This window comes from Bacillus sp. 105MF, assembly GCF_000374885.1.
Lineage (GTDB): Bacteria > Bacillota > Bacilli > Bacillales > Bacillaceae_G > Bacillus_A > Bacillus_A pseudomycoides.
In genome coordinates this window covers 1-45,129 of record NZ_KB895593.1, presented here as the reverse complement: position 1 = coordinate 45,129, position 45,129 = coordinate 1, and the positions used below count along the sequence as shown (strand labels likewise).

Annotated in this window: 54 protein-coding genes and 1 pseudogene; 28 read left to right on the top strand and 27 right to left on the bottom strand. The window is 36.0% G+C overall.

Annotation, left to right across the window (positions count from 1 at the left end):
* A pseudogene (locus tag C564_RS38280) lies at nt 1–145 on the bottom strand (N-acetylmuramoyl-L-alanine amidase family protein); the annotation flags it as partial.
* A 310-nt stretch (nt 146–455) separates the two neighbouring features.
* A complete protein-coding gene (locus tag C564_RS0126195; RefSeq protein WP_003201556.1) occupies nt 456–641 on the bottom strand; it encodes a hypothetical protein in 186 nt (61 codons plus the stop codon).
* 117 nt (nt 642–758) lie between these two features.
* On the opposite strand from C564_RS0126195, the gene C564_RS0126190 reads away from it, so the two are divergent.
* On the top strand, nt 759–1,211 hold the full coding sequence (locus C564_RS0126190; RefSeq protein WP_018767391.1) for a DUF523 domain-containing protein: 453 nt from the start codon (nt 759–761) through the stop codon (nt 1,209–1,211).
* A gap of 32 nt (nt 1,212–1,243) precedes the next feature.
* Here the strand turns inward: C564_RS0126190 and C564_RS0126185 are convergent, their stop codons facing one another.
* The 6 genes from C564_RS0126185 to C564_RS0126160 all read right to left on the bottom strand — a co-directional run bounded on the left by C564_RS0126185 (nt 1,244) and on the right by C564_RS0126160 (nt 6,122).
* Nucleotides 1,244–1,597 (bottom strand): YxeA family protein, encoded by a 354-nt coding sequence (locus tag C564_RS0126185; RefSeq protein ID WP_018767390.1) that lies wholly within the window; start codon nt 1,595–1,597, stop codon nt 1,244–1,246.
* A gap of 191 nt (nt 1,598–1,788) precedes the next feature.
* On the bottom strand, nt 1,789–1,944 hold the full coding sequence (locus C564_RS35475) for an FbpB family small basic protein (protein WP_003201552.1): 156 nt from the start codon (nt 1,942–1,944) through the stop codon (nt 1,789–1,791).
* A 1,115-nt stretch (nt 1,945–3,059) separates the two neighbouring features.
* Nucleotides 3,060–3,413, bottom strand: coding sequence for a HesB/IscA family protein (locus tag C564_RS0126175; protein WP_003201551.1), 354 nt, complete (start codon nt 3,411–3,413; stop codon nt 3,060–3,062).
* 41 nt (nt 3,414–3,454) lie between these two features.
* Nucleotides 3,455–4,321 carry a diaminopimelate epimerase gene (gene dapF / locus C564_RS0126170; RefSeq protein ID WP_018767388.1) on the bottom strand — a complete coding sequence of 289 codons (867 nt, stop codon included), beginning with the start codon at nt 4,319–4,321 and terminating at the stop codon, nt 3,455–3,457.
* Between the two features lie 178 nt (nt 4,322–4,499).
* On the bottom strand, nt 4,500–5,726 hold the full coding sequence (locus C564_RS0126165) for a NupC/NupG family nucleoside CNT transporter (protein WP_018767387.1): 1,227 nt from the start codon (nt 5,724–5,726) through the stop codon (nt 4,500–4,502).
* A 156-nt stretch (nt 5,727–5,882) separates the two neighbouring features.
* Entirely contained in the window at nt 5,883–6,122 is a 240-nt protein-coding gene (locus C564_RS0126160) for a YuzB family protein (protein ID WP_000595023.1), read from the bottom strand.
* Between the two features lie 679 nt (nt 6,123–6,801).
* On the opposite strand from C564_RS0126160, the gene C564_RS0126155 reads away from it, so the two are divergent.
* Nucleotides 6,802–7,872 carry an NAD(P)/FAD-dependent oxidoreductase gene (locus C564_RS0126155; protein ID WP_018767386.1) on the top strand — a complete coding sequence of 357 codons (1,071 nt, stop codon included), beginning with the start codon at nt 6,802–6,804 and terminating at the stop codon, nt 7,870–7,872.
* A 354-nt stretch (nt 7,873–8,226) separates the two neighbouring features.
* The gene (locus tag C564_RS35455) at nt 8,227–8,385 is read left to right on the top strand and encodes a YqbF domain-containing protein (RefSeq protein ID WP_018767385.1); all 159 of its coding nucleotides are present in this window, start codon (nt 8,227–8,229) and stop codon (nt 8,383–8,385) included.
* 93 nt (nt 8,386–8,478) lie between these two features.
* On the opposite strand, the gene C564_RS0126145 is transcribed toward C564_RS35455, so the two are convergent.
* Both C564_RS0126145 and C564_RS0126140 read right to left on the bottom strand, forming a co-directional pair.
* Nucleotides 8,479–9,231, bottom strand: coding sequence for a nucleotidyltransferase domain-containing protein (locus C564_RS0126145; RefSeq protein WP_371410358.1), 753 nt, complete (start codon nt 9,229–9,231; stop codon nt 8,479–8,481).
* Between the two features lie 141 nt (nt 9,232–9,372).
* Complete coding sequence (locus C564_RS0126140; protein WP_016112361.1) at nt 9,373–9,681, bottom strand: YuzD family protein; 309 nt, start codon at nt 9,679–9,681, stop codon at nt 9,373–9,375.
* 208 nt (nt 9,682–9,889) lie between these two features.
* Here C564_RS0126140 and C564_RS0126135 point away from each other — a divergent pair, with 208 nt between their 5' ends.
* Nucleotides 9,890–10,126 (top strand): NifU family protein, encoded by a 237-nt coding sequence (locus C564_RS0126135; protein ID WP_000431179.1) that lies wholly within the window; start codon nt 9,890–9,892, stop codon nt 10,124–10,126.
* 91 nt (nt 10,127–10,217) lie between these two features.
* On the opposite strand, the gene yutH is transcribed toward C564_RS0126135, so the two are convergent.
* Nucleotides 10,218–11,219 carry a spore coat putative kinase YutH gene (gene yutH, locus C564_RS0126130; RefSeq protein WP_018767383.1) on the bottom strand — a complete coding sequence of 334 codons (1,002 nt, stop codon included), beginning with the start codon at nt 11,217–11,219 and terminating at the stop codon, nt 10,218–10,220.
* A gap of 119 nt (nt 11,220–11,338) precedes the next feature.
* Between yutH and C564_RS0126125 the strand changes: the two genes are divergently transcribed.
* Entirely contained in the window at nt 11,339–11,830 is a 492-nt protein-coding gene (locus C564_RS0126125; RefSeq protein WP_018767382.1) for a phosphatidylglycerophosphatase A family protein, read from the top strand.
* A 296-nt stretch (nt 11,831–12,126) separates the two neighbouring features.
* Nucleotides 12,127–12,402: a stage V sporulation protein S gene (locus C564_RS0126120; RefSeq protein WP_003201532.1), complete on the top strand. Its 276-nt coding sequence runs from the start codon at nt 12,127–12,129 to the stop codon at nt 12,400–12,402.
* 157 nt (nt 12,403–12,559) lie between these two features.
* On the opposite strand, the gene C564_RS0126115 is transcribed toward C564_RS0126120, so the two are convergent.
* On the bottom strand, nt 12,560–13,045 hold the full coding sequence (locus tag C564_RS0126115) for a GNAT family N-acetyltransferase (protein WP_016112364.1): 486 nt from the start codon (nt 13,043–13,045) through the stop codon (nt 12,560–12,562).
* Between the two features lie 165 nt (nt 13,046–13,210).
* Here C564_RS0126115 and C564_RS0126110 point away from each other — a divergent pair, with 165 nt between their 5' ends.
* The 7 genes from C564_RS0126110 to C564_RS0126080 all read left to right on the top strand — a co-directional run bounded on the left by C564_RS0126110 (nt 13,211) and on the right by C564_RS0126080 (nt 20,957).
* The gene (locus tag C564_RS0126110) at nt 13,211–14,467 is read left to right on the top strand and encodes a TerD family protein (RefSeq protein ID WP_018767381.1); all 1,257 of its coding nucleotides are present in this window, start codon (nt 13,211–13,213) and stop codon (nt 14,465–14,467) included.
* A 12-nt stretch (nt 14,468–14,479) separates the two neighbouring features.
* On the top strand, nt 14,480–15,694 hold the full coding sequence (locus C564_RS0126105; protein WP_003201524.1) for an HpcH/HpaI aldolase/citrate lyase family protein: 1,215 nt from the start codon (nt 14,480–14,482) through the stop codon (nt 15,692–15,694).
* Nucleotides 15,621–17,009 carry a phosphoribosyltransferase family protein gene (locus tag C564_RS0126100; RefSeq protein ID WP_018767380.1) on the top strand — a complete coding sequence of 463 codons (1,389 nt, stop codon included), beginning with the start codon at nt 15,621–15,623 and terminating at the stop codon, nt 17,007–17,009. The genes C564_RS0126105 and C564_RS0126100 overlap by 74 nt, the downstream gene beginning before the upstream one ends.
* The gene (locus C564_RS0126095; RefSeq protein ID WP_018767379.1) at nt 17,006–18,124 is read left to right on the top strand and encodes a cysteine protease StiP family protein; all 1,119 of its coding nucleotides are present in this window, start codon (nt 17,006–17,008) and stop codon (nt 18,122–18,124) included. The genes C564_RS0126100 and C564_RS0126095 overlap by 4 nt, the downstream gene beginning before the upstream one ends.
* Entirely contained in the window at nt 18,121–18,933 is an 813-nt protein-coding gene (locus C564_RS0126090) for an HAD family hydrolase (RefSeq protein WP_018767378.1), read from the top strand. The genes C564_RS0126095 and C564_RS0126090 overlap by 4 nt, the downstream gene beginning before the upstream one ends.
* Before the next feature lie 63 nt (nt 18,934–18,996).
* A complete protein-coding gene (locus C564_RS0126085) occupies nt 18,997–19,665 on the top strand; it encodes a vWA domain-containing protein (RefSeq protein WP_018767377.1) in 669 nt (222 codons plus the stop codon).
* Nucleotides 19,662–20,957: a helix-turn-helix domain-containing protein gene (locus C564_RS0126080; RefSeq protein WP_018767376.1), complete on the top strand. Its 1,296-nt coding sequence runs from the start codon at nt 19,662–19,664 to the stop codon at nt 20,955–20,957. Before C564_RS0126085 ends, C564_RS0126080 begins: the two co-directional genes overlap by 4 nt.
* A gap of 49 nt (nt 20,958–21,006) precedes the next feature.
* Here the strand turns inward: C564_RS0126080 and C564_RS0126075 are convergent, their stop codons facing one another.
* The 4 genes from C564_RS0126075 to C564_RS0126060 form a co-directional block, all read right to left on the bottom strand.
* Complete coding sequence (locus C564_RS0126075; RefSeq protein ID WP_003208890.1) at nt 21,007–21,270, bottom strand: response regulator transcription factor; 264 nt, start codon at nt 21,268–21,270, stop codon at nt 21,007–21,009.
* A 24-nt stretch (nt 21,271–21,294) separates the two neighbouring features.
* Complete coding sequence (locus tag C564_RS0126070; protein ID WP_018767375.1) at nt 21,295–21,834, bottom strand: hypothetical protein; 540 nt, start codon at nt 21,832–21,834, stop codon at nt 21,295–21,297.
* Nucleotides 21,835–21,996: 162 nt separating this feature from the next.
* Complete coding sequence (locus tag C564_RS0126065) at nt 21,997–24,570, bottom strand: FtsX-like permease family protein (protein WP_018767374.1); 2,574 nt, start codon at nt 24,568–24,570, stop codon at nt 21,997–21,999.
* On the bottom strand, nt 24,554–25,342 hold the full coding sequence (locus tag C564_RS0126060; protein WP_006096411.1) for an ABC transporter ATP-binding protein: 789 nt from the start codon (nt 25,340–25,342) through the stop codon (nt 24,554–24,556). Before C564_RS0126060 ends, C564_RS0126065 begins: the two co-directional genes overlap by 17 nt.
* A gap of 259 nt (nt 25,343–25,601) precedes the next feature.
* Between C564_RS0126060 and C564_RS0126055 the strand changes: the two genes are divergently transcribed.
* Complete coding sequence (locus tag C564_RS0126055) at nt 25,602–26,186, top strand: NAD(P)H-dependent oxidoreductase (protein ID WP_018767373.1); 585 nt, start codon at nt 25,602–25,604, stop codon at nt 26,184–26,186.
* 569 nt (nt 26,187–26,755) lie between these two features.
* On the opposite strand, the gene C564_RS0126050 is transcribed toward C564_RS0126055, so the two are convergent.
* From C564_RS0126050 to C564_RS0126040, 3 genes are all read right to left on the bottom strand, one after another.
* The gene (locus tag C564_RS0126050) at nt 26,756–27,520 is read right to left on the bottom strand and encodes a TIGR01457 family HAD-type hydrolase (RefSeq protein WP_018767372.1); all 765 of its coding nucleotides are present in this window, start codon (nt 27,518–27,520) and stop codon (nt 26,756–26,758) included.
* A 98-nt stretch (nt 27,521–27,618) separates the two neighbouring features.
* Complete coding sequence (locus C564_RS0126045) at nt 27,619–28,251, bottom strand: helix-turn-helix transcriptional regulator (RefSeq protein WP_003208884.1); 633 nt, start codon at nt 28,249–28,251, stop codon at nt 27,619–27,621.
* An 81-nt stretch (nt 28,252–28,332) separates the two neighbouring features.
* Nucleotides 28,333–28,773, bottom strand: coding sequence for a DUF86 domain-containing protein (locus C564_RS0126040; RefSeq protein WP_018767371.1), 441 nt, complete (start codon nt 28,771–28,773; stop codon nt 28,333–28,335).
* A 147-nt stretch (nt 28,774–28,920) separates the two neighbouring features.
* Between C564_RS0126040 and glpX the strand changes: the two genes are divergently transcribed.
* From glpX to C564_RS0126020, 4 genes are all read left to right on the top strand, one after another.
* Nucleotides 28,921–29,892 (top strand): class II fructose-bisphosphatase, encoded by a 972-nt coding sequence (gene glpX / locus C564_RS0126035; protein ID WP_003201496.1) that lies wholly within the window; start codon nt 28,921–28,923, stop codon nt 29,890–29,892.
* An 18-nt stretch (nt 29,893–29,910) separates the two neighbouring features.
* Entirely contained in the window at nt 29,911–30,177 is a 267-nt protein-coding gene (locus C564_RS0126030) for a DUF3055 domain-containing protein (RefSeq protein WP_003208880.1), read from the top strand.
* A 375-nt stretch (nt 30,178–30,552) separates the two neighbouring features.
* Nucleotides 30,553–31,053, top strand: coding sequence for a S4 domain-containing protein (locus C564_RS0126025; RefSeq protein ID WP_003208878.1), 501 nt, complete (start codon nt 30,553–30,555; stop codon nt 31,051–31,053).
* 11 nt (nt 31,054–31,064) lie between these two features.
* On the top strand, nt 31,065–31,580 hold the full coding sequence (locus C564_RS0126020) for a GNAT family N-acetyltransferase (protein WP_018767370.1): 516 nt from the start codon (nt 31,065–31,067) through the stop codon (nt 31,578–31,580).
* Nucleotides 31,581–31,620: 40 nt separating this feature from the next.
* On the opposite strand, the gene C564_RS0126015 is transcribed toward C564_RS0126020, so the two are convergent.
* Nucleotides 31,621–31,893 (bottom strand): YutD family protein, encoded by a 273-nt coding sequence (locus C564_RS0126015; RefSeq protein WP_371393953.1) that lies wholly within the window; start codon nt 31,891–31,893, stop codon nt 31,621–31,623.
* Nucleotides 31,894–32,041: 148 nt separating this feature from the next.
* On the opposite strand from C564_RS0126015, the gene C564_RS0126010 reads away from it, so the two are divergent.
* Nucleotides 32,042–32,620 (top strand): YhcN/YlaJ family sporulation lipoprotein, encoded by a 579-nt coding sequence (locus C564_RS0126010; protein WP_018767368.1) that lies wholly within the window; start codon nt 32,042–32,044, stop codon nt 32,618–32,620.
* A 40-nt stretch (nt 32,621–32,660) separates the two neighbouring features.
* Here C564_RS0126010 and C564_RS0126005 read toward each other — a convergent pair whose 3' ends face one another.
* Complete coding sequence (locus C564_RS0126005) at nt 32,661–33,395, bottom strand: MerR family transcriptional regulator (RefSeq protein ID WP_018767367.1); 735 nt, start codon at nt 33,393–33,395, stop codon at nt 32,661–32,663.
* 167 nt (nt 33,396–33,562) lie between these two features.
* Here C564_RS0126005 and C564_RS0126000 point away from each other — a divergent pair, with 167 nt between their 5' ends.
* From C564_RS0126000 to C564_RS0125985, 4 genes are all read left to right on the top strand, one after another.
* Nucleotides 33,563–34,342 carry a YhfC family intramembrane metalloprotease gene (locus tag C564_RS0126000; RefSeq protein ID WP_018767366.1) on the top strand — a complete coding sequence of 260 codons (780 nt, stop codon included), beginning with the start codon at nt 33,563–33,565 and terminating at the stop codon, nt 34,340–34,342.
* 89 nt (nt 34,343–34,431) lie between these two features.
* The gene (locus C564_RS0125995) at nt 34,432–35,001 is read left to right on the top strand and encodes a histidine phosphatase family protein (RefSeq protein WP_026008714.1); all 570 of its coding nucleotides are present in this window, start codon (nt 34,432–34,434) and stop codon (nt 34,999–35,001) included.
* 28 nt (nt 35,002–35,029) lie between these two features.
* Nucleotides 35,030–35,740: an N-acetyltransferase gene (locus C564_RS0125990; RefSeq protein WP_018767364.1), complete on the top strand. Its 711-nt coding sequence runs from the start codon at nt 35,030–35,032 to the stop codon at nt 35,738–35,740.
* Between the two features lie 19 nt (nt 35,741–35,759).
* Nucleotides 35,760–36,236 carry a YbaK/EbsC family protein gene (locus tag C564_RS0125985; protein ID WP_016132179.1) on the top strand — a complete coding sequence of 159 codons (477 nt, stop codon included), beginning with the start codon at nt 35,760–35,762 and terminating at the stop codon, nt 36,234–36,236.
* Between the two features lie 109 nt (nt 36,237–36,345).
* Here the strand turns inward: C564_RS0125985 and lipA are convergent, their stop codons facing one another.
* A complete protein-coding gene (gene lipA / locus C564_RS0125980; RefSeq protein WP_003201659.1) occupies nt 36,346–37,242 on the bottom strand; it encodes a lipoyl synthase in 897 nt (298 codons plus the stop codon).
* 190 nt (nt 37,243–37,432) lie between these two features.
* Between lipA and C564_RS0125975 the strand changes: the two genes are divergently transcribed.
* Nucleotides 37,433–38,431, top strand: coding sequence for a M23 family metallopeptidase (locus C564_RS0125975; protein WP_018767363.1), 999 nt, complete (start codon nt 37,433–37,435; stop codon nt 38,429–38,431).
* Between the two features lie 73 nt (nt 38,432–38,504).
* Here the strand turns inward: C564_RS0125975 and C564_RS0125970 are convergent, their stop codons facing one another.
* The 4 genes from C564_RS0125970 to C564_RS0125955 all read right to left on the bottom strand — a co-directional run bounded on the left by C564_RS0125970 (nt 38,505) and on the right by C564_RS0125955 (nt 41,511).
* Nucleotides 38,505–38,828 (bottom strand): hypothetical protein, encoded by a 324-nt coding sequence (locus C564_RS0125970; protein WP_026008713.1) that lies wholly within the window; start codon nt 38,826–38,828, stop codon nt 38,505–38,507.
* A gap of 128 nt (nt 38,829–38,956) precedes the next feature.
* Complete coding sequence (gene yunB, locus C564_RS0125965; protein WP_018767361.1) at nt 38,957–39,694, bottom strand: sporulation protein YunB; 738 nt, start codon at nt 39,692–39,694, stop codon at nt 38,957–38,959.
* A 55-nt stretch (nt 39,695–39,749) separates the two neighbouring features.
* The gene (locus tag C564_RS0125960; protein ID WP_018767360.1) at nt 39,750–40,052 is read right to left on the bottom strand and encodes a YunC family protein; all 303 of its coding nucleotides are present in this window, start codon (nt 40,050–40,052) and stop codon (nt 39,750–39,752) included.
* A gap of 67 nt (nt 40,053–40,119) precedes the next feature.
* On the bottom strand, nt 40,120–41,511 hold the full coding sequence (locus tag C564_RS0125955) for a bifunctional metallophosphatase/5'-nucleotidase (protein ID WP_081621524.1): 1,392 nt from the start codon (nt 41,509–41,511) through the stop codon (nt 40,120–40,122).
* Between the two features lie 194 nt (nt 41,512–41,705).
* On the opposite strand from C564_RS0125955, the gene C564_RS35445 reads away from it, so the two are divergent.
* From C564_RS35445 to C564_RS0125930, 4 genes are all read left to right on the top strand, one after another.
* Nucleotides 41,706–41,999 carry a hypothetical protein gene (locus C564_RS35445; protein ID WP_231382360.1) on the top strand — a complete coding sequence of 98 codons (294 nt, stop codon included), beginning with the start codon at nt 41,706–41,708 and terminating at the stop codon, nt 41,997–41,999.
* A gap of 531 nt (nt 42,000–42,530) precedes the next feature.
* Complete coding sequence (locus C564_RS0125940; protein ID WP_018767356.1) at nt 42,531–42,902, top strand: GntR family transcriptional regulator; 372 nt, start codon at nt 42,531–42,533, stop codon at nt 42,900–42,902.
* A gap of 5 nt (nt 42,903–42,907) precedes the next feature.
* Nucleotides 42,908–43,774, top strand: a complete 867-nt coding sequence (locus C564_RS0125935; protein ID WP_018767355.1) for an ABC transporter ATP-binding protein — start codon at nt 42,908–42,910, stop codon at nt 43,772–43,774.
* Entirely contained in the window at nt 43,767–44,360 is a 594-nt protein-coding gene (locus C564_RS0125930; RefSeq protein WP_018767354.1) for an ABC-2 transporter permease, read from the top strand. Before C564_RS0125935 ends, C564_RS0125930 begins: the two co-directional genes overlap by 8 nt.
* A 326-nt stretch (nt 44,361–44,686) precedes the next feature.
* On the opposite strand, the gene C564_RS32645 is transcribed toward C564_RS0125930, so the two are convergent.
* A partial coding sequence (locus C564_RS32645) for a thiol-activated cytolysin C-terminal domain-containing protein (protein ID WP_018767353.1) occupies nt 44,687–45,129 on the bottom strand: 443 nt, incomplete at its 5' end.

Here is a 45,129-nt window from a genome sequence, read left to right as displayed (position 1 = left end):
CCTTACTTACACTTGCAACTTTAGGAGTAGCAGTAGAATTTTGAATCGTCTTGTTTTCTTCTGCATGAGCAATAGCTGGAATTAATAGTGCAGTAGAAAGTACAGAAGTAGCAATCATCTTTTTCATTTTATTTCCCTTTTTCATTCTCTTTCCCCTTTTCAAAAAATAGATAGTTTATACTATTTTACCAATTTTATCAAATGAATTAAATGTTTTTTTGTAATATTTGTACAAACAAATTACTAGATGGTTATGAGCTATAGATTGTTATAAACAAATTACTAGAGAATTTTTTTAAATTATGCAAGTTTAATAACGCTCTAAAATTCGCTATATGTTGTCATGAAATAATAGAAATCTCTCCTTTTTGATGACTTGAAAGCATAAAAAATAAAGCAGGTCATATTTAATCCCACGACCTGCTTTACTTATCGATAAAGACTATTACTTATAATTAACCAATCCAAACACCGTTATCATTAAAATAGTACCAGTTGTTATCAATAAATTTTTGACCTGTTACCATTTCTCCATAAGAGTCAAGGTAATACCATTTACCACCATTGGATAGCCAACCTGTTTGTTTTACCCCGTTATTATTTAAGAAATATATTACATTCTTCTTTACTTTGAAATTCACTATATGTTTTCATTAAATGATAAAAAGTTTTTATTCTTATCATCCCGCATATCAACAAGAGAACAACAGTAAAATTAGAAATTATTTCATAATCTTTAATGAACTGAGGTAAAAAACATGATTGTAATTAGTGCTTGCTTAGCTGGTATTGCTTGTCGTTACGATGGAAATGACAATCTCATTTCAAAAATTGAAGAGCTATTACAAAAAGAAGAAGCTGTTCTTGTTTGTCCAGAGGTATTGGGAGGCTTACCTACACCTCGTCCATCAGCAGAAATTATCGGAGGCAATGGTGATGATGTACTAGATGGTAAAGCAAAGGTAATGGACAACGAAGGTAATGATGTAACAACTGCTTTCGTACATGGAGCTTATAAAGCTTTGAAAGAAATACAAGATTTAAATCCAGAATACATCATTTTAAAAGAACGAAGTCCTTCTTGCGGAAGTTCTACCATTTATACAGGAGAATTCAACGGAAAAAAACGAGATGGATATGGTGTAACAACTGCTTTATTTCGCAGACATGGATTTACAGTAATTTCAGAAGAAGACTTTGTAAGCAAATAAAAGAGTTGACCATTTGGCCAACTCTTTCTTCATTATTTCACGCCTAATTTTTCTTTCACTTTTGCAGGAAGCTCGTCCTTCTTCACTTCTTCCCAAGCTGCTACACCTTTTTTATCGGAGTAGAATACACGTAGAAATGCTTCCTTACGAAGATTCTTCACAGCTGTAAATTCCATTTCTTTTTCTTTACCATCTTTATCAAATGCAGGTAACTTATACTCAAATGATTTGTGAGGCTGACCATTATCAGCTTTTTCATTTTTTTCCGTTCCATCAACTGTAATTTGAACATAGTACTCATCTTTTCCCATACGGTTTAAATCACAGCCAACTAACAAGCTAGCAAATACAATTAAAATACTAAAAAGTGCAATATATCTTTTCACGTTATTCACCCCATGTGTTTTTTATTATGTTGTTATCATAATCTCTTTTCTTCAGAGGAGAAATTCAAAAACGTGACATGAACATTACACTTTTGTAAGATTAAACACTGAAAAAACAAAAAAGATAACCAACTACTGCACCTAGTCGATTATCTTCTTTTTTGTATATCAACAAAGTTTTCGTATCTTAATTAGGAAGCCGATTTATTAATTGTATAACGTTGTTCAATACGTTGTTCAATTTTTTCCATCTCTTGTTTATCATTCAATATCTTTTGTTTATTTTCTTGTACCAATTCTTTAAACGATTTATGAAGTAATTTACAACGTTTGTTCGCCATAATCATTTCTCCTTATTGTCTGTGTAATCACAGATATAAAATAAAATTTTCCAATCACCATAATTTTTTTGTCTTTATTTGTCGAAAAATTATTCTTAATTCAAGAATACTATAACTTCCGAGTTTTTAGACATATTTGTTTGAACATTATGTGAATTTAATAAAAAAAAATTATATACAAATACAAATTGTAAAACGAACATAAAAATCCTTTTTTAAGGAGAATTGAGAGGATTTCGAAGAGGCCAGATCCTTTTTCTGCCACATGCGGCGGTAAAGTAAATAGAACAAACGAGTGCATATCATCTTTTGTTTCACATAACCGCAACGTCCATGTTCAATAAACAAAATGAATTTATCCCGTAAAAGCCCAATTGGTTCAACTAATAATCAGTGGGCGATGAAAAAAAACCCACTGATTAAAGTTTCACTTTATATATAAAGAGTGGTCCTTGATAAAATGATATACTTGCCTTTATGTATCAAACATTGGTGATAATACTATAGAAATTTATAATATTCCCATCCCTACAGCCCCTGTACGTGTAGGACAATCTGGTGCAGAAGATTTAGATTTACCTAATGGATTGACTGTTTTTACTTTATTAGGGAATTCAACAAAGCAGCAGGTAAATTCGTGTTGTAGGGCGTATTTTATTTCTACTTTTTAAACTTAACTACAACATAGCAAGTATCGGATTTTTCTCTGATGTTGTCACAACTTATACTGTAAGGATATTTATCTCAATCAACAGGAATGCTGTAGTTGCTGATAACGATTTTTCAGGTGAAGAATTAGATATTGTTAATCTAGTAAGCATTTCTGCTATCTTAAAATTATCGGTGGGAGATACAATACGAGTTATTGCCCAAGCTACTACAGATGGTAATACTGTTCCCGAACCGCTTGAAAATACAGTACACCTCATGCACTTTGAAGCAGCTAGATTCCCCTCTCCAACATCATAAAATAGGTTATTCTCTTAACAATCAATAACACTAATTATATGAATAAAAAAAGAGCGTCCGTCTTCGGACACTCTTTTCCTTTATAGCGAATTAAATAAGCGCTTGATTAAGTCTCCAAAACTCAATCATATCTCGATACGAAAAGCATTACATTAGCACTCTTCCGGCTTACCAGCATTCGACGCCGTACGGAAAGATGATCCACATCCGCATGATGCGATTGCATTCGGGTTATCGATTGTGAACCCGCCGCCAAGCATAGATTGCTTGTAATCAACTTTTACTCCTTTTACAATCGGAGCACTTTCTTTATCAATAACAAATTCAACACCGAAAAACTCAAGCACTGTGTCGTCTTCATTTGGTTCTCTTTCAAATCCTAGACCGTAAGAAAGACCGCTACATCCACCGCCATGCACAGCAAGGCGAACGTACTTCTCTCCATCTTCAGCATCTTTTAACATATCTTTAATTTGATATGCTGCTTGTTCTGTTACATCAATCATGAAATCCACCTTCCTTTCTTCTCTCGTTCTATTATACATCTTTACGCCTCTATCTTGTACTCATACACTCCGCGGCAAATTACTTCCGCTGGACCTTTCATCAAAACGTTCCCTTCTCCTGTCCAGGCAATCATTAAATCTCCGCCTGCTAAATGAACCGTAATTTCTTCACCGCGTTTCATTTTTTCATTCAACACTGCTGCAACAACTGCTGCGCATGCTCCTGTTCCACATGCCTGCGTCACACCTGACCCACGTTCCCAAACGCGGAAGTTCATTTCATTGTCATTTACAATTTCAATGAATTCAACATTCACTCGTTCCGGGAACATTTCATGAGTCTCAAGTACCGGACCTAATGTTGTAAGCGGAGCTTCTTCCACATCATCAACAAAAATGACCGCATGCGGATTTCCCATTGAAACAGCAGTAAACGCATAGCGATGATTATTGTATAGGAAGTCTTCACGAATAAACGGTATTTCTCCCTCGCCAAGCATCGGTAACTCTGCACGAGTTAAACGAGGTGCTCCCATGTCAATTTTAGCTAATGTAACGATACCGTCTTCTACTGTCACTTCAGCCGTTACAATTCCAGCCAATGTTTCTATTGTAAAAACAGTCTCTTCTACTAGTTTATGCTCATACGCATATTTCGCTACACAACGCAGTCCATTCCCACAGCTTTTTCCTTCTGACCCATCATTATTAAACATGCGCATTTTCACTGGTGCTACTTCAGACGGACAAATTAAAATCATTCCATCTGCGCCAATTCCAGTGTTGATATTCGACACTTTTTCCGCTACAAGAGATAGTTCCTCTTCTGGAATTTGCTCTTCAAACATATTTACATATATATAGCTATTCCCAAGACCATGCATTTTTGTAAAAGAAAATTTATTCATCCTCATTCACTCCAAAAAAAATTTGTTGTTTTAAGTATAAAATGCATGCTTTTGGAACACAATAAGAACGTCCCCCGTTTCTCATATTTGACAACGTTTTGATGGCTTTTATATAAGAGCCGTTCTTACACAAATTGTGTAAGAAAAAAGCCCTTCTCGGAAAGGGCCTTTTTTTATTTCACACAAACATTCCTGCAATTGCAGCACTCAATAAGTTAGCAAGTGTTCCAGCTACAATTGACTTTATTCCAAATTTCGCAATATCACTACGACGGGTTGGCGCCATTCCCCCAAGTCCCCCAAGTAAAATGGCAACAGAAGATAGATTCGCAAATCCGCAAAGCGAAAAGGTAATCATTGCCATTGTTTTCTCTGAAAGTTTCCCCATATGAGGAGCAAAATCAGTAAACGCTACAAACTCATTTAAAATTAACTTCTCCCCAATAAAACTTCCCGCTGTAATTGCTTCTGTCCACGGTACACCAATGACAAACGCAAGCGGTGAAAAAATATATCCTAATATAAGTTGTAGGGATAGATCTGGATAACCGAAAAGACCACCAATCCCACCAACAATTCCATTCAAAAGAGCGATGATGGCAATAAAAGCAATTAACATTGCTCCAACATTTAAAGCAAGTGATAATCCATCAGCTGCTCCGCGCGCTGCGGCATCGATGACGTTTGCTGGTTTTTTGTCACCATCTTTATCATCGTCTTCATGCTTATTATGTACTTCTGGCTTATCTGTTTCTGGAAACAATAATTTTGCCATAACAAGTCCAGCAGGTGCCGCCATAACGCTTGCCGCTAATAAAAACTTAAGCGGCACGCCAAGCGCAGCATATCCAAAAAGCGTTGAGCCTGATACAGATGCTAATCCTCCCACCATCACCGCAAACAGCTCTGACTTTGTCAGGCGTGGCATGTATGGTCGAATCACAAGCGGCGCTTCTGTCTGTCCTAAAAAGATATTCGCTGTTGCAGATAACGATTCGGATTGACTAGTCCCTAATAGCTTTGCTAGTGCACCACCGATAATTCGAACAATCCATTGCATAATTCCTAAATAATATAAAACAGCAATAACCGATGATAAGAAAATTAAAATTGGCAGCACCCGAAACGCAAATACGAATCCAGTTGTTTTCGTTGGGTCCCCTAAACTACCGAATAAAAATAAAATACCCGCATTCGCAAAATCCATAATCTTTTGCACAAACTGCGTTACCTTCTCTAAAACCATTCGCCCTACATCCCACTCTAATACGATAAAGCCAAATAATAACTGAATTGCGAGTCCACCAAATACAGTACGCGGCGAGATTGCTCTTTTATTATTTGAAAGTAAATAACCAATTAAAAGAATAACGATTATTCCACCGAATCCCCAAATAATATTCATTCTGTCACCTCTAAAGTTCAAATTCTTTGTTAGCATTTCCTCTAAAAGAATTTTTACTCTGGTGAAACAATTGAACTCCCCCCACCTTCACTTCGTTTAGAGGAGGGAGTCTTCTCGGTTAAAATGATAAAAAAGACGTTGCTTATATGCAACGCCTTAAAACATTGGGTTTTCATCTAAATAATCGTATACATTTTTCACAAGCTCTTCTACCGTTGCACCTTGTACGACTTCCCCGTTTACAAGTGCAAAAGGCCCTTCAAAACAAATGCCACAATAGCCCAGACAACCGTACTCCATAACATCTAAATTTGGATCTTTTTCAAATTTTTCTAGCGCTGCTTGTGAGCCACTCGCAAGATTACCTACACAAAATTCGATTAATGGCTTAATCAAAACAATCCCCCCTGTATCTCCCAAAAATAACTCTATAATAAGAAAACTAAGCTGTTTCTTGTTGTTTTAATTACACCTAATAAAATATTTAGCTACTTTACTGTTTCATTTCGAATCAAAAGATCTTCTCTATATAAATCCATGTTGATTTCCCAACATACACTTCACTGCTATGAAAACAAAAAAAGATCTCCACTCATTTCATCCTTCTGGTTTCACATCGCATGGGGCCAACAAAGGCACTGACCGCTTCTATCCATCGGCGGACGCTCTCTCCAACCTAAAAGAAAGGGTTTCTATCGTTTTTTTATCTACATATTGATTTTCCAGCATACAAACTACTGCTATGAAAACAAAAAAAGATCTCCACTCATTTCATCCTTCTGGTTTCACATCGCATGGGGCCAACAAAGGCACTGACCGCTTCTATCCATCGGCGGACGCTCTCTCCAACCTAAAAGAAAGGGTTTCTATCGTTTTTTTATCTACATATTGATTTTCCAGCATACAAATTAAAACAGTTTGTCCACTTTTCTTCTTATTGTACAACAGAGTACACATTCATGCATTGTTATTTGTTCACAAATTCGATATAATTTGAGTGAGTAAAGTCAAAATATTTTTTCAATATATAATTGTATGATTAGGGGATATTTCAACAGAAAAGGGGTAATCCATCATGAAACACCTCGTATTACTGGGTGGCGGCTACGGTGGAATGAGAATTCTACAACGGCTTCTTCCAAACAATCAACTCCCAGATGATGTCCAAGTGACATTAATCGACAAAGTACCATACCACTGTTTTAAAACAGAATATTACGCATTAGTAGCGGGTACAATTTCAGAAACACATATTCGCATTCCGTTTCCAGAACACCCGCGTCTCAATATTCAATATGGCACTGTAACGAATGTTGACATTGAAAACAAAGCCGTTCATCTCGATGGCGGTGAAGTTGTCGAATATGATGACTTAATTATCGGCCTTGGCTGCGAAGACAAGTATCATAACGTTCCGGGGGCGAAGGAATATACACATAGCCTTCAATCAATTGAACAAACTCGTAAAACGTATGAACAATTAAATAGTTTAGAACCAAACGCAACGGTCGCTGTTGTCGGCGCTGGTTTAAGCGGTGTTGAAGTTGCAAGTGAACTTCGTGAAAGCCGTTCTGATTTAAAGATCTACTTATTTGATCGAAAAGATCGCATTTTATTCCCGTTCCCAGAAAAATTAAGTAGATACGTAGAAGAGTGGTTCGTAAAGCATAATGTTACAATTATACGAAACTCTAACATTACGAAAGTAGAACCAAACGTTGTGTACAACCATGACGAACCGCTTCAATGTGATGCAATCGTATGGACAGCTGGTATTCAAGCAAACGAAGTTGTTCGAAACCTTCCAGTCGAACAAGATAGTGGTGGTCGGGTTGTATTAACAAAATATCATAATATTCCAAATGATGAGCATGTTTATGTTGTAGGAGATTGCGCTTCTCTTCCACATGCCCCATCTGCACAGCTTGCTGAAGGCCAAGGTGAACAAATTGTCCAAATATTATTAAAACGTTGGAACAATGAGCCCCTTCCTGATGAACTACCTGTTATTAAATTAAAAGGTGTTCTCGGTTCTCTCGGTAAGAAACACGGATTCGGATTATTAGCAAATCAACCATTAATGGGACGAGTTCCTAGACTTCTCAAGTCGGGTATCCTTTGGATGTATAAATATCATAATGGTTAAAAAACAAGAGCTTATCGCTCTTGTTTTTTTCTATTTTTCTCCTTTTTTGATACGGTATGAATATGTAAGTACAAATTGAAAAACCGGAATAAAACCTAATCTTTAGATGGGAGAGAGCATCTAGCCATGCATAGAAGCGGTTAGGGCCTTTCCCTGCCCCATGCCAAGTTAAAACAAAGGGAGTAAACGCGTGGAGATCCGCTTTTGTTTCCATAGCCGCGTTTTATATGTTGGAAAATCAAGATGGGTTTATATAGAATCCCTGATTAACGTACCTGGTATATTAATCCAATTTACGGATATTATAGTAATAAATCTTTAGATTTGTATCGTTCTATAATGGAGGTATCGGTTATGTATTATGTTAAACTAATTCAGGGACAATCCTTCTATGCTTTTGATCATCGCTTCTTGCTAGATCAAGAAGAACAAGTTACACAAAGAATTTTTAAATACCTGTGCAAAAATGAGTTTTTCGAAGTACGTAAAGACGACAATACTTCCACAGCATAATAATGAGTAGCTAAGTAGTGTGTACGTTAAGCACTAACAAATCCCTTTATCTACAAACTGAGCAGCCATACTATTTGTAGTATGGCTGCTTTTTTATCCTTCCCATTTCCTCCGGCACTCCTCTATCCCACTAAGCAAATACTTCTTCGTCATATCTGCCCGCTTCCAAATGGAAATCATTCGTTTCGCTCTCTTATTATGACGCATCCGCTCTACCTCTTGTAACAAAGGCATCCATTTTTCACTAGACGCCCTCATCATATATTGTAATCCCTCATCTTTTGAAACAATTATTTTATGCTCTAATGTATACAAAATGCGTCCCATCGTTACAACAGCTGATTCTACCCATTCTTCAATTAAAAATAAATATAGCCGTGATGCTTTTTCACTCCAGTACTGTTCTACATTATATTTCATCGTTTCTACCACATCAATCCATGGCGTCTGAAACGGAAGCTTACTTGCTTCCTCCCCAATTACAGTAATCCCTTGATTTTTTAACGTCCACCACGTTACAGCATTCACATCCCAATGTCCTGTGTGAGCTTTTCCATCTGCACAATAGACATACTGCGGCATTTCCTCATTGTATTTCCCTAAATCAGCGAGTGGAATATACATACCGTCCATTCGTCTTCCTAACATGCTTTTACTCAATTTTTTGTGTAACTCAATTATTTGTATGTTCTGGGTTTCACTGACCGACTCTCTCGTTACTGTAACAAAATCAACGTCACTCGTTTCTAAATGAAATGCTCCTAATGCAATTGAACCATATACATATACTCCAATTAATTGTTCGTTTAAAAAAATATCTTGTAATCCAATCACATATTGCTCCATTAAGACCTTTACTTCTTCTGGAAGTCTATGTTTCACTACCCCTTTCACACGTATACCCCCTTGATAAGATTACCTATAACGGTTATTTTTTCCGTATAAACATATAAGAAAAGCCTTTGCTACCGCAAAGACTTTTTTGTATTATAAATATTTCTCAATTTCTTCGTATACGTCCTTTAAACGAGGATTTCCTTCTCCAACGATTTCTCCGTTTACAAGAACAACTGGATAAAACAAATCTTCTTCAATTACACGCTCTACGAAAGCCTGCTTTTCTGCATCTTCTTGCTCTTCTTGAATATCAACGTATTCAAACTTAAATTTATCATCTTGACCTTCATATTTACGACCAATTGCCGCTTGTAGCCATTCAAATGTTTCAGTCGAAGACGGCATTCCAACGCAGCTCGCACAAATTACTTTTGCCCCATATACTTGAACATTTACCATTATTTCTCCCCCACTTCTCTGTTCTAACAGTACGATTCGGTGACTTTCCTCATAAGCACATCTCTTTACAAGTTTAATTCTTGTCCTCTATACTGAAAAAACACATTGTAAACATGATACAATATTTCGACAATAAAACAAGAACAGAAAAAATAGATTTTCCCCTGTATCTTGATTATAATAAAATGGATGAAAGGAGTCGATAAAAATGGAAAACCCAAATATGCAAGAACAAGTACTAGAAGTATTAGATAAATTACGTCCGTTCTTACTTCGTGATGGCGGTGACGTTGAATTAGTAGATATTGAAGAAGGTATTGTAAAACTACGCCTTATGGGTGCATGCGGTAGCTGCCCAAGTTCTACAATCACATTAAAAGCTGGTATCGAACGCGCACTACTTGAAGAAGTACCAGGCGTTATCGAAGTAGAACAAGTATTTTAAATTTAAAGCGGAAGCGGCTCGCTTAGAATTGCTTCCACTGGATAATTTACAAAAAAAGAGACCACTATGGTCTCTTTTTTGTAAATTCGTATTAAGATAACCAATCCAACTTTCGAATTCCGAGCTTATCAACAGGCAAGCGAAGAAATTCATAAAAATGCTTCATAAATTGCTCTGAACGGTTCACATCGTGTAAAATGTCTTCTAAGCGATCTCGATACATACTTTTTTGTTCTTCATTTCCCGTCAGATAGTACTGTTCTACCGTTTCAAAGTAGCGAAGTGGAAAGAGAAGACGCGCAAATAGTAGACGCCAGCCAAAAGAAGAAAGTGCATAATTTTTCTCATAATCCGTTACAAACTGAAAAATTGTTTGTTCCCAATCTTTCTTCTTTTCCATCGATACATATCGAATCCATTCCGCCAAATCTCTACTTGGATGATCATATACCCAATCGATGGGGATTTTTAATTTATTAGTTTGCTGCCATAATAAAGGGGTAAAGCGTTCTTGACAGATTGTTGCTGCATCGGCAAGCTGAGGTGTATCATCTATTTCTGTATCAACAACATATTGAATGGCATTTTCAGCAATGCCTAAATAGTATGGGAAAGACTCAATAAATAGTTGATCAAATACATCTGATGGCTGATTCATAAGTTGTGATTGCCAAAATCGCTCTAATTGATCGAGCCTTTTTTCCCACAACGACTTCCATTCACCAATGCGACTTAATTGTTCTATTTCTTCTGGAAAAAAAGCGCCTCGTTTATGGAATAAGGAAAGCTCACTACCTAACGAAGTAGCATGTCGTTCAAGCAAACGCATACCTTTTAATAAACAGTAATTTTTTTCTTCTATCTCACTTACATAGTAACCGTGCACCGTCGGGACGAAAGTCGCAACAGTAATATCCCCTTGCTGGTTCATATAATCGCTTAATTTTTTCATTTCAACAAGTACATCTTCCTCCATATTTCCAATCGGAAGAAGTACATAAATTTTATTGCGAATCCAAAAGCTTTTATAGGGGCCAAGGGGGATTAATTCTTTGACATGCATTTGATAATGCTCATAAATATGCTGAATCATCATAGTCGCCACCTATGGTTTTTCTTTATATATATGAGCTTGTGCTCGCCTTTCATTCCTATGCACATGATAAAGCAGTAAAACGTATACAAATAATAAAAAGAAAAAAAGGTGATAACATGAAAGAATCAAATCAACTACAAGAAAGAGCATTACAACTTCTACAAGAACGTGGTGTAACAATCGATGATATTGCGGAGCTTGTTCATTTTCTTCAAAAGAAATACCATCCAAATTTAGAGATGTCAGAATGTCGTTACAACGTAGAACGTGTATTATCCAAACGTGAAGTACAAAATGCACTCATTACAGGAATTGAATTAGATGTCCTTGCCGAAAAAGGAATGTTAAGCGAACCATTACAAGATATCGTAAAACGGGATGAAGGATTGTACGGAATTGATGAAGTCATCGCACTTTCTATCGTAAATGTGTATGGCTCTATCGGCTTCACAAACTTTGGATATATCGATAAATTAAAACCAGGTATTTTAGAATACTTAAATGATAAATCAACTGGGAAAGTCCATACATTCCTTGATGACATTGTTGGCGGTATTGCCGCTGCCGCTTCTAGTCGTTTGGCACATCGCGCGGAGCATGGGGAATAAAGTAAAACAATAGTCAGCATAATTTTACGTAATACTTTCAGTTGAAAATGTTATAGAAAACATAACGGACCATGTGAAAAAATCATGGTCCGTTATGTTTTTCTTTCTTTTCAAGATTTTTTCATACTCCTATCATTTTTTTATTTACACGAATAAACAGGAATAGCCTAAAAAGTAGCGAATGAATAAGCTTAATGGTTCTGTTTGATTGGGATCTGAATATTAGTTAAAGATATGCGAATTACATTCCTTTCAGTAATAAAAAAAATGATTCAATAACAGGAGGAGCAATTTATATGGATAATATTTTAAAAGTATCATCAAAATCCAATCCCAATTCAGTTGCAGGTGCCATTGCCGGTGTATTAAGAGAAAAAGGTAGTACAGAAATTCAAGTAGTTGGAGCTGGTGCTTTAAATCAAGCAGTTAAAGCCGTTGCTATTGCAAGAGGATTCGTAGCTCCTAGCGGCATTGACCTTGTTCTCATTCCAGCATTTACAGATATCACAATCAATAACGAGAAAAGTACAGCAATCAAATTAATTGTCGGCCCTAGAAAAATTAGATCGTAGAAAAAATGATAGCTTATCATTCAAACCATCCATACAAAAATTATGAAAGAACATACCCGCTCAACTACATTCTTTTATTAGATTCATAAATACCAATTGTTAAATGATATATGAAAAGACTGATAACAATCAGTCTTTTTCCTATTGTATCAATTCTTCAGTTTCTCTTCTTCCTACAGGAATATGTCATCAAAATAAACTCTCTTCCTCTATCATCAAAAGTTTTTTCTGCTACAAAACCTACCTGTTGATATAACCTTATTGCACGTTTATTAAAACCTGCAACACTTAAACGAAGTCTATCCGGTTGGATTTGCTCTTCCGCCAAATTTATTCCAGCTTGCAAAAAGGCTTTCCCCAGCCCCCGCCCCGTTAGCTCTGGCTTCATTCCAAGCCCAATATCTACAGTATCTTCTCCCACGTATAACTCCGCATCTCTTCCCCCTGGCACTTGTGCGTTTTCACCAAAACAAAAATAACCTATTAATTCTCCATGTTCATTACAACAGCCATAATATGTACCATCTAATAGTTCTTCTATTGTCTCTTCACTGCCTGAAAAGCTGTATAACGAATATAGTTCCTCATACTGCCATGTATTGATTTCTTTTGCTTCTGCCTCTGTTAGTTTGTGTATATTCATTTTTCTTCTTCCTTTCAAAAAAACAATTCCCTAACAAATTTCTACATTTATCTTATTATCTCACTTTGTTTTTGAAAAGTTTGTAAATTTTTAAAATACTAAATTGGAAAACTTTTCTTAGCATGTTAGGATTGGATTAACTATTCTAAAAGAGGTGAAATCAAAATGCCCCTACAGTTATGTAAAGGACAAAAGGTAGATTTAACAAAAACAAATCCTACATTAACTCATATAAAAATAGGTCTCGGCTGGGATCTTCCTACAAATTCAAATTCACATGCATTCGATTTAGATGCTGCTGCTTTTTTATTAGATGCAAATGGACGCTTAACAACAACAGACCATATTATATTTTATAAACAGCAATCTGCTTTACAAGATGCGATTACACTTTCATCAGACAATCGTACAGGAGCAGGATCTGGCGATGACGAGGAAATTTCCATCTCTCTTTCCAAACTCCCATCTCATATTGAACGTATTATTTTCACTATTACGATTCACGAAGCACAAACTCGTCTGCAAACATTTGGACAAATAGCTCACTCTTACGTCCGCATTCTAAACTCCGCAAACAATGACGAAATGTTCCGCTATAATCTGGAAGAACAATTCTCATCCGAAACTGCACTAATCGCCTGTGAAGTCTATCGTTACAAAGGAGAATGGAAATTTGGTGCCATCGGTCGCGGTGTGCAAGGCGGACTTATCGAACTTTCTAAACAATTTGGTTTATCCCATACACCACCTGATTTTTTTGCAAAGACAACCGCTGCACCTTCTCCTATTTCAAAAAGTATTAACCTTTCTAAAATTGAATTAAAGAAATCTGGAGATACGATCAACTTACAAAAAACGGACAAGCCTCTTGGCGAAATTGCAGTAAACTTAAACTGGGGTAAACAAAGTACACCAAAACAAAAAGGATTTTTTTCATCCTTAACTGCAAATAGCTCCCCTCAAATAGATTTAGATTTAGGCTGTTTGTTTGAATTTAAAGATGGTTGGAAAGGTGTTGTACAACCACTTGGAAATATATTTGGTTCATTTTATAACGAGCCTTACATTCATTTAGATCAAGACGATCGCACAGGTGCTTCAAATAAAGGAGAAAATTTACGTATTAACGGAGACATGATTCATGAAATAAAAAGAATATTAATTTTCTCTTATATTTATGAAGGTGTAGCTAACTGGTCACAGGTTGATGGTATTGTCACATTAAAACAGGAAAATGGCCCAGATATTATTGTAAAAATGGATGAGCACCGTAACGGTTTCAACACATGTGCAATTGCAATGCTCGAAAATGTAAATGATGAGACATTCAAAGTACAAAGGCTTGTGAAATATTTTAGAGGGCACCTAGAAATGGATCGGCATTACAAATGGAACATGAACTGGGTCGCAGGTTCAAAATAAGGTGGTGACAACTTGAAGCATTTTTCCTATCTGTCTTCTGAAGAAAAGAAAAAACTTTTCTATCAAGAGCCAATAACCTTTTCCAAAGATATCACAAAAGAACAATTGGCTTACGCATTAGGTGCTACTCTATACACACCTGGTACAAAGGATACAATCGCAGTGGATATTGCCGCGAAAAAGCACGAAGGTGCTACATCAATCGTACTTTGTTTAGAAGATTCCATTAGTGATGGAGATGTGAAACTTGCCGAGCAAAATGTCGTCATACAAATGCAACTACTGGCTCATATGATTGATGCAAACAGGCTTCTTCCATCAGACGTGCCACTTCTCTTTATCCGGATTCGTGAACCGAAACAGATGCGTTCACTCATTCATGAACTAGGTAGCGCCGTTCATTGTATGAGCGGTTTTGTCTTTCCTAAATTCACACCTGCGAACGGAATGTCTTACATTCATGAACTACAGGATATAAACGAAACATATTCACTTTCACTTTACGGGATGCCTATTTTAGAGTCTCCTGAAATTATTTATAAAGAAACTCGTATTGATACGTTACTAGCAATTAAAGCAATCCTAGATTCTTATCGCGCTTTCATTTTGAACGTACGAATTGGTGCCACCGACTTTTCTGGCATATTTGGCATTCGCCGAAATAAAGATACGACAATCTATGATATTGCTGTTATTCGTGATTGTATTTCTGATATTATTAATATTTTTTCTAGAAAGGCAGATGAATACGTTATATCTGGTCCTGTGTGGGAGTACTTCGGAAACAGGCAGCGCGTACTAAAACCACAGCTTCGGCAAACACCGTTCCGTAAATCATTCGGAAGCGCTGGAGTAACAATGCGTGAGGAAATGCTTCATCGTTATGAAGACGGGCTCATTCATGAAGTATTGCTCGATCAAGCAAATGGATTAATTGGAAAAACGGTCATTCATCCTTCTCACATTAAACTCGTACAAGCCTTGCACGTTGTAACACTAGAAGATTATTTAGATGCAAAAGCTGTTTTTGAAGCTGCTCAGACGTATAATGGCGTTATGAAAAGCAGCTTTTCTAACAAAATGAATGAAGTGAAGCCACATTATAATTGGGCGCGTAAAACACTTCTGAAATCTAATATTTATGGGGTGCTACATGAACAACAAACTTTCTTCGATCTCCTTACCGAAAAGTCAAAACAAAACGTACACGTACCACATTTTAAATAAAATAACAGTTCATATAGATGTGCTACATAATCCATATTTGTTATTACCAGATCAACTATTTCAAATGGCCGCAAGAATGAATAAGAGGCGCGGCTTTTTATTTGTGAGTACCATTTTAGGAAAACATCTTCCTGTTCTACCTGCAATCTCTTTAGCTGGAGGCTGTGCTCTTGCTGCAAGATATATGGAAGTGCTACATCGTACAAATCATCCATATCAAAAAGAAATTCTTAACCTGATTTCTTCTAAAGACAGTACCAATAATGAGCTAGAGGTAATTCTCCAGTATCAATTCCCTCTAGAAAAAGAAGTATTATTTATCGGATTTGCAGAAACAGCTACCGCATTAGGCCACTCGATGTTTCAATGTTTTCAAAATGCAAAATATGTTCATACAACAAGGGAGATGATCTCACAAATCGATCCTATCATTACATTCGAAGAGGAACATTCTCACGCGACATCACATCGTTGCTATGTGGACAAAAGCTATTTTCAAAATGAACAGCCCATCGTCCTTGTGGATGATGAAATGACAACAGGAAAAACCGCACTTAATATCATTCGATCTATTCAAGAAAAGTTTCCAAGAAAAGAATATATTATTGCTTCTTTATTAGATTGGCGCTCAGATGCGTATCGAAAACAATTTACAGAACTCGAGCAAGAACTTGATATTACGATTCATGTGATTTCTCTATTAAGCGGTTCAATCGACGTAATTGGTAGTCCTGTTACTTCTTCTTCTTCACATGATGAGACAGTTTATAAATCAATAGAGTCTAAGATAGAAAAACATATGATTTCATGTCCTATTTTACCTTATACATCTATAAACCATGATGTCAGTTACATAAACTACACAGGACGTTTTGGCATTTCATCCGATGATCAAAAGTGTATCCACTCTTTTGCTAAAAAGATTGGTCATGATTTAAGGAAAAATCGAAAAGGTCAACAGACACTCTGCTTAGGAACTGGCGAGTTTATGTATCTTCCAATGCGAATCGCAGCTGAAATGGGAGAAAACATTTCCTATCAATCAACAACACGAAGTCCTATTCATCCTTACGCGGGTGATGTACAATACGCTATTCATAGTCGTTTTTCCTATGAAAGCCCTGAAGATAAAGTAGTTACAAGTTATTTTTATAATATCCAGCCTGGGGACTACGATGAAGTCTTTCTTTTTATAGAGCGTGATTTACAGGAAGATGCTTTCCATCCCCTTCTTACACAATTACAAACAGTTATTCCACTCATTCATATCGTTTCATTTAAAGGTTTAGTAGAAAGTGAGGGTGAAGAAATATGACCGAGCCCAAAACATTACAGCTTATCGGTAGTTATGCGAAAGAGGATGCTATTTTTCTATTAAAAGATATTAGTGATGTCATAGAAGAAAGCGTAACAGAAGAAAGAGAACGAGCAATTCAATCGGGCACACATTACTCTGAAATGCTTCCAATTGAATATAAACCATCTAAACCTTATATGGATTTATTTTTTGCTTCACTCGAGCAATACAAACGTAAACTAGCCATTGCAGCCGGTGTAGTAGCCGAGCAAATTATAAAAACGAAAGGAAAGAAGCTTGTTCTTGTTTCACTAGCGAGGGCCGGTACACCAATAGGTGTTTTAATAAAACGATACATTCGCTATCAATATAATATCGACTTGCCGCATTATTGTATTTCCATTATTCGTGGCCGCGGCATCGATGAAAATGCCCTTCATTATATTTTGAAGCACCATCCAAATCAAACCATTCAGTTCATTGATGGCTGGACTGGAAAAGGTGCGATAAAAAAAGAACTACGCCAATCTGTGCATACATTTAATGAAAAGAATCATGAATATATTTCAGACTGCATGGCAGTGCTTGCTGATCCGGGCCATTGTACTTCTATATATGGAACACGAGAAGATTTTCTCATTCCAAGCGCTTGTTTAAACGCGACTGTATCAGGGTTAATCAGCCGCACTGTTTTAAATGAAACTTATATTGGTCCAAATGATTTTCACGGCGCCAAATATTATCGAGAACTAGAAACAGAAGATTTATCTAACTTCTTTATTGAAAAAATCACAGCGTTATTCCCTTCCATTAGCGCTGACGTAACAACGCAACTAGAACACATTATTGCTACCTATACAGAACCATCTTGGCAAGGTATGCAAGACATCGCCTCTATTCAAAAGCATTTTGGAATAGAAAATATAAACTTAATTAAACCAGGGGTTGGAGAAACAACGCGTGTTTTACTAAGACGAGTACCATGGAAAATTTTAATCCAGGGCGAAAACAATCCAGATTTAAAGCACATTTTACTTTTAGCAAAAGAAAAAAATGTGTCAGTAGAAATCTATAAAGATATGACGTATTCGTGCTGCGGCATAATTAAACCTCTAAGGAGGACGTCTTCATGATTTTTGCAAGCGATCTTGATCAAACGCTCATTTATTCTCGGAAATCATTTCGAGCTAACATAGAAGACGAACATATTAAGCTCATCGAGACTTTAGATGGGAAAGCGATTTCTTTTATCACACACAAAACGATTTCTTTATTAAAACAACTACAATTACAAGCACAATTCATCCCAGTTACAACTCGAACGATTGAACAGTTTCAACGCATTACACTATTTCAAACAGAAGTCATTCCGGAATATGCGATTACAAGCAATGGCGGTAATATCCTTCATAACGGTAAGCTAGATGACACTTGGGAAAACATACAAACGGAGCGATTAGTAGCATGCATGGAAAAAGAAGATGTTCTAACAGAATTTCAAAATATTTCTCATGAAGAATGGGTCATTTCACAAAAAACAGCTGATGATTTATTTCACTACTGCATCATTAAGCGTGACAATATTCCATACGACGAATTACACTCATTCACCACTTGGCTCGATAAACAAGGATGGACTCATTCATTGCAAGGCAGAAAATTATATTTTGTGCCAAAGCCTGTGAACAAATGGGATGCTGTTCAGTATGTACAAGAAAAACTTCAGGAAAAAACCGTAATTACTGCTGGAGATTCCTTACTTGATCTATGCATGTTAGAAAGGGCGAATCATGCAATCGCACCTCTTCATGGTGAACTTGAAACAAAACAAGGGAGTTTATTACCCCATATTGTAAGAACAAATGAAATTGGTATATATGCAGCGGAGGAAATTGTAAGTAAAGCACTTCAAATGGTCCATAGTTCTCTTCCTACTGCGTAATCTATACATAATACTTCAAGAACCGGCATCTTTGTTACATGATAAAAAAAGGAGCGATTATACTTGAGTACAATTACTTTAAGAAAAGAAGCAGTACGCGTTGTATTAGAGAAAAAGAAATTAACAGGCGTTGTCGCAAAAGTTGCGCTCGTATTAGACATTTCTGGGTCTATGCGAACACTTTATAAAAACGGTACTGTCCAAGAAGTTGTTGAACGTGTTCTTGCTGTAGCAAGTCAATTCGATGACGATGGTTCATTAGATATTTGGGTGTACGATAATGAGTTTTCAAGATTACCAGCCGTTACCGAAAAAGATTTTGCTGGTTATGTTGAAAAACATATTTTAAATAACACTTCCATTCATAAATTTGGCCGAAATGATGAGCCACAAGTAATGGAAGATATCATAAAAAAATATACGATTGAAGAAAAAAGCACAGAGCCTGCCTTTGTTATTTTTATTAACGATGGAGGCTGTAAAAAAGGAATTCAAAAACCGATTGTATTCTCTTCTAACCAACCGATTTTTTGGCAGTTTGTTGGAATTGGAAACGGCAAATTCGACGTTCTTAGAAAGCTAGACGAAATGGAAGGGCGTTTCATTGATAACGCAAACTTCTTCTACATTCGCGATATCGAAAAAACAACAGATGAAACGTTGTATAACAATTTGTTGAATGAACTTCCGATGTGGATAAAAGAAGCGAAGGAGAAAAAGGTGATACTTTGAAAATAGGAGAAAAGATACGTCAAATCCGGATACATCGCGAAATGACACAAGGGGAATTAGTAAATGGAATTTGTTCTATTCCATATTTAAGTCGAGTTGAAAATGGAACGGCAAAACCTTCTCATTCTTTTTTAGAGAAGGTTTCAGCCAAACTGGATATTAGTGTGGATTATCTCACGGAGCAAAGTAAAACTGACTTTGAGGCAGATATAATAGCGATTACGATAAACTATAAAGAGAATAACAAATTGACTGAAAGTGAAATTTCTTTTTTAGAGTTACATACTCGGGAAATGCATCCACTCCCAATTCTTTTACAGATTTTTGGTGTACTACTCCATTATTACGCTCGTACTAGTTCACCCAAAAAAGGTGATTCCATTTATCAACAAGCAATAAATTTAATACCTAATCAGCCTAATCAAATGTTTGCTGAAGACTTTTCCTATTATTACATAGCATGTGGTAATTATTTTTATATGAAACAAGATTTTATTAAAACAAATGAATACTACGAGCAGGCAAATCAATTATTAACTACGGAAAAAAACTTACAAAGAGCTAATTTATACTATAATATGAGCCTAGTTAAACAACGTCTCATTAAAAACCAAAGTGTGAGCCGGAAATATTCAAAAAAAGCATATGAAATATATAGCAAGTTAAATAACAAAGTTTTCATATCAGATACGCTTATTACAATTGCTGTACAATATCATCTCGATGAGAGATACGAAGAATCCTTACAATACTTAAAAGAAGCTGAAAAATATGTAAAAGAACTTCACGATCCTGCTATGTATTTTGCAATGATTTATTACAATTACGGAAGAGTATATCAAGGGTTAGAAGAATTCGATACAGCAATTCAACACTTCAAGCATTCCTTGAAAATAAATATAGCAATCAATCAGCAAGAGTCAAATATTTACGCATTGCGAAGCCTTATTGAAATTTACTTACATTTAAAAGAATGGGAGCAAATCAATAAAGTCATGCCGGAAGCCATCCAAATCTTAGAAACTTACGATATGCCTTCTGTTTATATCGAAATTTATACATATAAAGCGCATCTCTATAAGCTTCAAGGTGACCATCAGGGCTACGAGAAAGAAATGCAGAGAATTATTGATTTTGGAATGGGTAACAGACAATATATACAGGTTAAAAAGCTAGCTACTGAATTAGGAGATCATTTTTATGAATTACGTGCTTATAAATTAGGAGCAAAATATTTTAAAATCGCCTTACAATGCGACCTTGATATAGAAGATTTTCAAACTAATTTCTAAAATGACATTTCCCCTCTTTGCACACAATCAAAGAGGGCGAAAATTGTAATTAAAAAACAAAACTCTTCTGTTTTATCCTCTGTGAACAATTCTCTTCTCTAGGAGCGATTTCTATCGTAATTAGCCCATAATAGTAGGCCCGAATTCCAATTTCTACACGATGATGAATGTTCCATTTTTCTTTAATAGAAGCTATTATCTCCCCTACCCTTCTCCGGCTAATATACAACGTTTGAGCAATTTCTTTATCTTTCATTCCGTTTGAGACGAGAATGGCTACTTCTTTTTCTTTTGCACTTAATCTGACACTCATTTTTTCATTCTCCTTCCTCTACTCCTATCGATTTACAATCCATTGACATAAAAAAACGGGAGATAGATTGTTCTCATATAATAAAACATCTTCCTTAACAGCAATTTCAAAAGAACATGTTAACTCACCGTGGATATCCAAAAATTTCTTTATTCTCTTAATCATATACAGAAGCATTTTTTCTACCTCTTTATCTAATAATCGCTCAAGTCTACTATGCTGGATTGTATAGCCGATTGCTAATGTTGCAACCTCATTTTGAAGACGATCAACATCACAAATATACATGAACTCATTACAAACAAAATTCATTGTATATATCCCTGGAACATAAATACTTTGAACTGCTACAGGGTTAGAAATAATAAGAACGGGAACAACAGGAGAATTGGTTAAATCGATTTCTTTAAATGCTTCATACAACAACTGAGCCAAAATATTAATATGGACATTCAATACCTTTCCATCACCTTTATCATGCAATGAAAAAAGTTTGTCCGAAATAATACGCTGATACAATCTAACCGTCTGTTCGTTTCTAATGAATAATTCGTTATGAATCATGAATGGATCACCTCCACTTTCAAGTCCTTACTATTACTTTATAACGTGGAGTTAGTTAATTTATAGTAGTTAAAAATACTAAAAAAACAGAAGTAATTTTTATTATTTCATAGAACGATTTAACCAAACTCACAAAAAAAACCGCTATAAAAGCGGTCTTTCTTACGCTGATAATTCCTTGAGCGTATCACTTAGTTTAAATTTTCTTAACTGGGATGAAGCAATCATTGCTGCACTTGTTCCGAGTATAACGCTCGCTGCAGCCAGTAATAAAACTTGATTGTATGGAATCTTAATAACGGTTAGTTCTAAACTCGTTAAGACAATATAGCTAAAAATCACACCGCCTCCAATTCCTATACATCCAGCTATTGCACCGAGTAATGTACCTTCTAGCCATACAATTCTTCGCATTTGCCCAGGAATTGCTCCTACTGCACGAATCATACTTATTTCAGCGCGTCTTTCATGTAAACTTGCCACAATCGCATTCATTAAGCCAATACCCGAAATAACAAAAATAATTACAACCAATAAACGAATGAGCATAACCATTTGAGATAACAATTGTTCTTGCTCTTTTAATAAATCGGTACTATTTATAACCTCTATATTATCTTTACCATTTGTTATCTTTGTTACTTTCTTCTTAATTGTTTCAAAAGGTACCTTAGAGTCTGTCATAATTTGAATCGATTCATATCCTTTTACATGAAACATATTTCGCGCCCATTGTTCATTTACGAAGACGTAAGTACTTTGCATTCTCAAGTTTTTCTCGATAATAGAAACGACTTTAATAGACTGTTTTTGCTTCCCTTTCCCTTGCACTTCAATCGTATCATATAGCTTAATCCCTAAATTTTTTGCTGTTTCTTTTGTAATTACTCCTTCTCCATCTTTTAATGGAGTACTCAAGTTTTGACCAGAAATAACTTTCATCTTGGTCACCTTTTGAAACGCTGTAATATCAGTACCCACAACTTCCATCGCATCATAATTATATTTATTTTTCTTCATAAATTCGTACCATTCTTGATTTGCTTCTTTAAAGTCATAATTTACAAGTTTAGATGTGGAATCAGAGGCTGCTCCGACAATTTCTTTTACCCCTTCAACGTCTTGTATCTTTCCTAGCCAATTAAATGGGATATTTTCAATTCCTTGTGACTCCATTGGAACACGAATGACTAAATCTGCTGGTAAATTCTTTTGTAATCCTTGCTTCATTCCTTCGTACATCGCATTCACATACATCGTTCCAACTAGCGATAACATAAATCCAAATGCTAGAATTGCGACTGAAACAGCTGCCTTTTTACGATAACGAATGACATTTCGGCTACTAATTGTTGTCTCAATGCGAAATATCGTTTGAAATGGTTTAGCGATAACTGACGTAATCACACGAATCAACAATGGGATTGTAAACAATAAACCAATTGCAAATAAAATTGCTCCAATCGCACTTAGATTAAAGCCAATATATTTTTCAACAACTGTTCCACTTAAACCAATTACGATACCTGCCATTAAAACAATAAGACTGAAGATACTCCATTTCCGTTCTTTCTTTTGATTGCTCGGAAGTCCTGGTCTTAAAGCTTGAACTGGTGGTATTTTTCTTACCATAAATGCCGGTATGGCTGCACCTATTACAGACATGATAATCCCTAGTAAAAATGTAATGAATAAAATCTCAAATGAAATAGAAAATGATTCTTGCCCTGTACTTTCTACATTCACCCACTTGTTAATAAAAGAAGCTGCGAGCTGATGTGTGCTAGCACCAAGTACAACTCCTACTAACGAACCAATCGTTCCAATACATAATGCTTCTAATAAAACAACGAAAATGACTTGATTTGGATTACTACCAATCGCACGTAATAAAGCCCATTGTTTAAAGCGACTTCTTACAGATAAGAAGAAGCTTCCCATAATCAAAAGCGCTACAACAAATAAAGCAATTCCGCCTAAACTAAAGACTAATGGCTTCATCACATTTAATCTTTCTAATGCTTTATCTACATATGTACGCTGATCTATTTTAATATTTTCAAGTTTCTCATTCGCATCACTAGCGATCATTCTTTTTATATTCGCATCAGATGTTTTCACTTGAACAAGGTTAAATTGACCTTGTAAGTTTAATTCCTTTTGCATCCAAGCAATCGGAAAATATGCGCTATGTCCCATTGCTGCCATCAATGGTGGATTCAAAATCCCTACAACTCTCACATTTTTTTCACCATGCGGTGGAAAAGGCAGACGAATCATATCTCCTACTTTTATATTTTCTCGATCTGTATACCCTTTCGTAAGTGCTACTTCCGCCTCTTCTTTCGGATATCGCCCTTCTGTAATTTTATAAGAACGCATATCGGGAGAATCTTGTTCCACGCCCCAATACGATGGTTTGCCAGAAAGCTCTTTATAATTTGGTAACGGATAAGGGATAAGTACTTTTGATATTTTTTCCGCACTTTCAAGACCGTTCAGTTCTTTTAATTTTTTATCTTTTAAATACACATCATTTTTAATATAACCAAGTTGCAAATCATAATCACCATAACGACTCACAACCTGCTCTTTAACACTTTGTTCTACAGACTGATTTCCTAGTAGTAACATTGTTGCTAACATAACGCCTAAAGCAGCCCCAAGAGCGATTAACATGTTCCTTAGCCAATTCTGTCTAATAGACTTGGCCGCATATTTAATTATCCAAGACATCGCTCTTATCACCTACCTTAAAGTGCCGATTCATAATCTCTTGAATGTGCGTAACTTGCTGCGGAATATGCCGGAATTTCCATCCTTTACTTTCGGCATGTTCATGAATTACTTCACCATCTAGTAAGAAAACAACTTTATCTGCATGAGCGGCTACAAACGGGTCATGCGTTACAACAACTGCCGTTTGCCCCAATTCATCACAAGCATTACGAAGAGCCGCAATGATATTTTTGCTATTTTCAGAATCCAACGCTCCTGTCGGTTCATCTGCTAATATAATAGCTGGTTCATTGGCAAATGCTCTCGCAATGGCAACCCTTTGCTGTTGGCCACCTGATAATTGCGATGGTAAGTGCTGTTCTTTCCCTTTTAAACCAACAAGCTCTAATAAACGCTTTGCCGCTGTTGTCGCCTTCTTCTGCGGGACATTATCTAACAGTAACGGTAATCCCACATTTTCTTCCGCATTAAATACTGGTATTAAATTAAACTGCTGAAAAATAAAACCTATTTTATGCCTCCGAAACAACGCGAGTTCTTTTTCTTTTAATGATGAAATTTCAGTACCATCTACTCGAATGCTTCCCGTCGTCGGAATATCTAATCCTCCAAGCAACTGTAAAAGAGTGGTTTTCCCCGACCCACTCGCTCCCATAATACAAACGAAATCACCCTTTTGGATTTGGAGATTAATCCTCTTTAATATCTTTACCTTACTATCACCAATATCAAATGATTTTTCTACCCCTTCAATTTCAATGATATTCATTTTTTATACCCCTTTTTTTCATTTAATTATCTTTATATTAAATATATATTCTGCTGCGAAACCAATCTTCCTATCACACTGTACTTGTATTGTAATATAAATATATTTTGAAACATACTTCGCAAAATAGCACATCTCACATTTTCTAATAAGAATTTGAATTTCTTGATTTCCCCCTCAACTCGTAACCATAATAGTTACAATAATATTTTCTTTTTAAGAAAAACTATCAACATATCCACAAATAGGAGGAATAAACATGAAACATCTAATCGTTTATGCACACCCAAATCCACAAAGCTTCAATCATGCGATTTTAGAAACAGTAAAAAGTGAACTTGAAGAAAAAGGTCATGAAGTACGTGTTCGCGATTTATATGAACTAAATTTCAATCCAGTATTAGCAGCTTCTGATTTTTTTTCCTTTTCTCAAGGAAATACACCAGCTGATATTAAAGAAGAACAAGAACATATCACTTGGGCTGATAACATCACATTTATTTATCCAGTGTGGTGGGCAGGTCTTCCAGCAATCTTAAAAGGATATATTGATCGTGTATTTAGCCACGGCTTTGCGTACGCTTATGGTGAAAATGGAATTGAAAAGTTACTAAGCAGTAAAAAAGGATTGCTACTATCCACAATGGGAAATACAAAAGAAGCTTATACAGCAAGCGGTATGTTTGATGCAATGAAGAAAACAACTGATGCTGGAATCTTTGAATTTACAGGAATTGAAACGTTAGAGCACACATTCTATACGAGTGTCCCTTCTGTGGATGACGGCGCGAGAAAACAATATCTTGAAGAAGTAAAAGAAGTAGTGAATCGTTTATTAGGGTAAGATGAAACTTCCATCAGTGAGGTTAACGCAGAGTGACATGCTGATTTAATTTTCTCAATAACGGATATGACTGAACATGGTAAAATAGCAAATAGGATGGGAGTCCTAATACATATGTGGTTTTCAAGTCAAAAAAAGACACTCGAAAGGGTGTCTTTTTAACATCCGCATATAGCTAGTACAAACAAAACGAATAGAATAATTACTATGGATATTCCAAAATTGAATGTAATCGTACGATCCATATCCCTTCCCCTTCTCGCAAATCCATTTATAAAAAATATTATTAAAGTAAAAAAGACACTCAAGTGAGTGTTTTTCAGCAGCTAAATCCACCTTCCCAGCAGCTGTATAATCCCTACTTTAGTAAGTGCTCAAAACAGTAAGCTGTGGATATTTTGACGGATTTACATTACTGTATGTTGATTAACGATGAGTGAGCAGGTCTTTTTCTGTAATTTAAACAATGAATGTAATTTTAATATACACTTACGCCCATCCCTACTTAAATCGAATTACAGCCTTCATTCAGCAAAAAACAGGCAATCTAAAAGATTGCCTGTTCACTATTACACCTTCTCAATCCACTCTGTCAAGTTATGGACAACTTGTGTTGGCTGCACGTCATACTCTGTTAACTTCTCCACAGTTGTGACTCCAGTGTGGACAAGAAGTGTATGCATACCAGCATTTATCCCCGCTAAAATGTCAGTATCATAGTTATCCCCAACCATTAGCGCTGCTTCTTTCGCCATGCCAAGTACTTTTAGTGCTTGTTCCATAATAATGGATTCTGGTTTTCCGATAAAGATTGGCTCTACACCTGTTGATACTGTAACAACAGATGTTAAGGAACCGTTTCCAGGTAATAAACCACGCTCAGTTGGAATGGCAATATCTCCATTTGTTGAAATAAATGTCGCACCATTACGTACTGCAAGACATGCTTTCGCTAGCTTTTCATATGTAATTTCCCGATCTAATCCAACAACGACAAAGTCAGGATTTTCATCCACAAGTTTGAATCCTTTTTCTACAAGTGCGTCATGTAATCCTTCTTCACCAATCATATACACAGACGCATCTTGTTTACGCTCATAAATAAAGTTTGCTGTTGCCATGCTTGTTGTAAATACTTGCTCTGGTTTAGCTGGAATATCGAAACGAACAAGCTTTTCTGCCACTTGCTCTGGTTTACGCGTTGAGTTATTCGTTACAAACAAATAGGGAATGCCGCGCTCCTGTAGTGCTTTTACAAAGTCGCTTGCTTCTTCAATTTGTTCTTCACCGCGATACATTGTACCATCTAAGTCGATTAAATAGCCTTTATACATCCATCTGTCTCTCCTTTTTGTCTAGCGTTCATACCCTTCTTATATTAACCGCTTTTTCCAAAGAAAAAAACGCTTTGTCTAAAAGCGTCCCATAACGTTCATTTTTTCTCTTGTATGTGATACGAACAGTGACAGTCACCATTGCACATATTTGATAACACTTTCACATTTTCATCAGAAAACAACCGCTTATACATGTTTTCTTCCTCCAAACAAAGCTGTGGATATTTTTCAGCAACAGCCTTTAATGGACAATTTTGTTTTTGTAATATGTACGAGTTTTCTCCCTCTTGCTTCACTTGTACCATATATCCCTTTTTCTCTTGGATAACAGCAACTTCTCGAAGCTTCTGCCATACATTATCTTGTCTGCTGATTCGCTTTTGTAATTGCTCCTCCATCCGATTCGTTCTCGCCTTTAAAATAGCATTAACAAGTGTTTCATCACCGATTGACTCTAAATCCTCTAACACTTCTAAAGCAAATTGCTTATAATCTTTCGGAAACGAATCTTCTCCTTTTTGACTTAGGTCGTATACATATGTTGGCCTTCCCACATGTTGACGCACCATTTTCGACTGAATGATTTTTTCTTTCTCAAGCTTACTTAAATGACGACGTACTGCCATCTCCGTAATCTCTAAAGATTCAGCTAACGATGCAACTGTTTGTTCACCATTTATTTTTAAAAGCTGTACAATTTCTTCCTTCGTTGTACGTGCTTCCTCCATTTCTCATCCTTCTCCCTTTTGAGCCGTTCCCCTAGACAAAAAAGACCCCCAAAAAGGTTAATGGGGATCTTATCCATGCGCTTATTCTGCTATAAATGCAGATACAGGTCCTAATTCCTTTTCTAAGTAACGGCGAATATTCGCAGGGTATTTTTGTACCACGGCAATTTGTTTTTGAATCGTTGTATATAATTCTTCATGGTTCATTTGAATATAATCTTGCATAAGCATTTTCCGAAGAACAATCACTTCTTTTATCCCTTTTCCTTCTTCCTCACTTATGACTTTTTCGTCCATTAAAATATCAATAATATCTTCATAACTCCCTGGATCACGCATAATAAATCCATCAATCATTGCATTTCCAACATCTAGTATGCAATCAATGATGAGATGCGACATACGCTCTAATGCGTAATATTCAAAATCCGTTTCATATTCTTGCTTCTCTTGAAATGTATCTACTACTTGTTCTAAACATGCTAACATTTGCTCTATTTTTTTTCTGTCTACAAAGTACATGAATGTCACCTACCTGGAAATTAAAGCATTTACATTTTAATTGTAACCGTTTCTTCTGAAAAAATCGACAATTTTTCGAATTCACCTTTCACGCGTTATTTGTTATAGTTATAACTGTATGATTTTTGAAATTGGAGGAATGTCACCTTGGAACGTGAACTCGCATTAGAAATTGTCCGTGTAACAGAAGCAGCAGCCTTAGCATCCGCACAATGGATGGGCCGCGGAAAGAAAAACGAAGCAGATGATGCAGCAACTACCGCTATGCGTGATATGTTTGATTCAGTAAACATGGCAGGTACTGTTGTAATTGGTGAAGGAGAACTTGATGAAGCACCAATGTTATATATTGGTGAAGAACTAGGAACAGGTAACGGTCCAGAAGTAGATATCGCCGTTGATCCATTAGAAGGGACAAACATCGTTGCAAAAGGTCTTGCAAATGCAATGGCAGTTATTGCAGTCGCAGATAAAGGAAACCTTCTTCATGCTCCGGATATGTACATGGAAAAAATCGCGGTTGGTCCAAAAGCAGCTGGTAAGATTAGCTTAGATGATCCAATTGAAAAAACAATTGAAATTGTAGCAGAAGCAAACAATAAGAAAATTCGTGACCTAACGGTTATCATCCAAGAACGTGAACGTCATCAAGATATTATTGACCGTATTCGCGCAAAAGGTGCACGTGTAAAACTATTCGGTGATGGAGATGTTGGTGCGTCAATCGCAACAGCTCTTCCAGGAACAGGTATTGACTTATTCGTTGGTATTGGCGGCGCTCCAGAAGGCGTTATCTCTGCAGCGGCACTAAAATGTCTTGAAGGCGAAATGCAAGCACGCTTAGTTCCAATGAACGAAGAAGAAGAAGCACGTTGCCGTAAAATGGGATTAGAAGACCCTCGTCAACTTCTTATGTTAGATGACTTAGTATCTGGTGACGACGCAATCTTCTCAGCAACAGGCGTATCTGCTGGCGAGTTATTAGATGGTGTGAAATTCCTTGGCGGAGACTTAGCAGAAACATATTCTATCGTTATGCGCTACAAAACAAGAACAGTACGCTTTATTAAAACACATCACCATTTAGATCATAAGCCTCACTTAAACTTAGATATTTAAAAAAGGAGCCTGTGTAGTATGGAAGAACGTTTCTTTCTTTACGACGATACAGTCGATACAAAAACGCGTTTCGTTAGCTTTATGGGAGAAAATGAGCGCCACGATTTAGCGCTTTTATATTCCGATCGCCATTACGGTAAAACAATTGTCCTTGATATGCAGCGTAATAAATTTGCAATCATCGGCACTGACGATTTAAACGAACCTGGCTACTTAGAGCACGCTTTTTCTGTCTCTGAAGAGATTGCAGAAGAACTTCGCTCATTCTTATTTGAACTTATATAATATTATGGCACCAGCTACCTTGATAGCTGGTGTTTTTTATACATAACGACGTTTTGAATTTTCAATCTTTTATGTTATACTTATGAACAAATCTATTTGGAAGAAAGGACGTCTACTACGTATGCCAACATTTACTTTGTAATGGATCAGCAATTGAATAGCATTACTCTCAAAAAAGCTATGTGCTTTGTCAAGGGAGTAGTCTGTTCATTTCCCATTACAAAGGAACGTAGCACATCTGTAGTATGATGTTTTACGGAGGTTCCTCTTAAGGGAGAACCTCCTTTTATTTTTGCCTATTTCTTTCCCATTCATACTGCAAGACATCCAAATAGCTGTCTTACGTTCCTTTACCATCAAACGAGGTGAAGGAAAATGCAGAAAGTACAACTTTCTTGGAATTTATATGAAAATGAATTTGAAACGATAGTCGAAAAGCATTGTAAAAATTGCGGGCATACCACCCTTTTTACTGATACGAACATTCGTAGGCATAACGCAAACGGAAAAAATATTTACCGCTTTGCCATTTATAAATGCCCGAAAGGACATACGTGGAACAAGAAACTTCACATTTATAAGTCTTTTTCTGATCATGTCGAAACGATCGATGTGTTTCAAAAAGAACAAGGTGAGATGATCACTACTATCTCGATTATGCAATATAAAGAAGCTGGCACTACAGAATTAGCCATTGTATTAGAAACAGTTTTTGGCTCTCATCGCATGGATAAAGCACTCGCTACGTATATTTCAGATTGGAGCCGCACCGCGATTGTAGACAGAATAAAAAACGGACACATTCAGTTGAATGGACAGAAGATGAAACCACATACAACGCTTTCTGAAGGTGATCTTATTTCAATTTGCTTGTAAAGGGGACACATATGCTAAAAATAACAAAAGGTACACTTAACCTATTAGATGAGTTAGATGATATGTATGAGCAGTGTAAAACGGACCTACTCCAAAAACAAATTTACCAATGGGATGACTCTTATCCGACGCGAGAAACAATTTCCTACCACTTAGAAAATAATGAACTCTATTGTCTATGTAAAGATGATTCAATCGTTGGTGCCGTCATTTTGAATGAATGGCAGTCCCCAGAGTATACGCTTATTGACTGGTCAAAAACGGAAGGACGTTTTCTCATTGTCCACTCTTTTGTCATCCATCCAGTCGCACAAGGAAAAGGATATAGTAAAGAACTATTATCCTTTTGGGAAAATGAAGCACAGCAAAAGAACTATACCGGGATACGCTTAGATGCTTTCACAGGTAATCCTGTTTCCTTACGTTTATACGAAACAAATAATTATATATGCCGGGGCGCTGTTTATTTTCCAAGTAAACCAAAGCCCTATAATTGGTATAACTGCTATGAAAAAATACTTGATTAAAAAAGAATTCCTCTTACGCCTATCGTAAGAGGAATTCTTTTTACTTCTTCACTTTTCGTAATACAAAGTGTGCACAACCAAAATTACAGTACTCGTATAAGTACTCCGATAATGTACTAATTTTCGTATCATATGTCGCACGTTGGTTACTATCATCAAAAAAACCGCGCAATCTGAGTTGTTCGTATCCCCAGTCACCAACGATATAATCATATTTATTTAAAATTTCTGCATAGCGCTCTTTAAATGCTTCTTCACGAAAACCGTTACGATAGTCTTTAATTACTTCGTATTGAACATTATTAATGCTCATTGTAGCATGTATCTCCTGCTTTTGCTCCATCATTAACTTCCTTTCTAAGCATTCTTCTTTTTATCGTATCACAAAGCCTAACAACCAACAATTTCAAATACAAAAAATTGAAAAGTAGTAAATGCTATGGAGAAGGAGGTGATACATCTTGAAAAAACAAATGATACTCTCTCTTCTCACGCTCTCTTTATTTGTAGGTTGCTACTCGACAAATAAAGCTGAAATGGAACATGAAAAAGGCAGCCGCGTTCTTGTCTCCAATAAAAACGACATGTATCATACAGAAAATACAAATACAAAGCTTACAAGAGTCGGATACTCCTCTAAACAAAAACATGAAGTATCTAACAAACAAGTGGGTGCCATTAACCGCGAGAAGGTGGCTGAAATGGTTACAAGTATGACAGTAAATCTTCCAGATGTCACAAATGCTGCTACACTTGTGACCGATGACGAAGTATTTGTTGTATACAAAGCAAAAACAAACGATCCTGCTCTTGTAACAGATCAAGTATATAAAACGGCTTTATCCATCGTTCCTCGCTATTATAAAGCATATGTATCAACAGACCAAAAATTGATCACGCAAATTCAAGGTCTGCAATCTGGTACATTAAACAATAAAGAATATGAACAAAGCCTTGATATGCTAAAACGTGAAATGGGGAAAAATCCGCATTTGAATAATACGCAGAATCAAACATTAAATGACATGCTTAAAAAATAAAAAAGATGGCGGCTGCCCACTTGAGACAGCCCCATCTTTTTTATTTTTTACGGTTATCTGCGTATACCGCCATTGCATCGCACATAAACTGTGCTAAACCTTCTCCAAATTGGTCAATATTTTTTGTAAAACGTTCATCATCTACATACATTTGACCTAATCCTTTGAATGTCTCTAATGAATATTGACCGAAGTTTTGCAAGTAATCGTACCATTCTTGGATTGCTTCTTGTGCTTCTTTAGAATCAGGCGCGCCATTTCGAAGTGTAGCCAGCTTTCTATAAATGCCATTAAACTCTTCTTGCTTTTCTTTAGGCATGCCAGCTGCTGTCTTATTCGCTTTATCCACAGCTTCGTCTCCCCATCTCTCACGTGCTTCTTGCTCATATGGGTTTTGACTGAAATCAAATCCTTCAAATTTTTCTTTATTCGTCATTTGAATCTCTCCTTTTGTATGCTTAATTGTCTTATCAATTGTCGCAATCACCTTATCCAGTCTAGCTCGCTTCTCGAGCAGCATTTTCTTATGCAATTGAAGCGCTTCTTCCCGGTCAAATGAAGGACTCATGATAATTTCCTTAATCTTCTTTAAAGGGAAGCCAAGCTCTTTAAAAAATAAAATTTGCTGCAATGTCTCTAGATTTTCATTGGAATACAGACGATACCCTGACTCTGTCGTCTCGTCTGGGGTTAACAACCCAATTTCATCATAATGATGCAGTGTGCGCACACTAATACCAACTAAATCAGCTACTTCTTTTACCCTCATTGTCATTGTTTCGCCTCCCTTCATACATACAATAAAGTATTACGTAACGTGAGAGTCAATAAAAAATGATTATTAAATTATGTGTTTTTTATGACTAAAAACTCCTCCACTCCACATTCCCTTAAAATTCAGGCATAATATATATGTACATATATTAGAAAGCGGTGAAAAATATGGTTTCAAATGCTGTAATTACCAGTATGATTATGCAACTAGCGATTTCGGTTCTAGTTCCAATTATCGTACTTGTTTATTTTCGAAAAAAATATCATATAAACTGGAAAGTTGTTGGTGTTGGGGTTCTTATCTTTATTGGATTTTCACAAATTCTCGAAACACCTTTTCACGTATTTATGCTGGGCAATCCTACAACATCGGAAATATTGAAAAACCCATTTCTTTATGCCATCTATGGTGGACTTACTGCCGCTATCTTTGAAGAAGCAGGTCGATTCATAGCCTTCTTCTATTTACTTAAGAAATATCAAGAATATAAAGATGGTTTAGCATATGGAATTGGACACGGAGGGATTGAATCTATTTCAATTGGGGCTCTAGCTAGTCTTCAAACTCTATACTTTGCTATTTCAATCAATAATGGAAGTTTTTCAAAACTTATTGAAAAGGCCCCTCAGCTCAGTCAAGTGCAAGATTTATTACTTAGCACTCCTTCCTATCTCTACCTACTTGGTAGCTTAGAAAGAATCTTAACTTTGGTCTTACAAATCGCCTTCTCAATGCTTGTATTATACGGCGTAAAACATAAGAAATATATTTTTGTTATATATGCCGGCTTGTTTCATGCATTTATAGACTTCTTTGCAGCTCTTTATCAAAAGCAAGTTATCAACATATTTGTTGCAGAAGGAATCACGCTTATTTTTACAATTTGCGCTTTCATTCTTATTCGTAAAATGAAAGACAAATTAACAATTGAATCAGAAAAAAGCTAAGCCCACGTGAACTTAGCTTTTTTCTATAGAGGATTTTTTTCCTATTTGTCGAAGTATGTATGGTCAACTTGAAAAATGAGGAATGGATTTTGAAAAAACTTATCGTAGTACGTCACTGCTCAGCAACTGGACAAGAACGAGATGCAGCACTAACAATTGCAGGGGAAAAGCAAGCACACTTTCTTGCTGATTTTCTCATACAGAATAACCTGCAAATAGAGTCCATTATTTCAAGCCCTTTTACTCGAGCCATTCAATCCATTGCACCATTTGCATTACGAACCAATCTACCCGTAGGCGAAGATGAGCGCCTAGAGGAACGCATATTAAGCAATAATCCAATGGAAGATTGGCTACAAAAACTAGAATATACTTTTACAAATATAGATATTGCCTTTTTAGGCGGAGAGTCAACAAAACAAGCGATGGACCGCGTTGCATCGCTTATTCAAGACATTTTACAACAAGAACACCAAGTAACATTACTTGTTACACATGGAAATTTATTAACGCTCATTTTAAAGTACTTTGATAATCGGATTAGTTTTCTAGAATGGAAAAACTTAAGCAATCCTGATATTTACGAAATTACACTTGATGAACAAACGACAATCCACAGATTGTGGGGGAAGACCGTTGAAAATTGTTACATGAGATAATATTGAACAAGAACATATCTGCTGTGCAATGTCAGACAAAAAAGTGAAACGTGGTGTCGAGCTAAAAAAAGAGTGGCTAAAAGATCGATTTGAAGAAGGACTTATGTTTAAAAAGCTAGATGTAAAAGGAAAGGTGTTCATTGAACACATTCCAGCTGAGTATGCATGGGTGCCTATCTCTGCACCAGGATACACATTCATCAATTGCTTTTGGATATCGGGGCGTTTTAAAGGGAAAGGCTATGGTGCACAGCTCTTAGAAGAATGTATGCAAGATTCTAAAGCGAAAGGAAAGCATGGAATCGTTGTTATTTCAAGCAAGAAAAAACGCCCCTATTTATCAGATGGCGGCTACTTAAAGAAAAAAGGGTTTCAAGTATGTGATACAGCACCGCCTTATTTTGAATTACTTGTATACAAACTTGATCCAAATGCTCCTTCACCACATTTCACAGCAAGCGCCAAAGACATGAAGATTCCGAATCAAAACGGCTTGGTTGTCTATTATACAAATCAGTGTCCTTATACTGATTATTACATTCATCAAGAATTAGCCAATATCACTCAGCAATATCATATCCCTTTCGAATGCATTCAGTTGACATCGCGAGAAGATGCGCAACATGCTCCTTGTGCCTTCACGACATACGGAGCTTTTTATAACGGAGAATTTTTAACACATGAAATTTTAAGTGCAAAAAAATTTGAAAAAGTCATGATGAACATAGGGAAAATATAGAAAGGGGCATTACAAAAATATGTACGAAGAAGTAATCTCTTTATTACATAAGACAAATGTTTCTTATGAAAAATTTGAACACGAACCAGTTCTCGATTATGAGACAGATCGTGTTGTTCGTGAACGCCTTGGCTTGCAGGGTGCTCCAAGTAAAAGCTTATTTTTAAAATCAAAATCTGGATCCTATTACGTTTTCTTCACATTGGAAGGAACTCGTCTCGAGAAAAACGAAATGAAGGAAATCACGGGGCAGCGCTTATCAATTTGTTCACCTGATGAACTAAGAGAACAAACAGGATGTATTCCGGGATGCGTCGCTCCTTTTGGTTATTCACAGAATGTAACAATTATTGTGGATAGTTCCGTCTATGCCTATGACAAAATTTTAATTACACCGGGTGTTCCGGAATTTACAATTGAATTATCCACAGAAGAATTGAAAAAGATTTTATCCATATGTCAAAATACCGTTTTAGAATATAGAAAAACAAATTGAAAAACCGCGGTAAAACTTCCTTCATTGTTTACTTTATTCTTTCCTATTTAGTTGTATTTGAAGTAAAAAAATCCTTCTTAGTTTTCACGCTAAGAAGGATTTTTTACTATTATTTTGCTTGTGCTGTATTTTCTTTTGCAGAACGTACTTGCTCATCTGCATGGTAAGAAGAACGAACAAGCGGGCCAGCTTCACAGTGGCTAAATCCTTTGCTAAGAGCAATTTCTTTTAACTCTGCAAATTCAGCTGGTGTGTAGTATTTAATAACTGGTAAATGCTTTTTAGATGGTTGTAGGTATTGTCCAAGTGTTAAAATATCCACATTGTTCGCACGTAAGTCGTCCATTGCTTCAATTAAATCTTCTCTTGTTTCACCCAGTCCCACCATAATGCTAGATTTAGTTGGAATATCAGGTTGCATTTCTTTTGCACGACGTAAAAACTCTAATGAACGATCATATTTTGCTCTAGCGCGAACTCGGTCAGATAATCGACGTACTGTTTCAATGTTATGGTTTAAAATATCCGGTTTTGCATCCATTAACATTTTTAAATTTTCTTCTACCCCGCCCATATCAGATGGCAGTACTTCAATAGACGTGAATGGATTTTTGCGACGAACAGCGCGCACTGTTTCAGCAAAAACAGCAGCTCCGCCATCTTTCAAATCATCACGTGCAACCGCTGTTATAACAACGTGTTTTAAGCCCATGTGTACTACAGAATCTGCTACGCGTTCTGGCTCTTGTAAATCAAGCTCCGTTGGTAAGCCTGTTTTAACCGCACAAAAACGACAAGCACGTGTACAAACCGCACCTAAAATCATAAACGTTGCTGTTTTTCTTACAGCCCAGCATTCGTGAATATTCGGACATTTCGCCTCTTCACAAACGGTATGTAACTGCTTAGAACGCATCATTTTCTTTAAGCCTGTATAGTTTTCATTTGTATTTAACTTAATTTTCAACCATTCGGGCTTGCGCTTATATTCTGTTTGTTTTGTCATGTTATCAACTCCGCACAATATGAAATAGTTTACCGTGTTCGCTTCTTTCAATGTAACATATCTATTCTAACGTATGAAAGCGATTTGCTCAAATGAAGATTCCAAGAATTTTTACCAATGATTTACTATAATGAAATATCTCGTATATCCCACACTAAAAAGAGTGATGTTGTGAAAGGAGTTTATTTTTATGCTTCGAAAGATTGCCTTATTGCTTTCTATTTGTTTTCTTCTTGGGCAAGGCATTGCCTATGGTGAAGTGAATCAAAATCAAATATACGAAAAGCGCATGACACTATATAAAGAAACTGAAAAAGATGCTAATATTCCATGGTATTACTTAGCCGCAATTGATCAATATGAACGCAATATACGGAGCGTAAGAAAAGATATTCCGAAAAAGCCCGATGCTATCATATCAATTTACTTTAAACCGGAAATGTGGGCTGGACCTGCCAATGGTTCTACTAACGATACTCTTCCCCACACGATTTCTCTGTTTGGGGGGATTGGTTTAGATGGCGATAAAGATGGAATTGCAAATGCAAATAACGACCGAGACCTTTTGCATACAATGGCAACTATTATAAAAAAACAAGGGACTTCAGAAGACCGTATTAAAATTATGCTCTGGGAATATTATAGACGTGCAAAAACGGTTGAATTAATTACCGAATATGCTCGAATCTATAAGCACTATGGTCGTATTAACTTAGAAGGGAATGCTTTCCCTCTTCCTGTCCATAGCGACAATAGCTACCGTAGTACATTTGGCGCTGGGCGGAGTTTTGGAGGAAGACGTATTCATGAAGGCACCGATATTTTCGCAAGGCACGGTGTACCAGTAAAATCTACCTGCTACGGCGTTATTGAAACAAAAGGTTGGAATCGCCTTGGTGGTTGGCGTATCGGCATTCGTGATTTATATAACAATTATCATTATTACGCACATTTAGGTGGCTTTTCTAAAGAAATACAGCTAGGACAAATTGTAGAGCCAGGAACCGTTCTTGGCTTCGTTGGTAACACAGGTTATGGACCTCCTGGTACAGCTGGAAAGTTCCCACCACACTTGCACTTTGGATTATATAAAGACAACGGGTATACAGAATGGGCTTTTGATCCGTATATGCATTTAAGTTTGTGGGAGCGGAAAGAACGTGCGAATTTAAAAAATAACCGTAGCTAATTGCTACGGTTGTTTCCTTTTAAGTACTATAATGTCTTTTCAAACTTACTCATCCGTTATAATACATATTTTATTAATCCTCTGCTTTATTTGATAAAAATTTCCATATTTTTAGTATTAGCTTAAAAAAACAATAAAACACAAAAAAGTTAAAGATAAACCCCAATGGATTAAAACCAAGCATCCCCCTACCAAAATAAGTGAAATTTTCTGCAGGTATACCAAAGTGAAGAAATTCCCCATTACTTAGTCCTGTTGTAGGAATAAAGGCAAAAACAATAACAAAAATCAGACTTATAAAATACAACTTCTTTTTGGTTGAATCCATTTTTCTGTGGCTTAACAAATGATAAGTTATTAAGGATACTATCCCTAAAAAGAAAAGTATTTCTCCCATTTGACACCCCACACTTATTTTAATATCTTCAAATTCTCGAGTCACCCTCTATTATAAATATGGAATGATATGTAATTTTATTTATCTTTCCATTTTACAAAAATAAGTAAAAACAAAAAAGCGAATGACTAATCATCCGCTTTCTTCCCCTTACTATCAGGCATAACAACTCCGCCGCTTCCATAATAAGATGGTACCTCTCCTTGTACAATTCGCGTTGCAATTGGGATATTTTGTTTTACTGTAATTTCTTTTGTACGAAATGGAATAATTACCTGTAGCGTAACCTGCACTTCCATAACAACTTCAATCGCTGTATTGTTAATTCCATGCGGTTTTACATCTTGCTTAATATCCGTATTCACATGACCAATTGTTGTAAAATCAATCGGAATATCCGGCCCTAAATTACCAAGGAGTGCATTATCCGTTATGCGTCCAAGAGGAACAGACATTGACACTCCGCTCTCTTCTGGAAGACCGAGTGCCTTCATATTCCCCTTCTCCACTTGATGCAAATATTTCTCTATGTATGCAGTAGTCGATGTCAAAATCTCATTTACTTGCTTTGTATTTAAATCGATTGTGGATACTCTTCCATTCTTATCGTTTTGTACTTTCATTAATGAATCCACATCAAATCCTTCCTTAATTCGATCCTTTACTGCTTTCGTCATCACAACCGTTGCCATTTTATGTGTCTGCGTTTCTCCATATTTTATTAATGTAGGTTGAATACTTTTATTCACAATCCAGAATCCTTGTAAAGTTAACAATAAAAAAATGATAAACGAAATGAGTAGTACATGCCGAAAGGGGAGCGGTCCTTTTCGGAAACGCGAAGCTTTTGGACGAAATGTACGCATAAAAAAACCCTCCTTCTTATATCATTTCTATGCAAGAAAGAGGGACGATATATACTTATATCATTTTTAATAAAGCATCTTTTCCAATTGTTCCTGCTGGAATGCCTAGAGCCTCGGCTTCAGTCGTTACCGATTCAAGCGGCGCTTCAAGAAGCTGCTCAATCGTTCTCACACCAACTGCGCGACCAGCAATAATACCTCGGTCCCCTAACTTCTCGTTTAATAGACCGACATCTAAAGCTCCACACATAATATATCCCTTATCGCTCATAACAGCCAGCAAATTTGTTTTCGGAAGCTTTACGCTAACCGCTATAAACGCATAGTTACCAATGATAATTGGTTCCACATTAACCATAGTTCACACACTCCTCTCTTTCTTATCTTTATGAAAAGAGAAAAATGAGTGTTACAGGTTAACTAGCCTATAGTTTGATGGAAGATGTATAAGTTATCAACATCTCTGTTAACACATCTCGCAATAACTCTGGCATATAATATTGTTTTTCAGAAAGTGTGGATAGTTCTGGGTATAAGTACCCGAATGTAAACATATCAATCGTTCCGACAGTGTATATACGTTCTAACTCTAATGATTCTCCATTAATCAATACATCTTCGAGTAAAATTTTATTTCCAGGAATCGTATCTAATGTAACTTCCAGGCCATCATAAATCATTTTCCCCATAACTTTCCCGCGAAAACCAAGGCCTTTTACCTCAAGTTGTTCCATATTTGGACGACGTGCTTTTAAAATAACATCTCGTAATGTTTTGCCTTTTACTTTTAGTGCACATGGATTAATAGGATGTGGACAAATGCGGTGGATATCTCCGCGCGTTACAATTCCTTCTTCTAATCCTTCTAATAACACACCCGCATTGACCATCCCAATTTCCGCATTACACCATTTTTTTAATGCACTTGCTAACATACGGGAAATTTGTGTCTCCTGGAACCAATCAATCGGCAATGGTTCTTTTAACTCAACAATCGGATCTGCCATAATAAGTTCGCTTTCTTTCTCTAACGCTTCAATCGTCAGCAATGACTCTCCGTAAGCTGACAGACGATTTGTACGAATCGCTCTCCCATCCTTTTCTGTCACTCTTTTTGTCTCTAGATCCACCGTTAGCTGAACATGTCCGACATAATGCCCCCACTTTTCTCCGCAGCAAAGCAAGGTCCCATTCACAAGAACACCACGCTCAAACAAATGATGCGTATGTGCCCCTAAAATAACATCAATATCATAATGCTCTGCCATATACTCATCTGCATTCTTTCCAAGATGAGAAAGAACGACAGTAACATCAGCTTTTTCTTTCACTTCTTCTAAAATTACTTCCAAATGTGCAATTGGATCTCCAATATGCCAATCCAGCATTTCATAGAACTCTGGATAAGCTACCGTTAAGCCGATAAAAGCGATCGTAACTCCATCTGCAGTTGTATGCAGCTTGTACGGTTTTGCCCAATTAGGACTCGTTCCATCTCTTTCAAATAAATTAGCTACAAGCACCTCAAAATTCGCTTCATCGTATAAATGTTCAAGATGCTCCTTCGCTAATGTAATTCCTTCGTTATTTCCAATCGTTACATAATCATATAGCGCTTCGTTTAATAATTTCGTATTGCCCTTGCCATTCGTTGCTTCCGTTATACGATGAAAACGATCCACATGATCGCCAATATCTAATGTGAAAACAGATTCTCCTGCTTTCTGTCTGCGCTTTTTCTCTTCTTGTACAAACCGAGAAATTTGCGGCCATTTTTCAAAATGACTATGTATATCGTTTGTATGATAAAGGTGAATGATTGTTTCTTTATTTATATCCAGAGAAAAAACCTCCTCTCAATTCCTTACTGCCTTTTACGCTATCTACTTGCAATAATCCTGTAAATACTTTTCGCCTTTTCTTGCTATTTTACATTGTACTCTCATTGGGGAAAAAAGCAAAAAGATACCTTTTAATTAGAAAATTTTCACACTAAAATGGATGTATGGGGGTGATTCCTTTGTTTAACAAATATAGCTTTCTCTCTCTGTGGGTTACATTAGCTGGAGTTGTTTCATTTTCACTCAGTTATGCCCTTGCAGCAAATTTAAGTTTTTTACCAATCATTTTCTTTTTTATTAGCACCGCTTGCATCATCCTCGGCCTCATATTCAGCATGATAGCTATAAACAAGAACGAACCAAGCAAATGGAAGTTTGTCGGTATTTTTGTTCCACTTCTACCTGTTATTTTCATATTACTCATTCCTGTTCTTATTGGAGCATTTGGATTTAGGGAGCCGTAAAAGCGCCCATCATACGACTTTAACACTTTGGAATTTTTACGGTACAGCTAACAAAACTCTTTATCTTTTTTGAATACTTAGACCATTTAAAAAGAAGCTATCCCATATACTGAGATAGCTTCTTTTTTAGAAAATAAAGAAAAGATAAGTTGTAATAAATGCTGCTGCAATATAAATGCTTTCTTTTACAATTCCCCATACTTTTTCTCCATACTCCTTTCGCAAATTGCTTCATATGTTCCACCTCCCGTTATTCCCATTTATCTATTTTTTAGAAATTCCTTAAAAATTTTTAAGAGGATTTCTAAATGTTTTAACTACACATAATAGACTTTTGCATTCACACTTATAACGTTCTTGATACGCTATCTAAAATAAATTTGAATATACTCACTCCATGATTAAACCTACTATTCATTTACATGAGTACCCTTTATAAAAAAAATTCTGGAAAATCATTGCATTTTTGATATAAAATTTATATATTGTATATAGAGTATATATACAATATAAAGACTAAGAGGGATTTGCATGCAAATAATTATTTCAAATAGTTCTAAGGAGCCAATTTACGAACAAATTACCAATCAAATAAAGTCGCTCATTTTAACTGGTGATTTAAAAGAGGGATCGCCACTCCCATCAATGCGCCAGCTCGCAAAGGATTTGCAGATTAGTATTATTACGACAAAGCGCGCGTATGAGGAGCTAGAAAAAGCAGGTTTTATTTATTCGATTGTAGGTAAAGGCTCGTTTGTTGCTGAACAAAATTTAGATGTAGTACGTGAGAAAAAATTAAAAGTGATTGAAGAACAGTTATTGTCTGTCATTACTAATAGTAAGGAAATTGGGCTACCTTTAACGGAACTGCGAGAATTATTAACTATTTTATATGAGGAGTAAAATACATGGAAAATATAGTAGAGCTACACAATGTTAGTAAAACATTTCAAGGTTTTTCGATAAAGCAATTAAATTTACAAATCAAAAAAGGATTTGTAACAGGATTCATCGGCACAAATGGTGCCGGTAAATCGACAATCATTAAAATAATGATGAACTTATTAAAGCCAGATGCGGGCGAGGTTAAAATTTTCGGCTTAGACTACGCAACCCACGAAAAAGAAATTAAAGAGCGCATCGGTTTTGTTTTTGATAGTAACGTATTTTATGAGGGGTTAAATCTAAAGGATATTAAACGTATGATCGCGCCTGCTTATAAAAATTGGGACGAAACGATATTTAAGCGCTATATAGAACAGTTTGAATTGCCAATGAATAAAGCGATTAAAACTTTTTCAAAGGGTATGCAGATGAAGGCTTCATTAGCGCTTGCGCTATCACATCATGCCGAGCTGATTATTATGGATGAGCCAACAGCGGGCTTAGACCCAATATTTAGACGTGAGTTACTTCATTTACTACATGAATTAATGCTTGATGGCAATCGTACACTATTTTTCTCGACACATATTACGACGGATTTAGATCGCATCGCTGATTTTATCGCCTTTGTAAAAAAGGGAAAATTAATCTTTAATCACTCCATTCATGAGATAGAAGAAAACTATGCCTTAGTAAAAGGGAGTACGGATTTACTAGACCGCGATACAGAAAAAGCCTTTATGCATATTCATCGTGCACCGACTGGCTTTGAGGCATTAACAAATAATGTAGCTGAAGTTGAACAAATTTTTGGTAATGAAGTTATGATTGAACGTGCCTCATTAGAGGACATCATGTATTACTCGAAAGGAGTAGGGCATCATGCTTAATTTAATCAAACGCGATTTAATTTTACAGAAGAAGCAACTGATCTTTTATTTAGGCTGTATTATCTTTTTTATTGTGACGAATAGTCACCCTATTTTAACATTTACGATTGCAAGTATTTTGATTCCATTTAGTACGCATGCCTACGATGCAAAGACAGAAACAAATATTTTATTAAATTCTTTACCATATACACGTAAGGAAATTGTCGCTTCACGTTATATTGGAGCAATTGTTTACATGTTGCTAGCAATTGCTGTAACAAGCGCAATGCTTATCATCTTTCAAAAGTCATTTATTGTAGAGCATATTGTAATGGGCAATGCATTGTTTTTGCTATTTGCAGCCTTTACATTTCCACTATTTTATCAATTTAAACAAGAGCATCTGATTTTGTTTATTATAGCTTCATTTTTAGGATTAACTGCTTTGGTAAAATTTCTTGCAACAGAGTTTAGTACGGTTATCGATGCTATTTTCAGCTTTTCTATACCTGTCTTGTATAGCATAGCTACAGCTATAATCGTATGTGTTTATATCGTTTCATGGGGAGTATCATTAATCATTTATCAACGTAAAGTATTTTAATTCAGAATGTTCTTTATTATAATATCTCCTTTTTAAAAGAGAAAAATCCGGTGAGGTTTCATCGGATTTTATTTATATACGAAAATTAATTTCAAAATATTTTTTGTATAACATATCTAATATCATCGTAAGTGATTTGTTAAATTTAAAATTAAACTAATTTTATTTTCAGTATAGATGGAATACAAATATTGATGTGACGGGATTTTTAAAATATTATCCTTTACATTGTACTCTCATTGAATGAAAAAGCAAAAGATAACTAAGGCGTATACATCACCTTAGTTATCTGTCGTTACATCATAATCATATAGTACCTCTATTAACTAATGACTAATATTAGCACTTGGGTATAATGTCGTTCCTCCAATTGAAACTTTAATTTCATTTGTTAATGGAACATTTTGTTCATTAATAATTGTTCTCCACCATTCCCATGCAAGACCTGTACATTCTCTTGCTACAACTTTTACATTTTTTGAATTCGGTGAAAGTGGTATAACTGTATTGAAATGAGCAGTTCTGTCTCTGCCGTTTCCTTCCCAAGTTTTATGGGTTAGTACTTCTTTGCCATTTTGATCATATGAGAATTCATCCCAAGATACATCAAATTGAGCAACATATCCACCAGTATGATCAAGCGTCATTTTAGCACGAGAATATTCTGTAGTTGTAGTCTCAATATAATCTGTATTGTTATGAACAGCAGCAGTTGCGTTATCTTTTAAGAAAGTGCTTGTATATGAAATTGGGTATGCTGGATTTTTAG

Excerpts from the sequence above, each read along its gene's own strand:
- C564_RS0126190 (WP_018767391.1), top strand. The coding sequence starts at position 759 with ATGATTGTAATTAGTGCTTGCTTAGCTGGTATTGCTTGTCGTTACGAT.
- C564_RS35475 (WP_003201552.1), bottom strand. The coding sequence starts at position 1,944 with ATGATTATGGCGAACAAACGTTGTAAATTACTTCATAAATCGTTTAAA.
- C564_RS0126175 (WP_003201551.1), bottom strand. The coding sequence starts at position 3,413 with ATGATTGATGTAACAGAACAAGCAGCATATCAAATTAAAGATATGTTA.
- dapF (WP_018767388.1), bottom strand. The coding sequence starts at position 4,321 with ATGAATAAATTTTCTTTTACAAAAATGCATGGTCTTGGGAATAGCTAT.
- C564_RS0126165 (WP_018767387.1), bottom strand. The coding sequence starts at position 5,726 with ATGAATATTATTTGGGGATTCGGTGGAATAATCGTTATTCTTTTAATT.
- C564_RS0126155 (WP_018767386.1), top strand. The coding sequence starts at position 6,802 with ATGAAACACCTCGTATTACTGGGTGGCGGCTACGGTGGAATGAGAATT.
- C564_RS35455 (WP_018767385.1), top strand. The coding sequence starts at position 8,227 with ATGTATTATGTTAAACTAATTCAGGGACAATCCTTCTATGCTTTTGAT.
- C564_RS0126145 (WP_371410358.1), bottom strand. The coding sequence starts at position 9,231 with ATGGAGCAATATGTGATTGGATTACAAGATATTTTTTTAAACGAACAA.
- C564_RS0126140 (WP_016112361.1), bottom strand. The coding sequence starts at position 9,681 with ATGGTAAATGTTCAAGTATATGGGGCAAAAGTAATTTGTGCGAGCTGC.
- C564_RS0126135 (WP_000431179.1), top strand. The coding sequence starts at position 9,890 with ATGGAAAACCCAAATATGCAAGAACAAGTACTAGAAGTATTAGATAAA.
- yutH (WP_018767383.1), bottom strand. The coding sequence starts at position 11,219 with ATGATTCAGCATATTTATGAGCATTATCAAATGCATGTCAAAGAATTA.
- C564_RS0126125 (WP_018767382.1), top strand. The coding sequence starts at position 11,339 with ATGAAAGAATCAAATCAACTACAAGAAAGAGCATTACAACTTCTACAA.
- C564_RS0126120 (WP_003201532.1), top strand. The coding sequence starts at position 12,127 with ATGGATAATATTTTAAAAGTATCATCAAAATCCAATCCCAATTCAGTT.
- C564_RS0126115 (WP_016112364.1), bottom strand. The coding sequence starts at position 13,045 with ATGAATATACACAAACTAACAGAGGCAGAAGCAAAAGAAATCAATACA.
- C564_RS0126110 (WP_018767381.1), top strand. The coding sequence starts at position 13,211 with ATGCCCCTACAGTTATGTAAAGGACAAAAGGTAGATTTAACAAAAACA.
- C564_RS0126100 (WP_018767380.1), top strand. The coding sequence starts at position 15,621 with ATGAACAACAAACTTTCTTCGATCTCCTTACCGAAAAGTCAAAACAAA.
- C564_RS0126095 (WP_018767379.1), top strand. The coding sequence starts at position 17,006 with ATGACCGAGCCCAAAACATTACAGCTTATCGGTAGTTATGCGAAAGAG.
- C564_RS0126090 (WP_018767378.1), top strand. The coding sequence starts at position 18,121 with ATGATTTTTGCAAGCGATCTTGATCAAACGCTCATTTATTCTCGGAAA.
- C564_RS0126075 (WP_003208890.1), bottom strand. The coding sequence starts at position 21,270 with ATGAGTGTCAGATTAAGTGCAAAAGAAAAAGAAGTAGCCATTCTCGTC.
- C564_RS0126070 (WP_018767375.1), bottom strand. The coding sequence starts at position 21,834 with ATGATTCATAACGAATTATTCATTAGAAACGAACAGACGGTTAGATTG.
- C564_RS0126065 (WP_018767374.1), bottom strand. The coding sequence starts at position 24,570 with ATGTCTTGGATAATTAAATATGCGGCCAAGTCTATTAGACAGAATTGG.
- C564_RS0126060 (WP_006096411.1), bottom strand. The coding sequence starts at position 25,342 with ATGAATATCATTGAAATTGAAGGGGTAGAAAAATCATTTGATATTGGT.
- C564_RS0126055 (WP_018767373.1), top strand. The coding sequence starts at position 25,602 with ATGAAACATCTAATCGTTTATGCACACCCAAATCCACAAAGCTTCAAT.
- C564_RS0126050 (WP_018767372.1), bottom strand. The coding sequence starts at position 27,520 with ATGTATAAAGGCTATTTAATCGACTTAGATGGTACAATGTATCGCGGT.
- C564_RS0126045 (WP_003208884.1), bottom strand. The coding sequence starts at position 28,251 with ATGGAGGAAGCACGTACAACGAAGGAAGAAATTGTACAGCTTTTAAAA.
- C564_RS0126040 (WP_018767371.1), bottom strand. The coding sequence starts at position 28,773 with ATGTACTTTGTAGACAGAAAAAAAATAGAGCAAATGTTAGCATGTTTA.
- C564_RS0126030 (WP_003208880.1), top strand. The coding sequence starts at position 29,911 with ATGGAAGAACGTTTCTTTCTTTACGACGATACAGTCGATACAAAAACG.
- C564_RS0126025 (WP_003208878.1), top strand. The coding sequence starts at position 30,553 with ATGCAGAAAGTACAACTTTCTTGGAATTTATATGAAAATGAATTTGAA.
- C564_RS0126020 (WP_018767370.1), top strand. The coding sequence starts at position 31,065 with ATGCTAAAAATAACAAAAGGTACACTTAACCTATTAGATGAGTTAGAT.
- C564_RS0126015 (WP_371393953.1), bottom strand. The coding sequence starts at position 31,893 with ATGAGCATTAATAATGTTCAATACGAAGTAATTAAAGACTATCGTAAC.
- C564_RS0126005 (WP_018767367.1), bottom strand. The coding sequence starts at position 33,395 with ATGACAATGAGGGTAAAAGAAGTAGCTGATTTAGTTGGTATTAGTGTG.
- C564_RS0126000 (WP_018767366.1), top strand. The coding sequence starts at position 33,563 with ATGGTTTCAAATGCTGTAATTACCAGTATGATTATGCAACTAGCGATT.
- C564_RS0125990 (WP_018767364.1), top strand. The coding sequence starts at position 35,030 with ATGTCAGACAAAAAAGTGAAACGTGGTGTCGAGCTAAAAAAAGAGTGG.
- C564_RS0125985 (WP_016132179.1), top strand. The coding sequence starts at position 35,760 with ATGTACGAAGAAGTAATCTCTTTATTACATAAGACAAATGTTTCTTAT.
- lipA (WP_003201659.1), bottom strand. The coding sequence starts at position 37,242 with ATGACAAAACAAACAGAATATAAGCGCAAGCCCGAATGGTTGAAAATT.
- C564_RS0125975 (WP_018767363.1), top strand. The coding sequence starts at position 37,433 with ATGCTTCGAAAGATTGCCTTATTGCTTTCTATTTGTTTTCTTCTTGGG.
- C564_RS0125970 (WP_026008713.1), bottom strand. The coding sequence starts at position 38,828 with ATGGGAGAAATACTTTTCTTTTTAGGGATAGTATCCTTAATAACTTAT.
- yunB (WP_018767361.1), bottom strand. The coding sequence starts at position 39,694 with ATGCGTACATTTCGTCCAAAAGCTTCGCGTTTCCGAAAAGGACCGCTC.
- C564_RS0125960 (WP_018767360.1), bottom strand. The coding sequence starts at position 40,052 with ATGGTTAATGTGGAACCAATTATCATTGGTAACTATGCGTTTATAGCG.
- C564_RS0125940 (WP_018767356.1), top strand. The coding sequence starts at position 42,531 with ATGCAAATAATTATTTCAAATAGTTCTAAGGAGCCAATTTACGAACAA.
- C564_RS0125935 (WP_018767355.1), top strand. The coding sequence starts at position 42,908 with ATGGAAAATATAGTAGAGCTACACAATGTTAGTAAAACATTTCAAGGT.
- C564_RS0125930 (WP_018767354.1), top strand. The coding sequence starts at position 43,767 with ATGCTTAATTTAATCAAACGCGATTTAATTTTACAGAAGAAGCAACTG.